General features: G+C 70.2%; 52 protein-coding genes and 1 pseudogene (2 of these 53 only partly in view). 30 read left to right on the forward strand and 23 right to left on the reverse strand.

Annotation, left to right across the window (positions count from 1 at the left end; genetic code table 11):
- Nucleotides 1-1,681, reverse strand: the 5' portion of a protein-coding gene (locus ABH928_RS16410; protein WP_370066868.1) for a DUF5127 domain-containing protein. The gene continues 542 nt to the left of window position 1, outside the view; 1,681 of the gene's 2,223 nt are visible here — the first part of the coding sequence; its start codon is at nt 1,679-1,681; the stop codon falls past the left edge of the window.
- 605 nt (nt 1,682-2,286) lie between these two features.
- Here ABH928_RS16410 and ABH928_RS16415 point away from each other — a divergent pair.
- The 7 genes from ABH928_RS16415 to ABH928_RS16445 all read left to right on the forward strand — a co-directional run bounded on the left by ABH928_RS16415 (nt 2,287) and on the right by ABH928_RS16445 (nt 10,377).
- Nucleotides 2,287-3,399 (forward strand): ABC transporter substrate-binding protein, encoded by a 1,113-nt coding sequence (locus tag ABH928_RS16415; protein WP_370066870.1) that lies wholly within the window; start codon nt 2,287-2,289, stop codon nt 3,397-3,399.
- Nucleotides 3,400-3,424: 25 nt separating this feature from the next.
- On the forward strand, nt 3,425-5,080 hold the full coding sequence (locus ABH928_RS16420; RefSeq protein WP_370066872.1) for a sugar ABC transporter ATP-binding protein: 1,656 nt from the start codon (nt 3,425-3,427) through the stop codon (nt 5,078-5,080).
- Nucleotides 5,077-6,042 carry an ABC transporter permease gene (locus ABH928_RS16425; protein ID WP_370066874.1) on the forward strand — a complete coding sequence of 322 codons (966 nt, stop codon included), beginning with the start codon at nt 5,077-5,079 and terminating at the stop codon, nt 6,040-6,042. The genes ABH928_RS16420 and ABH928_RS16425 overlap by 4 nt, the downstream gene beginning before the upstream one ends.
- Nucleotides 6,039-7,067 carry an ABC transporter permease gene (locus tag ABH928_RS16430; RefSeq protein WP_370066876.1) on the forward strand — a complete coding sequence of 343 codons (1,029 nt, stop codon included), beginning with the start codon at nt 6,039-6,041 and terminating at the stop codon, nt 7,065-7,067. Before ABH928_RS16425 ends, ABH928_RS16430 begins: the two co-directional genes overlap by 4 nt.
- 32 nt (nt 7,068-7,099) lie before the next feature.
- The gene (locus ABH928_RS16435) at nt 7,100-8,203 is read left to right on the forward strand and encodes a LacI family DNA-binding transcriptional regulator (protein WP_370066878.1); all 1,104 of its coding nucleotides are present in this window, start codon (nt 7,100-7,102) and stop codon (nt 8,201-8,203) included.
- A gap of 43 nt (nt 8,204-8,246) precedes the next feature.
- Nucleotides 8,247-9,371 (forward strand): aldose epimerase family protein, encoded by a 1,125-nt coding sequence (locus ABH928_RS16440; protein ID WP_370066880.1) that lies wholly within the window; start codon nt 8,247-8,249, stop codon nt 9,369-9,371.
- A 79-nt stretch (nt 9,372-9,450) separates the two neighbouring features.
- The gene (locus ABH928_RS16445) at nt 9,451-10,377 is read left to right on the forward strand and encodes an aldo/keto reductase (RefSeq protein ID WP_370066882.1); all 927 of its coding nucleotides are present in this window, start codon (nt 9,451-9,453) and stop codon (nt 10,375-10,377) included.
- Nucleotides 10,378-10,492: 115 nt separating this feature from the next.
- Here the strand turns inward: ABH928_RS16445 and ABH928_RS16450 are convergent, their stop codons facing one another.
- Nucleotides 10,493-11,488: a GlxA family transcriptional regulator gene (locus tag ABH928_RS16450; protein WP_370066884.1), complete on the reverse strand. Its 996-nt coding sequence runs from the start codon at nt 11,486-11,488 to the stop codon at nt 10,493-10,495.
- A 52-nt stretch (nt 11,489-11,540) separates the two neighbouring features.
- Here ABH928_RS16450 and ABH928_RS16455 point away from each other — a divergent pair, with 52 nt between their 5' ends.
- Both ABH928_RS16455 and ABH928_RS16460 read left to right on the forward strand, forming a co-directional pair.
- Nucleotides 11,541-11,945, forward strand: a complete 405-nt coding sequence (locus ABH928_RS16455) for a cupin domain-containing protein (RefSeq protein ID WP_370066886.1) — start codon at nt 11,541-11,543, stop codon at nt 11,943-11,945.
- A 149-nt stretch (nt 11,946-12,094) separates the two neighbouring features.
- Nucleotides 12,095-13,711 carry an MFS transporter gene (locus tag ABH928_RS16460; RefSeq protein WP_370066888.1) on the forward strand — a complete coding sequence of 539 codons (1,617 nt, stop codon included), beginning with the start codon at nt 12,095-12,097 and terminating at the stop codon, nt 13,709-13,711.
- 128 nt (nt 13,712-13,839) lie between these two features.
- On the opposite strand, the gene ABH928_RS16465 is transcribed toward ABH928_RS16460, so the two are convergent.
- Nucleotides 13,840-14,622 (reverse strand): maleylpyruvate isomerase family mycothiol-dependent enzyme, encoded by a 783-nt coding sequence (locus ABH928_RS16465; protein WP_370066890.1) that lies wholly within the window; start codon nt 14,620-14,622, stop codon nt 13,840-13,842.
- A 146-nt stretch (nt 14,623-14,768) separates the two neighbouring features.
- Here ABH928_RS16465 and ABH928_RS16470 point away from each other — a divergent pair, with 146 nt between their 5' ends.
- The 9 genes and pseudogenes from ABH928_RS16470 (at nt 14,769) to ABH928_RS16510 (ending at nt 21,813) form a co-directional block, all read left to right on the forward strand.
- On the forward strand, nt 14,769-15,881 hold the full coding sequence (locus ABH928_RS16470) for a DUF6183 family protein (protein WP_370066892.1): 1,113 nt from the start codon (nt 14,769-14,771) through the stop codon (nt 15,879-15,881).
- 163 nt (nt 15,882-16,044) lie between these two features.
- Entirely contained in the window at nt 16,045-16,719 is a 675-nt protein-coding gene (locus tag ABH928_RS16475; protein WP_370066895.1) for an SMI1/KNR4 family protein, read from the forward strand.
- Between the two features lie 687 nt (nt 16,720-17,406).
- The gene (locus ABH928_RS16480; RefSeq protein ID WP_370066897.1) at nt 17,407-17,607 is read left to right on the forward strand and encodes a hypothetical protein; all 201 of its coding nucleotides are present in this window, start codon (nt 17,407-17,409) and stop codon (nt 17,605-17,607) included.
- A 6-nt stretch (nt 17,608-17,613) separates the two neighbouring features.
- A complete protein-coding gene (locus tag ABH928_RS16485; RefSeq protein WP_370066899.1) occupies nt 17,614-18,150 on the forward strand; it encodes a DUF6879 family protein in 537 nt (178 codons plus the stop codon).
- Nucleotides 18,147-18,989, forward strand: coding sequence for a helix-turn-helix domain-containing protein (locus ABH928_RS16490; protein WP_370066901.1), 843 nt, complete (start codon nt 18,147-18,149; stop codon nt 18,987-18,989). Before ABH928_RS16485 ends, ABH928_RS16490 begins: the two co-directional genes overlap by 4 nt.
- Nucleotides 18,990-19,423: 434 nt before the next feature.
- Nucleotides 19,424-19,532, forward strand: a pseudogene (locus ABH928_RS16495) (flavoprotein); the annotation flags it as partial.
- Between the two features lie 269 nt (nt 19,533-19,801).
- Nucleotides 19,802-20,374, forward strand: coding sequence for a TetR/AcrR family transcriptional regulator (locus ABH928_RS16500; RefSeq protein ID WP_370066903.1), 573 nt, complete (start codon nt 19,802-19,804; stop codon nt 20,372-20,374).
- 3 nt (nt 20,375-20,377) lie between these two features.
- The gene (locus ABH928_RS16505) at nt 20,378-21,154 is read left to right on the forward strand and encodes an alpha/beta fold hydrolase (protein WP_370066906.1); all 777 of its coding nucleotides are present in this window, start codon (nt 20,378-20,380) and stop codon (nt 21,152-21,154) included.
- Complete coding sequence (locus ABH928_RS16510; RefSeq protein ID WP_370066908.1) at nt 21,151-21,813, forward strand: carboxymuconolactone decarboxylase family protein; 663 nt, start codon at nt 21,151-21,153, stop codon at nt 21,811-21,813. Before ABH928_RS16505 ends, ABH928_RS16510 begins: the two co-directional genes overlap by 4 nt.
- A 108-nt stretch (nt 21,814-21,921) precedes the next feature.
- Here the strand turns inward: ABH928_RS16510 and ABH928_RS16515 are convergent, their stop codons facing one another.
- From ABH928_RS16515 to ABH928_RS16525, 3 genes are read right to left on the reverse strand one after another with little or no spacing between them, the layout of a single operon-like run.
- The gene (locus ABH928_RS16515; RefSeq protein ID WP_370066910.1) at nt 21,922-22,488 is read right to left on the reverse strand and encodes a Clp protease N-terminal domain-containing protein; all 567 of its coding nucleotides are present in this window, start codon (nt 22,486-22,488) and stop codon (nt 21,922-21,924) included.
- Nucleotides 22,489-22,490: 2 nt separating this feature from the next.
- A complete protein-coding gene (locus ABH928_RS16520) occupies nt 22,491-22,727 on the reverse strand; it encodes an RNA polymerase subunit sigma-70 (protein WP_370066912.1) in 237 nt (78 codons plus the stop codon).
- A gap of 32 nt (nt 22,728-22,759) precedes the next feature.
- Nucleotides 22,760-22,954, reverse strand: a complete 195-nt coding sequence (locus tag ABH928_RS16525) for a hypothetical protein (protein WP_370066914.1) — start codon at nt 22,952-22,954, stop codon at nt 22,760-22,762.
- A gap of 100 nt (nt 22,955-23,054) precedes the next feature.
- On the opposite strand from ABH928_RS16525, the gene ABH928_RS16530 reads away from it, so the two are divergent.
- The 3 genes from ABH928_RS16530 to ABH928_RS16540 all read left to right on the forward strand — a co-directional run bounded on the left by ABH928_RS16530 (nt 23,055) and on the right by ABH928_RS16540 (nt 24,156).
- Nucleotides 23,055-23,405 carry an ArsR/SmtB family transcription factor gene (locus ABH928_RS16530; protein WP_370067115.1) on the forward strand — a complete coding sequence of 117 codons (351 nt, stop codon included), beginning with the start codon at nt 23,055-23,057 and terminating at the stop codon, nt 23,403-23,405.
- Between the two features lie 121 nt (nt 23,406-23,526).
- Entirely contained in the window at nt 23,527-23,718 is a 192-nt protein-coding gene (locus tag ABH928_RS16535) for a DUF6126 family protein (protein ID WP_370066916.1), read from the forward strand.
- 48 nt (nt 23,719-23,766) lie between these two features.
- Nucleotides 23,767-24,156 (forward strand): anti-sigma factor antagonist, encoded by a 390-nt coding sequence (locus ABH928_RS16540; protein ID WP_370066918.1) that lies wholly within the window; start codon nt 23,767-23,769, stop codon nt 24,154-24,156.
- A gap of 14 nt (nt 24,157-24,170) precedes the next feature.
- Here ABH928_RS16540 and ABH928_RS16545 read toward each other — a convergent pair whose 3' ends face one another.
- Complete coding sequence (locus ABH928_RS16545; protein ID WP_370066920.1) at nt 24,171-25,118, reverse strand: hypothetical protein; 948 nt, start codon at nt 25,116-25,118, stop codon at nt 24,171-24,173.
- A 135-nt stretch (nt 25,119-25,253) separates the two neighbouring features.
- Entirely contained in the window at nt 25,254-25,883 is a 630-nt protein-coding gene (locus tag ABH928_RS16550) for a TetR family transcriptional regulator (RefSeq protein WP_370066922.1), read from the reverse strand.
- Between the two features lie 151 nt (nt 25,884-26,034).
- Here ABH928_RS16550 and ABH928_RS16555 point away from each other — a divergent pair, with 151 nt between their 5' ends.
- The 4 genes from ABH928_RS16555 (at nt 26,035) to ABH928_RS16570 (ending at nt 30,749) form a co-directional block, all read left to right on the forward strand.
- Nucleotides 26,035-27,222: an acyl-CoA dehydrogenase family protein gene (locus ABH928_RS16555; protein WP_370066924.1), complete on the forward strand. Its 1,188-nt coding sequence runs from the start codon at nt 26,035-26,037 to the stop codon at nt 27,220-27,222.
- Nucleotides 27,219-28,376 carry an acyl-CoA dehydrogenase family protein gene (locus tag ABH928_RS16560; RefSeq protein WP_370066926.1) on the forward strand — a complete coding sequence of 386 codons (1,158 nt, stop codon included), beginning with the start codon at nt 27,219-27,221 and terminating at the stop codon, nt 28,374-28,376. Before ABH928_RS16555 ends, ABH928_RS16560 begins: the two co-directional genes overlap by 4 nt.
- A gap of 307 nt (nt 28,377-28,683) precedes the next feature.
- Nucleotides 28,684-29,094, forward strand: coding sequence for a MarR family winged helix-turn-helix transcriptional regulator (locus ABH928_RS16565; RefSeq protein ID WP_370067117.1), 411 nt, complete (start codon nt 28,684-28,686; stop codon nt 29,092-29,094).
- A complete protein-coding gene (locus ABH928_RS16570) occupies nt 29,091-30,749 on the forward strand; it encodes an MFS transporter (protein ID WP_370066928.1) in 1,659 nt (552 codons plus the stop codon). Before ABH928_RS16565 ends, ABH928_RS16570 begins: the two co-directional genes overlap by 4 nt.
- Here ABH928_RS16570 and ABH928_RS16575 read toward each other — a convergent pair.
- From ABH928_RS16575 to ABH928_RS16600, 6 genes are all read right to left on the reverse strand, one after another.
- The gene (locus ABH928_RS16575) at nt 30,663-33,263 is read right to left on the reverse strand and encodes an MFS transporter (RefSeq protein WP_370066930.1); all 2,601 of its coding nucleotides are present in this window, start codon (nt 33,261-33,263) and stop codon (nt 30,663-30,665) included. The genes ABH928_RS16570 and ABH928_RS16575 overlap by 87 nt on opposite strands.
- A 168-nt stretch (nt 33,264-33,431) precedes the next feature.
- Nucleotides 33,432-33,665, reverse strand: a complete 234-nt coding sequence (locus ABH928_RS16580; RefSeq protein ID WP_370066932.1) for a hypothetical protein — start codon at nt 33,663-33,665, stop codon at nt 33,432-33,434.
- A gap of 124 nt (nt 33,666-33,789) precedes the next feature.
- Complete coding sequence (locus tag ABH928_RS16585) at nt 33,790-35,109, reverse strand: alpha-L-fucosidase (protein WP_370066934.1); 1,320 nt, start codon at nt 35,107-35,109, stop codon at nt 33,790-33,792.
- Nucleotides 35,106-35,957, reverse strand: coding sequence for a carbohydrate ABC transporter permease (locus ABH928_RS16590; protein ID WP_370066936.1), 852 nt, complete (start codon nt 35,955-35,957; stop codon nt 35,106-35,108). Before ABH928_RS16590 ends, ABH928_RS16585 begins: the two co-directional genes overlap by 4 nt.
- The gene (locus ABH928_RS16595) at nt 35,957-36,946 is read right to left on the reverse strand and encodes a carbohydrate ABC transporter permease (protein WP_370066938.1); all 990 of its coding nucleotides are present in this window, start codon (nt 36,944-36,946) and stop codon (nt 35,957-35,959) included. The genes ABH928_RS16590 and ABH928_RS16595 overlap by 1 nt, the downstream gene beginning before the upstream one ends.
- Nucleotides 36,943-38,307 carry an ABC transporter substrate-binding protein gene (locus tag ABH928_RS16600; RefSeq protein WP_370066940.1) on the reverse strand — a complete coding sequence of 455 codons (1,365 nt, stop codon included), beginning with the start codon at nt 38,305-38,307 and terminating at the stop codon, nt 36,943-36,945. Before ABH928_RS16600 ends, ABH928_RS16595 begins: the two co-directional genes overlap by 4 nt.
- Before the next feature lie 149 nt (nt 38,308-38,456).
- Between ABH928_RS16600 and ABH928_RS16605 the strand changes: the two genes are divergently transcribed.
- On the forward strand, nt 38,457-39,671 hold the full coding sequence (locus ABH928_RS16605; RefSeq protein ID WP_370066942.1) for an ROK family protein: 1,215 nt from the start codon (nt 38,457-38,459) through the stop codon (nt 39,669-39,671).
- A 177-nt stretch (nt 39,672-39,848) separates the two neighbouring features.
- Nucleotides 39,849-42,164 carry an alpha-L-fucosidase gene (locus ABH928_RS16610; protein WP_370066944.1) on the forward strand — a complete coding sequence of 772 codons (2,316 nt, stop codon included), beginning with the start codon at nt 39,849-39,851 and terminating at the stop codon, nt 42,162-42,164.
- A 42-nt stretch (nt 42,165-42,206) separates the two neighbouring features.
- On the opposite strand, the gene ABH928_RS16615 is transcribed toward ABH928_RS16610, so the two are convergent.
- The 9 genes from ABH928_RS16615 to ABH928_RS16655 form a co-directional block, all read right to left on the reverse strand.
- Nucleotides 42,207-42,635 carry a DUF1801 domain-containing protein gene (locus ABH928_RS16615; RefSeq protein WP_370066946.1) on the reverse strand — a complete coding sequence of 143 codons (429 nt, stop codon included), beginning with the start codon at nt 42,633-42,635 and terminating at the stop codon, nt 42,207-42,209.
- Nucleotides 42,632-43,090, reverse strand: a complete 459-nt coding sequence (locus ABH928_RS16620) for an ATP-binding protein (protein ID WP_370066948.1) — start codon at nt 43,088-43,090, stop codon at nt 42,632-42,634. The genes ABH928_RS16615 and ABH928_RS16620 overlap by 4 nt, the downstream gene beginning before the upstream one ends.
- A 221-nt stretch (nt 43,091-43,311) precedes the next feature.
- Entirely contained in the window at nt 43,312-44,541 is a 1,230-nt protein-coding gene (locus ABH928_RS16625; RefSeq protein ID WP_370066950.1) for a sensor histidine kinase, read from the reverse strand.
- Nucleotides 44,542-44,568: 27 nt separating this feature from the next.
- A complete protein-coding gene (locus ABH928_RS16630; protein WP_370066952.1) occupies nt 44,569-45,225 on the reverse strand; it encodes a response regulator in 657 nt (218 codons plus the stop codon).
- Between the two features lie 123 nt (nt 45,226-45,348).
- A complete protein-coding gene (locus tag ABH928_RS16635; protein ID WP_370067119.1) occupies nt 45,349-46,083 on the reverse strand; it encodes a FadR/GntR family transcriptional regulator in 735 nt (244 codons plus the stop codon).
- A gap of 100 nt (nt 46,084-46,183) precedes the next feature.
- Nucleotides 46,184-49,168, reverse strand: coding sequence for a hypothetical protein (locus ABH928_RS16640; RefSeq protein WP_370066954.1), 2,985 nt, complete (start codon nt 49,166-49,168; stop codon nt 46,184-46,186).
- Between the two features lie 162 nt (nt 49,169-49,330).
- Nucleotides 49,331-50,371: an ABC transporter permease gene (locus tag ABH928_RS16645; RefSeq protein WP_370066956.1), complete on the reverse strand. Its 1,041-nt coding sequence runs from the start codon at nt 50,369-50,371 to the stop codon at nt 49,331-49,333.
- Nucleotides 50,355-51,992, reverse strand: coding sequence for a sugar ABC transporter ATP-binding protein (locus ABH928_RS16650; RefSeq protein WP_370066958.1), 1,638 nt, complete (start codon nt 51,990-51,992; stop codon nt 50,355-50,357). The genes ABH928_RS16645 and ABH928_RS16650 overlap by 17 nt, the downstream gene beginning before the upstream one ends.
- An 89-nt stretch (nt 51,993-52,081) precedes the next feature.
- Nucleotides 52,082-53,125: a sugar ABC transporter substrate-binding protein gene (locus ABH928_RS16655; protein ID WP_370066960.1), complete on the reverse strand. Its 1,044-nt coding sequence runs from the start codon at nt 53,123-53,125 to the stop codon at nt 52,082-52,084.
- Nucleotides 53,126-53,406: 281 nt separating this feature from the next.
- On the opposite strand from ABH928_RS16655, the gene ABH928_RS16660 reads away from it, so the two are divergent.
- From ABH928_RS16660 to ABH928_RS16670, 3 genes are all read left to right on the forward strand, one after another.
- Entirely contained in the window at nt 53,407-54,264 is an 858-nt protein-coding gene (locus ABH928_RS16660; RefSeq protein WP_370066962.1) for a fumarylacetoacetate hydrolase family protein, read from the forward strand.
- A gap of 66 nt (nt 54,265-54,330) precedes the next feature.
- Nucleotides 54,331-55,677 carry an L-fuconate dehydratase gene (locus ABH928_RS16665; RefSeq protein ID WP_370066964.1) on the forward strand — a complete coding sequence of 449 codons (1,347 nt, stop codon included), beginning with the start codon at nt 54,331-54,333 and terminating at the stop codon, nt 55,675-55,677.
- Nucleotides 55,674-56,299, forward strand: the 5' portion of a protein-coding gene (locus ABH928_RS16670; protein WP_370066966.1) for an SDR family NAD(P)-dependent oxidoreductase. It continues 130 nt past the right edge of the window; 626 of the gene's 756 nt are visible here — the first part of the coding sequence; its start codon is at nt 55,674-55,676; its stop codon lies off the right edge, out of view. Before ABH928_RS16665 ends, ABH928_RS16670 begins: the two co-directional genes overlap by 4 nt.

Here is a 56,299-nt window from a genome sequence, read left to right on the forward strand (position 1 = left end):
GGGCGAGGTTGACGCTGTGGCCGATGAAGCCGGTGAAGTCGTCGGTCTGGTTCTGGTAGCCCGGGTCAAGGGCGTTGGCGACCAGGTAGTCCGCCCACTGCTTGAGGATCGTGTAGTGGGTGGTGGCGAAGGACGAGGCAGTGGCGGCGTCGACCCGGCCCAGGTAGGCCGCGGTCATGATGAGCATGTTCGCCGACTCCTCGACCGGCATGTCCTCCTCGTTGCCGTCGTTGTGCCCGTCGGCGTTCGGGTAGTGGGACCCGAGGTCGTGTTCGGCGAAGGTCTTCGGCCAGCCGCCGTGCTCGGGGTACTCCAGGAGCGGGGCCAGCAGCAGGCCCAGGTACTGCGGGTCGAGGTAGCAGAACACCGGCAGCGCCGGGTAGGTGACGTCGACGGTGGAGACATTGCCGTCGCTGGAGATCTCCTTCAGGAAGGCCCAGGGCGTGCCGTTCCGGCTGACCAGCTCCGTGCCGGCATAGGCCTGACGCAGTGCCAGCGCGCAGAGCGCGGCGTACTGGTGGCCGCCGACCACGGTGGCCTCATTGCGGATCTTCCCGTCCAGAGCGGCGGTGCGATCCTGCGCCGCGGCCAGGTCCGAGTGGAAGTAGCCCACCATGTCCTGCCAGGTGGACCAGTAGGAGCGCCACAGCGGGGGCAACGGGGTGCCGAGGTAGCTGACGGCGGGCTCGCGCACATGGCCGAGGGAGAGCGCGGCGCTCGCGGGGGTCGCGCCCACGGTTCCCAGATCGAAGGTGAAGGCGAAGACCGGCCAGTTGTCGTTGATGGCGCGAGGCTGGTTGGTGTCGGAGGTGTCGCCCAGCTTGCCGTTGGCCAGCACCGCGCCCCGGACGGCGGTGTCCGCGCCGATCTGCCAGGTCAGGCCGGACTGGTTGGCAGCGCTGAAGACCACGGTGCCCCAGGTGGCCATGTCGCCGTTCTCGGCCAGGGGTTGGGGGGTGGCCGGGGTGCAGGAGAGCGAGGTGACAGCCGTTCCGCCCGGTCCCCGAACCTGGTTCTGAGCCCACCCGATCTGGGTGCCGGTGTCGTTGTGGACCCACTCGCCGGAGATGTCGAAGTACAGCGAGACCCGGTGGCCGGCACCGTCGGTGCTGCGCACCGCCGCGGTGACGTAGGACAGCGGCATCGACTGCCGGCGCAGGTCGCCGGGCTCGACCGGGGAGAGGAAGGTCAACGTGAGCTCCACCCCGGCCGCCGCGAAGACGTACTGCGAGCGGGTGGCGGTCAGCGTCAGGTTCTGCTGCACCATGCCGCGCGGTCCCAGGCCGGCGACGTTGGGGGAGCCCAGGAAGAGGAAGGGAGTGCCGTCGACGAGGGCGATGCCGACCATCGCGGTGGTGTGCCCGGTCCAGAAGGAGGGCCAGGCGCCGCTGGTGTTGCCCGACGTGAGCCAGGTGTTGAGGTACGGGGAGCGGGTGGCCAGCGGCACGGCCGGCGGCCTGACCGGGTCGAAGCCCGGGAGTTGCGCACGCGAACCGTCTCCGCCCGCTGCCGGAACCGCTGCCCCGATCGCGGCTGCGGCTGCGGCGGGTTGGGCGACGCCCGGCAGCAGAACCGCGGCGCTGACCCCGAGCCCGGCCGCGCCCGTCCAGCGGAACAGTCCGCGGCGGCTGACGCCGCCCTCGGTCTGATCCCCGGGAGTCGGATCAGTGTGGTTGGTCATGGCTTCCTCCAGGACTGCGGGTGGGACAGGACTGTGGACAGCTCGGAAGTGACGGGCGTCGAAAACGGGCGGCTCGGCCGACCCAGCGCGCTGATCCTCAGTCAGTTGGCTTGCTGCGTAGAGCCACTGACGGATACTCGGCCCCTGGGTCCGACGGGGAACGGTTCGCCACCCGGTGGGCGCTGCGGTCACAACGTTGGAAATGGAGCATCGGAATGACAGCACGCCCCGGGTGCTCTGTCCACCCCTCGCGTCGCAGTGGAGCTCGCCGAACCCCTCCGAACCCCCGTTCCTGACCCGGGCGTTGTCTGTGGGATCAGGTGACGTGCGGTCAACTCAAGGCGTTTACCTGCGAGGTTATGTCTGGCCCGATGTCATTCCCGCCAATGACACCCAAAGTTGGCGGCGGCCGTGAGGCCGGTGGACGGTTCCTCACGTCGGACCGGCGTCGACCAGAAGCGGTGCCCAAGCCTTGACAGTCCTGGTTCCCATCCCCGAGTGTCCTCTACATCGTTGGAATTGCGGGCGGCGACCGGGCCGTGCCGCTTCCCGTACCCACCCTGCTCCTCCCGCAGCCCCACAACGGACGAGGATGTGATCGGCACATGAACGCCGTCCCGCGCCCCACCAGAGCCGCCATCGCCGCGGCGTTGACCGCCGGCCTCTGCCTGATCGCCACTGCCTGCACCAACGCAGGCTCGTCGACCGCGAGTTCAGGTTCAGGTGCGACCGTCAACAACACCGCCAACGCCCAGCAGACGGTCGCCGCCACGGGATCGGCAGGCCCCGCCTGCACCTACCAGAACTACGGCGGCAGCGGCGTGCCGAAGCTGACCATCGGCAAGGGCACGAAGATCGGCTTCTCGCAGTCGGAGTCCACCACCAACCCGTTCCGGGCCACCGAGACCGACAGCATCGTGGCCGAGGCCGGCAAGCTCGGCGTCACCCTGCTGCAGACCAACGCGAACGCCGACGTCAATGCGCAGAACTCGCAGATCGAATCGCTGATCGCACAAGGTGCGCAGGCGCTGATCGTGGCCCCGGAGAACTCCGACGGGCTCGCCCCCGCGCTCGCCGAGGCTCAGTCCAAGAAGATCCCGGTGCTCACCATCGACCGCACGGCCGGCACCGCCTGCTCCAACGTCATCTCGTTCATCGGCTCGGACTTCAGCGGGCAGGCGAGGGCTGCCGCTGACGACCTCGCCACGGCCACCGGCAGTACGGCCCAGATCGCCGTCCTGACCGGCACCCCGGGCAACAACGTCGCCACCGACCGCACCAGCGGCTTCACCGACGAGCTCAAGAAGTACCCCAACATGAAGGTGGTCGCGCAGCAGACCGGCCAGTTCGCGGAGACGACCGGACAGCAGGTCATGGCGCAGCTGTTGCAGGCCCATCCGGGCATCAGCGCGGTCTACGCGGAGAACGACGAGATGGCGCTCGGCGCGATCCAGGCGATCAAAGCGGCCGGGAAGGTCCCCGGCAAGGACATAAAGATCGTCTCCATCGACGGAATTCAGCAGGCCGTCCAGGACGTCTCCGACGGCACCATGGCCGCCGACATCGAGACAAACCCGCGGTTCGGGCCGCTCGCCTTCCAGTCGCTGCAGAACTTCTACAGCAGCACCGGGGTCCCGGCGAACGTGATCATCAAGGACCAGCACTTCGACAACGCCTCCCTGGCCAGGACGGCGCTGTCCAGCGGCAACGTCTACTGACCCGCCGTCACAAGGAGGAGGAACCGTGGTCCAGCAGGACCCCGCCGCCCGCAGCGACCGCGTGCTCGAGGTCGTCGGGGTGAGCAAGAGCTTCGCCGGGGTACACGCCCTGCGCGGGGTGGACTTCGAGCTGCGCCCCGGCGAGGTGCACGCGCTGATCGGCGAGAACGGCGCCGGGAAGTCCACCCTGATCAAGGTGGTCACCGGCGTCTACCGTCCGGACGCCGGCCGGATCCGGTTCTCGGGCGAGGAACGGCACTTCGGCAACCCGCTGGAGGCGCAGGCGGCCGGACTCTCCACGATCTACCAGGAGGTCAACCTCGTCCCGCTGATGTCGGTGGCTCGCAACCTCTACCTGGGACGCGAGCCGCGCCGCTTCGGCCTGGTCGACGTGCGCCGGATGAACCGGGAGGCCGCCGAGACACTGGCCCGCTACGGCGTCGAGGTGGACGTCACCCGGCCGCTGCGCACGCTCGGCCTGGGCGCCCAGCAGATGGTGGCGCTGGCCCGTGCGGTGCAGATCGAGGCCCGGGTCGTCATCATGGACGAGCCGACCTCCTCGCTGGAGCCGCGCGAGGTGGCGACGCTGTTCTCGGTCATCCGCGAGCTCAAGCGGCAGTCGATCGCGGTGGTCTACGTCAGCCACCGGCTGGACGAGCTCTATGAGATCTGCGACCGGGTCACGGTGATGCGGGACGGCGAGATCGTGCACACCGGCGAGATGGCCCGACTGGAGCGGCTCAGGCTGATCTCGCTGATGCTGGGCCGCGAGATGTCCTCCGTCCGGGACAAGGGCAGTACCGCCTTCGACACCGCCCGCCACCGGCAGCGCGAGGGCGTCCCGGCGCTACGCGCCCAAGGCCTGGCGGTCCGGCACCGCCTGCACGACGTCTCGCTGGAGATCCACCCCGGCGAGGTGGTCGGACTCGGCGGTCTGCTCGGCGCCGGACGCAGCGAGACCGCCAAGGCCGTGGTCGGCGCGCTGCCGACGGAGGCGGGAACCGTGGAGGTGGCCGGACGCCCTCTGCGTCGGCGCAGTCCGGCCGCCGCCATCCGGGCCGGGGTGGTGATGCTTCCCGAAGACCGCAAGGTGGAGGGCATCATCCCCAACCTCTCGGTGCGCGAGAACATTTCGCTGGCCGCGCTGCCCCGGCTGTCGCGGGCCTGCCTGGTCTCCCGGACCAGGCAGGACGAGATCGTCGACTTCTTCATACAGCGGCTGCGGATCAAGACCTCGGGACCGGACCAGAAGGTCAGCGACCTCTCCGGCGGCAACCAGCAGAAGGTGATGCTCGCGCGCTGGCTGTGCCTCAACCCCGAGGTACTGCTGCTGGACGAGCCGACCCGGGGCATCGACGTCGGTGCCAAGGCCGAAGTTCAGGCGCTGATCGACGAGTTGGCCCGGGACGGACTGGCGGTGCTGCTGATCTCCTCCGATCTGGAGGAGCTGATCGAGGGCGCCAACCGGGTCGTCGTCCTCAAGGACGGGCGGGTGGTCGGCGAGTTGGAGGGCGAGGGGGTCAGCGAACAACGCCTGCTCGACGCGCTGGCCACCGCGCCTTCCCACCCAGAGGACGCCGAGTACGCCGAGTACGCAGCTCCCGAGCACGAGGAGCAGCCGGGGCCCGAGGAGCAGTCAGGGCCCGAGGGTCACAAGGACCGCAAGGAGCACCGGGAATGAGCAGCATCACTTGGGGCGGCGCGGCCCTGGACCGCGCCCGGACACGCCATCTGCTCCAGGAATACGGCGTCTACGCCGCGCTGGTCCTGCTCTTCGCGGTCGCCGTGGTGCTGAACACCTCCTTCCTCAGCATCGGCAACATTCGCGCCCAACTGCTCCAGGTGACCCCGGTGCTGGTCGTCGCGCTGGGGATGGCCCTGGTGATCGGCACCGAGGGCATCGACCTCTCGGTCGGCGCGGTGATCGCGCTGGCGGCCGCGGTCGCCCCGCTCTACCTCGGCTACGGCTTCGTCGGCATGCTGGCGGTCGTCCTGCTCGTGGGAGCGGTCTCGGGTGCGCTGGGCGGCGCGATGGTGGCCTTCGTCCGGGTCCAACCGATCGTGGCCACCCTGTCCCTGATGATCGGTCTGCGCGGACTTGCCAACATCATCAACGGCAACTCGGGCAAGCCGGTCACCGACGGCGCGGTGGCCACCCTCGGGATCGGGAACTTTCTCGGCGTCCCGGTGATGACCTGGGTCGCTGCGGGCTGTGTCGCCCTGGTCGCGCTGCTGGTGCGGCGGACCACCTTCGGCCGGCAGCTGGTCGCGATCGGGGACAACCGGCAGGCCAGCCGACTGGCCGGGCTCCCGGTGCGCAGGGTGCTGGTCACGGTCTACGTCATCTCGGGTGTGCTGGCCGCGCTCGCCGGGCTGATGCTGGTCGGCTACTCCGCGGAGTCCGATCCCTCGACCGTGGGCCTCAACTACGAGTTGAGCGCGATCACCGCGGTCGTGGTCGGCGGCACCCCGCTCACCGGCGGCCGGGTGCGCGTCCTGGGGACGGTGGCCGGGGCGCTCTTCATGCAGCTGATCGCGGCCGTACTGCAGCAGCACAACGTCTATCAGTCCTACCAGCAGATCATCGAGGCGGTCATCATCTGCTTCGCCGTGTACGCCGCCCAGGAGCGTGGTACCCGATGAGTCCCACCGCCCTGCAGCCCACCGCGCTGCCGCCCGAGCCCTCACCCGCGCCCGGGCCCGGGCCCGCTCCGACACCGCTGAGCGAGCAACTCGCCTACCAGCTCCAGCGCAGGGGGGCGCCGGCCGTCCTCGTGCTGGTCGCCGCGATCGCTTCGATCACCTCCTCCGCCTTTCCGACCTGGGGCAATATCAGCACCATTCTGGTCGGCAACAACTTCGTGTGGTTGCTCGCGCTGGGCATGACCTTCGTCATCATCACCGGCGGAATCGACCTCTCGGTCGGCTCGATGTACGCGCTCGGCGGAGTACTCGGTGCCTACGGCGCTCAGCACGGCGGCAGCGCCCTGGCGATCGTCCTTCCGCTCGTCGTCGGTGCGGCCTGGGGCGGGGTGCAGGGGCTGCTGGTGGCCCGCGCGCGGATGGCACCGTTCATCGTCACCCTGGCCGGACTGCTCGGTGCACGCGGCCTGATGCAGGCGCTGAGCAACGAGGGCGCCACCACCTATATCGTGCCGAAGAACTCGTTCTTCGCGAGCTTGGGCGCGGGCACCTGGGTGCCCTTGGTCATTCTCGCGGTGTTCTTCGCCCTGGGCGCGCTGCTGCTGGCCCGGACCCGCTTCGGCGCGACACTCACCGCCATGGGAGGGAACGAGAACGCCGCCGTGCTGATGGGCCTCCCGGTGGTCCGCGCCAAGGTGCTGGTCTACCTGCTCTCCGGCACCCTGGCGGCGGCGGCCGGAGCACTCGGCGCCGCCCGGCTCCAGTCCGGGGTGACCACCATCGGCGTGGGCTACGAACTCACCGCGATCGCCTCGGTGGTCATCGGCGGTACCCTGCTCACCGGCGGCAGCGGTTCCGTCGGCGGCACGCTCAGCGGCGTCCTGCTGCTGGGCGTCATACACAATCTGATCGACAGTCACTTCTCCCAGTACGGCTCGGCGTTCACCGATACCGTCAACGGCGGGTTCCTCGCCGCGGTGGTGCTGTTGCAGACCCTGCTCAGCCGGACCCAGCAACTGCCCTGACCGGGTGGTCGGAAAAAGAGGAACACAGCGCCGTGGGCGTCAGCCTCAAGGACGTGGCGCAGCGCGCCGGCGTCTCAGTCAAGACCGTGTCCAATGTCGTCAACGACTATCCACACATCCGCCCGGAGACCCGCAGCCGGGTACAGCAGGCCATCGAGGAGCTGGGCTACCGGCCCAATCTGACGGCCCGTCATCTCCGCAAGGGGCGCACCGGAATCATCACGCTGGCCGTCCCCGAGCTGGCCAATCCCTACTTCGCCGATCTGGCCGGAGCCGTGATCGACGCGGCCGCACAGCACGACCACACGGTGCTTCTCGACCACACCGCCGGCCTGCGTGAGAAGGAGGTGCTGGTCTCCCGGGGCTTCCGCTCGCACATCATCGACGGGCTGATCCTGAGCCCGATCCAGCTGGAGAACGAGGACCTGCTGGACCGTCAGGAGGGTCCTCCGCTGGTGCTGCTGGGCGAACGGGAGTACACCGCCCCTTACGACCATGTCGCCATCGACAACGTGGAGGCCGCGCGCGTCGCGGTCCGGCACCTGCTGGACCTCGGCAGGCGCCGGATCGCCTTCCTCGGGGCCCGGCACGAGAGCGCGCGCCAGCCGGCCCATCTGCGGCTGCGCGGCTGGCGCGAGGAGATCAGGGCGGCCGGCGGCGCCCCGCGGGAGTCGATGGTGGTGGCGACCGAGGGCTACGACCGCCGGGACGGCGCCGCCGCGATATCCGAACTGCTCGCACGCGGAGAGCTGCCGGATGCGCTCTTCTGCTACAACGATCTGATCGCGCTGGGCGCGATGCGGGTGCTGTCCGAACACGGCCTGCGGGTGCCGGAGGACATCGCGGTGGTCGGCTTCGACGATATCGAGGAGGGCCGCTACGCAGCGGTGTCACTGACCACGGTCGCGCCGGACAAGACCGCGATCGCGCGGTTCGCGGTGGACCGACTGGTCGAGCGGATCACTGCGGGCAAGGACGCGGAGTCGTGGCACTCGCGCCGATTCGTGCCGAGCCATCGATTGGTGGTGCGGGAGTCCACGACCGGCCGCGGGGGCGGCCCGCCCGCCACCGGGGGCCCGACCCAGGGGCGCGGCGATGTCGTGGCCGGGCGCGCAGTTCCCCCCGCTGCCACGTGAGCACGGTCGTCCGCCCACCCTCCTCACGCCCACCGAGGATCCCATGTCGCCTCCCGCACTGATCAGTTCGCCGTTCGGCAGCGCCCCGGACGGCACACCCGTGACCCGCTGGATCCTGGACTCGGGACAGGGTGTGCGGGCTGCCGTGCTCAGTTATGGAGCGGTCCTGCACGAGCTGACCGTCCCGGACGCGGAGGGCCGACCCGCCAGTGTGGTGCTCAACCTCCCGACGGTCACGCAGTACGCCGAGGTCAGCCCGTACTTCGGTGCGGTGGTGGGCCGTTACGCCAACCGGATCGCGCACGGCCGGTTCAGCCTCGACGGCCACGAGCACCAGGTGCCCGTCAACGACCGCGGACACGCCCTGCACGGCGGGCCGGGGGGCTTCCACCGCCGGGTGTGGCACGCCCGTCCCGGCGGGCCGGAGGGCTTCCACCGCCGGGTGCGGCACGCCCGTCCCGGCGGGACCGAATCCGGCGAGGTCTCGCTGCAGCTCGAACTCCGCAGCCCGGACGGCGATATGGGCTTCCCCGGCGCGCTGGACGTCGGCGTCCGGTACACCCTCGACGTCGCCGGGACGCTGCGGCTCGACTACACCGCCCGCACCGACCGCACCACGGTGCTCAACCTCACGCACCACGCGTACTTCAACCTCGCCGGGGCCGGCTCCGGCGATGTCCTGGGCCACTGGCTGGCGCTGGACTCCGACGCATACCTGCCGGTCTCACCGGACGCGATCCCCTACGGCCCCTCCACGCCCACTGCCGGCACGCCCTTCGACTTCGCCGAGCCGACCCCGCTCGGTCGGCGCATCACCGAGGACGACCCGCAGCTGCGGGACGCCGAAGGGTACGACCACTGCTGGATCCTCGAACCGCCGTCCACCCCCGGCGCCCTGAGCCGGGCCGCCCGGCTCAGTGACCCCGGCAGCGGCAGGTGCCTTGAGGTGTGGACCACCGAGCCGGGCATCCAGGTCTACACCGGCAACGGCCTCGACGGCAGCCTGAGCGGAGTCGAGGGCAAGCCCTACGCCCGGCACGGAGCGGTCTGCCTGGAGACCCAGCACTACCCCGACTCACCCAACCGGCCCGGGTACCCGAGCACCGTGCTACGGCCCGGCGGACGGTTCACCAGCAGTACCGAGTTCCGCTTTCCGCACCTGCGCTGAGGACCCGACGCGGAGCGACGGACGATCTGCTCCGGTGCGCGGTATTGGTCCGTGACCGAAGGGGGTGATAGAAGTCCCCGTGACCACTTCGAAGAACTCCGAATCCCACGTTGCCCCCTCGCCGACCGCCGCGGACTCGGGGACTTTCCGGCTCGGCGAGCACACCGTGCACCGCCTCGGCTTCGGCGCGATGCGCCTGACCGGCACCGAGGCCTTCCACGGCGGGGTGCCGCGCGATCGCGAGACCTCGATCGCGGTCGTGCGCCGTGCCGTCGAGCTCGGTGTGAACCACGTCGACACCGCCGCCTTCTACTTCTCGTCGCTGCGCTCGGCCAACGAGATCGTCAACGCCGCGCTCGCCCCGTTCGGCGACGAGGTGCTGGTCGCGACGAAGGTGGGTCCGCGCCGGGACCGCGGCGGGGAGTGGTCCGCCGCGGCTCGACCGGACCAGCTGCGCGGCGACGTCGAGGAGAACCTGCGCCAGCTCGGCCGCGACCACCTGGACCTGGTGTACCTGCGCAAGATGGGGTGGGAGTCGATCGCCGAGCACTTCGGCGCGCTGGCCGAGCTGCGGGAGGCCGGGCTGGTCCGGAACCTCGGAGTCTCGGATGTGACGTCGGCTCAACTGGCCGAAGCCCGGGCGATCGCGCCGGTGGCGGCCGTGCAGAACCGGTTCAGCCTGGGACACCGCGACGCGGTCGAGGTGCTGGACGCGTGCGGGCAGGCGGGCATCGCGTTCGTGCCCTTCTTCGCGATCGCGGGGGCGCGGGCCTCCGGGGCCGCGCCGGATCCGACGAACGCGGAGGAGAGCAGCGAGGTGCTGGCGGTGGCGAAGGCCCACGGGGCGACGCCTCAGCAGATCCGGCTGGCCTGGACCCTCGCGCAGGGACCGCACGTCCTGGCCATCCCCGGCACCGGCGACCCGGCCCACCTGGAGGCGAACATCGCGGCCGGGGCCATCCGCCTCACCCAGGACGACCTCACCGCGCTGGAGTCCGCAGCCTGAGGCACCGCCGTCAGGTGCACCGCCGTCAGGCGCACCGCGGTCAGGCGCATCGCGGTCAGGCGCATCGCGGTCAGGCGCATCGCGGTCAGGCGCACCGCCGTCAGGTGCATCGCCGTCAGGTGGCCTCGGGGCCGAACCGCCGCCGGTAGGCGGACGGGGTGATGCCGGTCTCGCGGCGCATCAACGCGCGCAGGTTGGCTGCGGTGCCGAGTCCGCTCCGGCGGGCGACGAGCTCGAAGCGGTTCTCGCCCCGTTCGATCAGTCGGCAGGCCAGGGCGAGCCGTTCCCCGGTGAGCCACGTCAACGGTGTCGTCCCCAACTGCGCCCGGAAGCGGCGATGCAGCGTCGCCGGGCTGACCGCGGCGCGCCCTGCGAGGTCCGCCACCGTGAGGGGCAGGTCCAGCCGCTCCTGCGCCCAGGCCAGCACCGGCGACAGCGACTCGTCGGGCAGGTCGGGCAACGGCCGTTCCACGAACTGCCGTTGCCCGCCGTCCCGGTGGGCCGCGAAGACCAGTCGCCGGCTGACGGAGTTGGCGACTTCCGCGCCGTGGTCGCGGCGGACCACGTGCAGTCCGAGATCGAGCGCGGCCGCGCTTCCCGCAGCTGTGAGGATGTCGCCGTCGTCCACGAAGAGCACGTCCGATTCGAGGCGGACGGCCGGGAACCGGGCCCGGAAGGAATCCGCCCACTGCCAGTGCGCGGTGGCTCGGCGGCCGTCGAGCACCCCGGCTTCGGCAAGCGTGAACGCCCCGCTGCAGAAACCGATCAGCCGCGCGCCGCGCGCATGCGCCCGGCGGACGGCGTCCAGCACGGCGGGGTGGCGGGGCGTCTCGACGTCGGGGCGGTTGGGGACGATCACGGTGTCCGCGTCCTCGGTGGCGTCCAGTCCGGCGACTCCGGTGAGCGTGAAGAACCCGTCCCGCATGCGGGTGCGGGGCTCGGCCGAACAGAGCCGGAAGTCGTAGAGGTCGTGGCCGAGTTCGGGTCGGCGAAGGCCGAAGACCTCGGTCACGCAGCCGAGTTCGAAGGGGTTCGAGTTCGCGTCGACGATCACCACCACCCGGTGCAGCGTGCCCGTCCTCCGGGTGTGGTGCGAGGATCCTTGCGTCATATGCAATTCCTAGCACTCACTGCGGGCGGATGGCGGGGCGCAGGATGAGTCCATGACCGACCGACCGACCCTCCCCGTCTCGCTCCACGCCGCTCTGGCCTCCTTCGACGCCCTGTGGAGCCCGCGTATCGTCACACGTGTCAACGACTACGACGTCCGGATCGCCAAGGTCGAAGGCGAGCACATCTGGCACGTCCACGAGGACACCGACGAGTTCTTCCTGGTGCTCCACGGCGAGCTCCACATCGCCCTGCGCGAGCCGGACGGCGAGCGCACGGTCCGCCTGCCCCAAGGCACGGTCTTCACCGTCCCGAGGGGAACGGAGCACAGACCGTCCGCCCCGTCGGGCGCGTCGATCCTCATGTTCGAACCGACCGGCACACCGACCGTCGGTGACCGCCACGAGGAGGTTCCGGCACACGTGGACGCGACGACCGGGCACGCGCTCGACGCGTGAGTCCGGCTGCCTGCGGTTCGCGCTTCCGGGCACTGCCGCCGCCCAGAGGCCGGTCAGCCACCTTTCAGCGCGTTTCCACCGGCGCCAACTGGCTGATATCCGTGGCGGGTCGAGACTCCGCCCGCCGGGGCCACTGGAACGATCCCCCCATGGCACCCAGAGCAGGTACTCGCGAAACTTCGGCAACGGCTGGACTCGTCCTGCTGACGCTCGCGGCGGGACAGTTCCTGATGGCGCTCGACAGCTCCGTCATGAACGTCTCCATCGCGACGGTGGCCGACGACGTGGGCACGACCGTGACGGGGATTCAGGGCGCGATCACGGCCTACACACTGGTGATGGCGATGTTCATGATCCCTGGTGGCAAGATCGGCGCCCTCATCGGCCGCAAGCCCGCGTTCATGATCGGCTGCGCCATCTACGGCTGCGGATCCCTCACCACCGCGCTCGCCCAGAACCTGCCCACGCTTCTGGTCGGCTGGTCGTTCCTCGAAGGGGTTGGCGCTGCGCTCATCCTCCCGGCCATTGTGGCACTGGTCGCCGGCAACTTCCCAGCGGAACGCCGGCCGGCCGCGTACGGACTCGTCGCCGCCGCAGGGGCTGTCGCGATCGCGCTCGGGCCGCTCATCGGTGGCATCGCGACGACGTACTTCTCCTGGCGCTGGGTCTTCGCCGGTGAGTCCGTGATCGTGCTCGGCATTCTGGCGCTGGCTCGCAGGATCGCGCAGGCGCCGATCGGCGAACGCCGGCGCATTGATCTCCTCGGCGCTGGGCTCTCGGCCCTCGGACTCGGGGTCTTCGTCCTCGGGGTACTTCGCTCCAGTGAATGGGGCTGGTTCCGGCCGAAGCCCGGCGGGCCCGCATGGCTCGGCATCTCCCCGGTGGTGTGGCTGGTGCTGGCCGGCCTGCTGCTGGTCTGGCTCTTCCTCCGTTGGGAGGCCCGCCTTGTGGAACAGGGCAAGGAGCCGCTGGTCGACCCCGCCCTGCTGCGGAACCGGCAGCTGACCGGCGGCCTGACGATGTTCTTCTTCCAGTACCTCGTCCAGATGGGCGTGTTCTTCGTCGTGCCGCTCTACCTGTCGGTCGCGCTCGGGATGTCCGCGCTCGCCACCGGCGCCCGCATCCTGCCGCTCTCGCTGACCTTGCTGGCTGCCGCGATCCTGATCCCTCGCCTTCTCCCGGACATCTCCCCGCGGCGGGTGGTGCGGCTCGGGATCCTCTGCCTGCTCGCGGGAGCGGTTGTCCTGCTGGCCGCCCTCGACGCGAACTCAGGCGCGGAGATCGTCGTCATCCCTCTCCTTCTGATGGGCCTCGGCATGGGCGCGCTGGCCTCCCAGCTCGGGGCGGTCACCGTGTCCGCGGTCCCGGACGAGCAGAGCGCGGAGGTCGGCGGCATCCAGAACGCCGTCACCAACCTCGGCGCCTCGCTGGGAACAGCACTCGCCGGGTCGATCTTGATCGCCACGCTGACGACTTCGTTCCTGACCAGCGTCGAGCAGAATCCCGCGATCCCGACCGGGGTCAAGACCCAAGCGACCGTCCAGCTCCAGGGCGGCGTGCCCTTTCTGTCGGACACCCAGCTCAGGACCGCACTCGACAAGGCGGGCGCGAGCACGGAGGTGACAAACGCCGCGCTCGACGCGAACGCCGCAGCAAGGCTCGACGGCCTCCGCGCCGCACTCGCCGTCCTTGCTCTCACCGCTCTCCTCGCCATGTTCTTCACGCAGCGGATCCCAGCGAGTCAGCCCCGCTCGGCAAAGCCGTAGCGGCGTGCCTTGGCGCAGCGCGTGTCCTTTCCCGCTGCCTGGCGTACCCCGGGCTTGCGCCCCTGCCCCGGGTGCGGAGTTGCGCCGCACCAGGGCGCCCTGGGTGCGCGGTCCTACTTCAGGCAGTCCTACTCCATGTCCCACTCTTCCAGCAGGTCGAAGAGGTGCCGGTCGCCTTCGAGCTTCAGGGAGTCCAGCGGGATGCGACCGTAGAAGGCCAGGACCAGGTCGCTCGCCGTACCCCGGACGGAGACGTCGACCGACTCCGAGTCCTCGCCGGCGGCGGGGCCGGATTCGGGCAGACGGAAGGCCCGCGAACCATCGGCGGAGAGCGATTGGCGCCAGGTGCCGCCCTCGGTGACGTGATAGTCGACGACGGCGGGCTTGTGCGGCCAAGCGACCGTCGTGGTGCAGCAGGTGAACAGGAAGTCCTCGACACCATCAAGCGCCACCTCCTCCGGCAGCGGCTCCGGGGCGCCCACGGTGAGCTGGGCGTCATAGGTGTGCATTGCGATCTCCTGGAGCTGGTGCCGGGCGACGGCGCCGCAGGTCCGCGGCGACTGCGACGAGCCCCACCACGTCCAGCAACCGCGCTCCGGGCCGGCCTCCCGCAACGCGTCCAGCATCTGCTGCGTCGACTCGGCCAGCCAGGCGAGCAGGGCCTCGCGCTCGTGCGGTGCGGCCAGGCCCTCTCCCGCCAACTTGCCCGAGGCGTCCGGCCCAGCCGCGACCGTGGCGGCCCAGGCGCGACGCCCCCCGCCCAGGTGGTGCACCAGGTCGAGCAGCGTCCACTCGGGGCAGGTCGGCACCTGCACGTCGAGGCTGGGCGCGGCGGCGATCGCGGCCCGGAAGGCGGCCGACCGCTCGTCGATCAGGCGCAGCAGCTCAGGGAAGTCCAAGGTATTGGTCACCCGGGTTTTCTATCACTGTGCGGCGGCGAGGTAGCAGCGATTTTCGCGGGCCGGCCTCCACCTTCGCGGCGCGATGATCTGGATCAAGGACCTCACCAGAGCTGCCGATTGATCACGACCAAATACGCGCCCTAAGGTGGCAGACCGTGAAGGACACGCAGGACGATCTCCTACGCCTCGACTGGGAGGCCACTGAAAGGCGCGCCGCGCAGGGCGATGCTTCGTACATAGGCGAGTTGGGCTCGCTGCTCTCCGACCGGCACGCGGCCGCAGTAGAGCAGGTGCGTGAGTACGAGCGCGGCCTGGCTCATGTGGTGCGGGTGCTGGCTCTCACCCCCGGCCGCGAGAACGTGGTGCAACTGGTCCGGCTCCTCAACGAGCAACGCACTGGCGCCGAACACCCGGGCCTGCGGCCCCGCTTCATCGCCTCCCTCCTCGCCGAGGGCCAGTCCGTCGCCGACCTGGCGACCGTCTTCGACCGCAGCGGGCGGGACCGGCTCGACGAACTGCGCTCCTGCCTCTTCCATGAGTTGCTGCTCCGCGGCGTGGACACCGACGCGTTCCGGCAGCGGCGCTACCGGCCGCTCGGGCGGCCCGGTCCGCACAACCTGGGCTGGCTGCCGGTGCACCAGCGGGACTTCGAGGTCGGTGTGGACTTCCCAAGCCGCTCGCTACGCGGCGAGGCGGGCGGGGTGGCGATCGGTTTCCCCGCGGAGGGTCGTGCCGACCCGTCGACACCACGCACGGTGGAGCGGGCCGCACTACGCGACGTCGCCACCGCGGACGTGCACAAGGCGATCGTGTCCGCCGTGGCGGCGGGCGGCTGGGGAGGCGCCGGGGCGTGGGTCTTCCTACTGGACGATGCCGTCGAACCGCGGCGTGTGCCGACCCTGCTGCCCACCCTCCCAATGGCCTGCGTCGAGGGGCTCGGCCCAACCGGCCGCTTCGAGATCGCCGTCCGTCCGCTCAACGAGATCTGGTGCCTGCTCTTCGCGACTGCGTCGATGGGCGGCATGTACGGCTTGGCCGCGTGCGGTGCCTACGGTCGGCTGGCGGCCTGGCAGTCGATGGCGGGGCTCAGCGGTGCCCCGGCGGATGCGAGCGCGGATGAGGTGGAGCACGAAGCCCGGCGGACCACGTGGTTCCACTTCGATTGCGACGCAAGCTGGTTCCACAACGAAATCTACGACTACGGCATCGCCGCCCTCTCCCCGGACGGCCGCCGGATCGCCGTACTGGCGGGAACAGACACCGACTAGCAGGGGTGCGACCGGCTGACCTCAACCGCGCGATTCAGTTGGATGAGACGGCGACTTGGCTTCCGTGAGAATGGACAGTAGGGCGACGACGTACAGTTGGGCGGCTTGTGCGCTCGTGTGGCTCTGGAGGAGTACGACTGTGCACCCTGATGTGGAGCGTCTCGTGGCGCTCATGCCGCCCGGCCAGGAAGGCGGGGAGCAGGTCGACTGGTTGGCGGTGGAGAGGGATCTTGGTTGCCGGCTTCCGGCTGACTTCCGCGCTCTGGTCACCGTCTACGGAGTCGGCACCATCGACGAGCGTGTGATGGTGCTTCCGCCGAGAAGCACGGCGCACGAGTCGGGGATCCCGTCGGTGGGCCAGATGACGCCGAGCGCGGAGAAGACGGCCTGGCTCGAACACACGAAGTCCACATATCCCCTGTGGCCTGCGCCTGGTTCCCTGCTGTGTGGCCTGCGCATGGTGGATGGGAACGGTGACCTGTGGGGTGCCGTCTACTGGCGGACCACGGGCCCTGAGCCCGATCGCTGGCCGGTGGTCGTGTGGGAGCGTTACCGCCCCTTCGTCGAGTTCGAACTGAACGTGACCGGTCTCCTGGTGACGTGGCTTTCCGAGGCCGCGGACATCGACTTCGACCAGCGGATGGTCTTCGGTGCACCGCACTCGCGGTTCATCCACTGGCGCACCGAGCGTGCGATGCGCGAGCGTGGCGTTGATCCCTGGGAGTACCTGGAGCCGCTCTACCTCGAAGCGAACGAGGAATGGGAAGAGCGGAACCTGGTCGGGGTACCTCGAACATCCGCTGCCGCACGCGAAATCGAGTCCAAGACGGCCCGATGATGTGCCGGGCCGGGTGATGTGGACCGCTCTGCTGGTTGGGTTCAAGGTGCTGCTCGGCTTGAGGGCGCAGTATGGCTACCACCCTGACGGGAACTCGGGTTCGAGCGGACGGGGGAGCGTGTGGGCCTCCGCAAGAATCGCCCCACGCGGGGCCAGCACGGCGCGGTACAGAAGGTCCACGTCGCGCGGGTCGGGAGAGATCATGCAACTGGCCCAGGTCAGGACGCCGTCGACCGTTTCGGCCTGCAGCGTGTCGGTGGCGCACTGCCATCCCGGCCGCAGCTCAGGTGGTTCGGTCGACCGGTCCTCGTAGTCGGCTACGACCAGGTGCCCGTAACGCTGGGCGTACTCGTGGCACAGCTCCGTGCGGGTGAGACAACCGTGACAGCATCCGTTCCGGGCATCGAGATCCGGACTCGCCCGGCCTGCGGAACGCTGCGGCGCACTCCCGCATGGCGACGCGCTGACGGAGATCGGTCACCGAGCCCGTGTCTGTCTTGACCGGGCTGCCTACTCCAGGTGAGTGAGCCGATGTCCGGGTTCCACTGCTGGATCGGGGCTGAGTTCGCCGGGGCATCTTCGGGGGATTTCTGCGCCCGCCGCGTGCCCTGCACACGCGCCCGTGATTCTCGCTACCGTGCGAATCAACCCGGTAACTGGTCCGGGACCGAGCGAGAGGTAACCGCCATGAAACTCAAGCTTGTTGGCTCCACCAGCGACTCAGGCCAGTGTCCCACCCTGTACGAGACCGACAAGGGCGACTATGTCGTCCAGGGCTACGAGCTCACCGACGAGGAGGCGCTCGGCCAGCTTCGCGACGTGCTGCCCGGAGAGCGGTTCGTCGTGGTGCCTCGCGAGCTGCTGACCCGTTTCGCACCCAAGGAGTAAGGAGTCGTGCAGCCGATCCCCGGCGACCAGATCACCGAGTTCTTCGAAACCGGCTTCCAACTCACCGCCTGGCGACTGGAAACGCGGCAGGGATACGCCGCTGACCAGCGCAGCCAGACCTACAAGCGGTGGCTTGACGGGCAGCCGCTCGACATCGACGCCGACAGCGCCTGGTATGCGCTGATGCGGCGCATCACGGCCCAGGGGAAGCGTGTTGAGCGGGTGCGGGTCATCGACCAGCCACCCACGGAGAATCAGCGCTACAGCCTCGCCAGCGTGCCCGTGAACCTGACGGCCGGCGAGGACATCCGCTACCTGTGGCGCGCCGACGCCGCCAGGCTCGAACTGCCCAAGGACGACCTGTGGTTGTTCGACAGCCGCTTCGTGGCCACGTTCGCATGGGACGACACCGGCTGGGCCACACATCTGGACGTCACGGACGACCCTGCTGTCGTCCTGGCGGCCTGCCAGGCGCGTGACGCCGCCTGGCGTCACGCGATCCGTTACGCCGACTTCCGGACGGCGGTAGCGTCCATCGGGTGAGCACCGACTTCCAGCAGGCCCGGGTGTACCTCGGTGCGCGCCTGCGTGAACTGCGTACCGAGGCCGGGTTGACCGGCCGACAGCTGGCCCAGCGTCTCGGCTGCACACAGTCCAAGGTGTCGAAGCTGGAGTCGGGCAAGCAGACACCGACCTCGGCGGACCTGGACGCCTGGGCCGAGGCCGTTGGAAAGCCGGAGACGGCTGCGGAGCTCAGGGGCCGTCTTCGCGGCTTGGAGACGCGGTACCGGTCCTGGCGCAGGCAGCTTGCGACCGGGCACAAGGTACGGCAGGAAATCTCAGTCAGCGAGGAGAGCAAGTCCACGGTGGTCCGGGCTTTCGAGCCGTCCACTGTCCCCGGAATCTTGCAGACTCCCGCGTACGCGCGCCACATCTTGCTGAACAGCACCACCCTGCACGGCACTGTGAATGACGTCGAGGACGGCGTCCGAGCCCGGATGAAGCGGCAGGCGCTCCTCTATGAACCGGGGCGGCAGTTTCAGATCCTTGTGTGGGAACCGGCCCTGTACGTCCGTTACGGACCCGCCAAAGTGATGGCGGGTCAGTTGGACCGCCTGATCAGCTTGGTGGGCCTGGACACTGTCCGGCTGGGCATCGTGCCGTTCACGGCGGAGCTGAGGGTCACTCCGAAGCACGGGTTCTGGGTCTTCGATGAGCGGCTGGTGATCGCGGAGACCGTGAACGCTGAGATGTGGCTGGATGATCAGGCTGAGATCGCCCTGTACCGCAAAGTCTGGGAAGAACTGGCCGCCGCTGCTGTGTTCGACCGGCAGACGCGACGGTTGATCGCCCGTGCGCAGGGTGTTCTCGAAGCTCCCTGAGCATCAACCGCGATCCACCCGCCGGGTTCCCGAATATCCGAGAATCAGGCCTGGAATGGCGAATCACGCGTCCCTACCGTCCATTCCATGACTGTCACAGCATGTGCACCTGCTTCGACTTCCGGACCACGATGGGAAGGGGGAAGGGCCCGATGAGCGCTGCTGTGTGGGGTGAGCCACCGACGAAGCCGAATGAGGCATGCGCGGAGTGCGCGCGGTTGGACGAGCAGGAACGAGCGGCTTACCTCGCCGGCGACGGGTCACGGCGGACCGACGTGCGAGTGATGGTGCGTAGGCACAGGCAGCGCGAGCACGGAGAGGCAGCATCCGGATTCATGCCCTCGCTGCTGGCGGGGCCGTTCATGCCGTGACGGCGGGAAGTTCGGGGCGGGTGACCAACGCGGTCACGTCCGCTGGCACTCGTGGATCGGGAAGCTGTCCCGGAGCTGACAGGCTGTCCGATCCGATCCGCCTGGCGGACCCCCGGGCAGCCACGGCCACTGCCTCCGGCCGATGCGATCGCCGCGGCACCGGCCACGTCGGAGGCCGTCACCAGGCGCTGGTATTTGCCTGGACCACGCCTCGGATCTGGACCTTTCCACGGCGGTTCGGCGCCATCCGCCCGCGTCCCGGAACCCGGGTGTTGTGGATCGGCGGAATCTGCATTAGTTTACGTGTCGTAACGTAAAGGAGGTGGCGATGCGCCACACCGCGCACGGCCCGCTGCAGGCCGTCCGACCCCCGGCTCAGCCGTGACCGGCCCGCACACCCGAGGCCGGGGACGGCCTCGCGAGCAGGCGTACGAGGAGCTCGTGCTCACCGCCGCCACGCAACTGCTCCTGGAAGGCGGCGTCGCCGCATGCACGGTCGAGGCGGTCAGCCGCCGCAGCGGTGTGAGCAAGCCGACGATCTACCGGCGTTGGCCGCACCGCACCGCGCTGGCGATCGAGGCCTTCGCCGCGCACATCGGCCGCCTGGTGCCGCTGGTCGAGACCGGGGACAGTGCGCACGACCTGGTCCAGGCCGTCGCCCGTTTGGCTGAGTACTACCAAGGTCGCGACGGCATCGTCTTCGCCCAGTTGGTCGCCGCCGCCGTGCTGGAGCCCGGCACCGCCGACCTGCTCAACTCCCGGTTCTTCGAGCCGCGCCGCGCGGCGCTGCGCGAGTTGTGGGAACGCGGGGTCGCGCGCGGTGAGCTCGACCCGCACGTCGAGCCCGATGCGGCGATCGATCTGCTCTTCGGCCCGGCAGCGTTCCGCCTGCTGCTCGGCCACCAGCCCGTCGACGTGGACTCCTGCGTCCACCTGGCCCGCACCGCCGTACAGGGCTTGATCCTCACGCGACCGACCACCCCGTCCCTCCCACCGAAGGCAACCGGAGGTTAGATCGTGCTTCCCATCACCGACACTCCTCAGCAGCCCCATGCGAAGCGCCCCGGTCGCACCCTCGTGGCCTCGCACTCGTTCAGTTTCGCCCGCCGCGAATGGATCGAAGCCAGCGCTCCGCTGTCGGAGCAGTTCCGGGTCGTCGCCGTGGACGCGCCCGGCCACGGCGAGGCGCGCGAGATCCCCGGCTACACGATGGGCGAGATGGCCGCCGCGTTCGCCGCCACGATCAACGAGCTCGGCCTGACCGACTACGTGCTGGTCGGCCACTCGATGACCGGCAAGGTCATGCAGATCCTCGCCAGCCGCGCGGGCGCGGAGCTGGGGCTCAGGCATCCCCCGGCGAAGCTGGTGCTGGTCACTCCCACGCCGCTCGGGCAGGAGGTCGGCGGCGAGGACCTGCCGCGCGAACTGTTCGAGAGCCGCAGGGACCGCGCTGACGCGGAGAAGTTCGTGCTGGACCGCACCGCCGTGCCGCTGACGCCGCAGGTGTTCGACCGCACCTGCGAGGACTACGCGCGGATGAACCGCAAGGCCTGGGACGCATGGCTGAACAAGGGGATCTACGAGGACTGGACCGAGCGCGCCGCGCCGATCGACGTCGAGACCCTGCTGATCGTGGCGGACCACGACCCGGTCTGGGGCACGGAGATGCAGAAGAAGCTGACGGTGCCTTACCTGTCCAACGTCACGATGGTATCGATCGACTCCGGCCACCAGGTGCCGCTGGAGGCCCCGCAGGCCCTGTCCGACCTCATCACCGCTTTCGCCGGGTCATGACCCGCGCCGCCCAGCCGTCGACCGGAGACGGAGACAGGGACGGGGACTGGGGCGGGGACGGGGACGGGGACTGGGGCGGGCGACTGCCCCTGGCCTCCCGTGGTCCGCTCACCGAGGACCAGCTCGCCGCGCAGCGGCGCATACGGGCCGAGGTGGTGCCGTGGGCCCGGGAGGCGGGGGTCGCCGTGGCCACGGCCGAAGGAGATCTGATCGGCCCGTTCAACGCGTTCGTGCACCGTCCCGCCGTCGGCATGCCCTACCTGGACTGGGTCCTCGCCGACCAGGCCCAGTCGTCCCTGGCCGCGCCCCTGCGTGAGATCGTCATCCTCACCGTCGGGGCGGTGTGGAACTGCGCGTACGAGATCTACGTCCACACCGCGATGGCCCGGCACACCGGCGTCGCGGAGCCGGTGATCGAGGCCGTCCTCGCCGGGCGATCGAGTGTCGACTTCTCGTCCACCGAGGCGGCCGTCCACCGCTTCACCGACGAACTGGCACGCACGCGGTCCGTCTGCGACGACACGTACCGCCTCGCGGTCGAGGCGGTGGGGCAGACCGGCGTCCTGGACATGGTCAACCTGATCGGCGCATACCTCGCGACTTCGGCCCTGCTCAACGCCTTCCGGGTGCCCGCACCACCTCCGGCCGAGCCCGGCTAGTGGCTCGATCCACCGCGCGGGCCCGGTCGAGGGCGAGAGTGCGTGCGGCGGCGACGGTGTCGTCTTCGGCGAGCTGCACGGCCTGTACTTGGCCACATTGACGCTGTGTCAGGCGAGCGTGGTGCGGATGCGGTCGCGCAGGGTGGGGAGGTCGAAGCCGTGGTCGCGCACGACGCGGGCGGCCGGGGCCTGTTCGTCGCGCAGGAGGCCGAGGAGTAGGTGGCCCGGGAGGATTTCCCGGCTGCTGAGGGCGAGCGCTTCGCGGAGGGAGAGTTCGAGGGCCTTCTTGGCGTCCGGGGTGAAGGGCAGGTGACCGCCTGGGACACTCCGGCCCCCGCGCCGGCGGTCGCCCGGCCCTGCGGTCGCGCTGAGCGCGCCGACGCCGAAGACCGCCTCCACCTTCTCCCGGACGGTGTCGAGGTCGATGCCGATGGTGCCCAGCGCCTCGGCGTCCAACTCCGGGCCGGTGGCGTCGTGCAGGCGCTGGACCGACTGGCGGGCGGTCGGTAGGTCGAGGCCGCCGTCGGCGAGGAGCGCCACGGACGCGTCGTCCGGCAGCCCGAGCAGGCCGAGGAGCAGGTGCTCGGAGCCCGTCATGGGGTGGCGCAGCATCCGCGCCTCCTCCTGGGCGAGAACGACGGTGCGCCGGCAGTCGGCGGTGAACCGCTCGAACATGATCAGTCTTCCTTCCTGCGGCCGAAGCGGCTGCCGCTGCCGTGCTTCTTGTGCACTGCCTGGCGGCTCACGCCGAGGCAGTCCGCGATCATCTGCCAGGTCCACCCTTGCCTCCGGGCGTTGCCGACCTGCAGGTCCTCCAGTCGCTCGGCCAGTTCGCGCAGCGCGTGCACGGCCTTCAGGCCCACAGCGGGGTCTCTGCTGCTCGCGGCGTCCGCGAGCGTCTTGGTCTCGCTCATGTCTGTCAATTTAGGTTGACGAGCAGCGGATGTCAACCAAAGTTGACACGTGCGCCCACCGACAGCGGCAGTGAGGTGAGCGTGCGGACCAACCGCGTCGGCTGCCAGGTGAGTTGGTCGCGCGGGACGGCGAGGAGCAGAGTGGGGAAGCGGGCCAGGAGCTGGGACAGCGCGATCTCCGCCTCCGCCCGGGCGAGCTGCGCGCTGAGGCAGCGGTGGGTGCCCATGTGGCGAATTGAAGATTTCTTCAATTCCTGCAATAGTGCTAGCCGCGTCGATCCCGGTCGGGACATGCGGCCAGGGCGAGGAGGACGGGAGTTGAGCGGGGTGCCGGTTCCGCTGTACCAGGCCAAGGCGGAGTTCTTCCGCATGCTCGGACACCCCGTCCGCATCCGGGTCCTGGAGCTGCTGTCGGACGGGCCGAAGCCCGTGCGTGAGCTGTTGGCGGAGATCGAGGTCGAACGCTCGAACCTGTCCCAGCAGTTGGCCGTGCTGCGCCGCTCCGGCATCGTCAGGTCCGTGCGCGAGGCCGACACCGTCGTGTACTCCCTGGCCGGTCCCGACGTGGCCGAGTTGCTGCGGGCGGCCCGCCGGATCCTCACCGAGCTGATCGCGGGTCAGCAGGACCTGCTTGCCGAGCTGCGCCAGGCCGACACCGCCGGAGCGACAGCTCGCTGACCTGACGCGACCGTCCGCGCCCCCGCGCCCCCGCGCCCGCGGCCCGCAGCCCGCGCCCCGCAGCCCCGAACCCGCCCAGCTCTTGGCTTCGCTTCCAGCTCCTAGCACCCAGGGAGACCCAGTGTCCGACCAGAACGCCCCCCTGCCTGCGTCCGGGCCGCGGCCCGAACCCGTGGACGACGGCAGCGAGGGCGGCGGGCGCCGCGCCAACAAGGGTGTGTGGTTGCGCGCGTTCATCTACGTCATCGGCTTCCACATCTTCGCCGGTCTTGTGATGCTGCTGTTCTACGTCGGCGGCATGAACCACCACTGACGCACCACTGACGCACCGCTGAACACCCTCGCAAGGAGCCTCGCCCCCATGACGATCCAGTGGCACCTGAGTACCGGGCAGCATGTCGATGTCCTGCAGATCAGCGGCTTCCTCGGCGACGACGCCGTCACCCGGTTCAACGGCGCGATCGGCTGGGCCCTCGCCCGAGGCGAGCGCACGCTGCTCGTCGACTGCACCCGCCTGCAGGGCTGGTCAACCGAAGGCGCCGCCGCGGTCAGCGCCGCCGCCCGCTCCCTGGACGGCGAACGCCGCGCCCTGGAACTGGTCGCCCCACCGGTCGCCGTCGACGACATCCCGGCGTACGCGGACCTCGCTGCGGCCTTCGCCCACTACCAGGCCAACCTCGACGGCCACCTCGACGGTCAAGGCTCCGGCGCCTGGCAGAGCGTCCACTGGGACGACGGCCAGGCGAGCTGAGCCTCCAGTTCGGCTCAGGCGGTCGACACCGTCCCGGGCATGCTGCCGCGTAGGGCGGCTCTGACCAGGGCTGCACCGCGTGCGGCGGCTGCTGTGGCGAAGCTGTTGGTGGGTGGAGGCGCGGGCAGGCCTGCGCAGGTGCGGCAGATGCCGGGTCGGGGGACGGGGTCGGCGCATTGTGCGCATTCGTGCCAGCGCTGCGCGGGGACGGCTGGTTGCTGGCAAGGCGCTGGTGGGCGCTTGCGGGTGAGGCGGTTGCGGAGGAACGCGACCGGTGCGTGGACGCGTTGCGGCAGGCCCGGGAGTAGTGCGGTGGCGAGGTCGTGTTCGGTCGCGCCGTGTTCCAACCACTCCGCGACCAGTGGTGCCAGGGCAAGGGCTTCGGCTTCCCCGAGCCGTAGGCGTGGCTCCGGGCGTAGCACGCGGAAGAGCGTGGCGACTGCCACCCGGACTTCCGGCGGGACTTGCTCGGCGGGAGCGGGAGGTGCGGCGGGCTCGGCACGTTCGGGGGTTGCTGACGCCCCGTCGGCGACGGCGTCGTCGGCGGGCTCGGCCGGGAGGGAGGGGAGGGAGGGGTGGTTCTTTCCCTGGTTCTTTGATTGGCCGTCAGTCGCGCCGCTCGTCGCCGCGCCGGAGCCCGCTTTCCTGGCACTCGGCTGCGGCTGGGGCGGCTGCGGGCTGTCGTAGACGTGGGACGCGCTGATCAGCTTGCCGTCCGGCTTTCGGATCGTCTCGACCCGGTAGTACCCGAGGCGTTGGAGCTCGCGGAGCGCCTTGGCGACCGCGCCGCGTCCCTGCGGACGGGCATCGGCCATCCTGCGGCCGTCCTCACGCGTCCCGTCCGCGAGCGAGAGGAGGTAGGTCAGGACGCCCTGGGCCGTGTACGACATCCGGTGGTCCTGCAACAAGTAGTTGGGCAATGTCGAGAACGCGCGCATATGACGGTTACGATGAATGTGCATCGGAGGGTTTGCTCCTGGTGCCGGACCCCGGGGTGTTGGTAGCACCGCCGGGGTCAACTATTCGATTGGTACGCGGACGACGCTACCACGCCCAGTGACCAGCACCTACACGGACAGTGACCGAACGCACGTGCGTCAACGCGGTGAATGCGGCGAACGCGGCGAACGGGCACCGACGATCCGAAGCGCCATCGCGGCGTACTGGTCGGCGACGTCCTCCGGGCTCCACCGGCCGCCGTCGTGGTACCAGCGGGCGATGTCGATGCCCAGCGAGAGCAGGGCGACAGCGGCCATCCGCGGGTCGGGTGCGTCGAAGTCACCGGCCGCGACGCCGCGTTCGACGAGTGCGCGGATCTCGGCCTCGGTCCGGTGGCGGATCTGCTTGATCTCCGTGAGGTGCTCGTCGGTGAGCGAGTTGAGCTCGTAGTTCACGATGCGGGCGACGGTCTGTCCGCGGGCGTGGCTCGCGGCGAAGTCATGGACCACCCGGCGCAGTGCGGCGGTGGGCTCGTCCTCGGCGGGGCCGATCGCGTCCTGGACCAGTTGCAGCGTCGACTCGTGCCCCGCCTTGGAGATCAGGTAGAGCAGCTCCTCCTTGGACTTGTGGTGCACGTAGAGGGCGGCCGGGCTCATGCCTGCGGCGGCGGCGATGTCGCGCGTGGTGGTGCCCCGGAACCCCTTCTCGGCGAAAGCGGCGACGGCCGCCTCCAGCAGGCGGGCGCGTGTCGCGTCGGCGCGGGGCAGGTCGGACGTGTCGGGGTTCACGCGTCGATTATCCCTGTGAGGTGGCACGAGTATCCCTGTGTGGTGGCGTGAGGCGGTTGAGCGGGGGAGTCTCTTGACGAGTGGGGGTCCTACCCAGGAGAGTGCCTAAGCAAGCGCTTAGTTACGCGCTGAGCCACGGGAAGGCGGCAGGATGAGCATCGACGAACAGGGGCTGCGGCGGCGGGTCGAGGAGTTCCTCGCCGCGCACGACCCGGAGACCACCGAGCGCCTGGAGTTTCTGCGCGCCCGCTACGACGCCGGTCTGGCGTGGGTGCACTACCCCGAGGGCCACGGCGGTCTCGGCCTGCCGCGAGCGTGGCAGCCTGCTGTGGACGCGATGTTCGACGGGGCGGGCGCGCCGGACAACAACCGGGGCGCGAACGGCATCGGCCTGGGCATGGCCGCCCCGACCATCCTCCGCTTCGGCACCGACGAGCAGAAGCAGCGCTTCCTGCGTCCGCTGTGGACGGGCGAGGAGGTGTGGTGCCAGCTGTTCAGTGAGCCCGGCGCCGGCTCGGACCTCGCCGCGCTCGGCACCCGCGCCGTGCAGGACGGCCAAGGCAGCGACTGGATCGTCAACGGCCAGAAGGTGTGGACCTCCGGCGCGCACAACGCCCGGTTCGCGATCCTGGTCGCGCGCACCGATCCGGACCTGCCCAAGCACCAGGGCATCACGTACTTCCTCTGCGACATGACCGACCCCGGTGTCGACGTCCGCCCGCTGCGGCAGATCACCGGCGAGGCCGAGTTCAACGAGGTCTTCCTCACCGACGTGCGCGTCCCGGACGCCCAGCGGCTCGGCGGGGTCGGCCAGGGCTGGGCCGTCGCCAACGCGACGCTGAGCAACGAGCGCGTCTCCATCGGCGGCAACGCGACGCGCGAGGGCGGCATGATCGGCGTCGTCGCGCAGACCTGGCGCGAGCATCCCGAGCTGCGCACGTCGGAACTGCACGACCGGTTGCTGCGGCTGTGGGTCGAGGCGGAGGTCTCCCGGTTGACCGGCCTGCGCGTCCGCCAGAAGCTGGCACAGGGTCAGCCCGGGGCGGAGGGCGCCGCGTTGAAGGTCACCTTCGCCCGGATCGCCCAGCAGCTGTCCGGCCTGGAGCTGGAGCTGCTCGGCGAGGACGGCCTGCGCTACTCGGACTGGACCATGGTCCGCCCCGACCACGTCGACTTCACCGGCCGCGACGCGGGCTACCGCTATCTGCGCGCCAAGGGCAACTCCATCGAGGGCGGCACCTCGGAGATCCTGCGCAACATCATGGCCGAGCGCGTGCTCGGTCTCCCGTCCGAGCCCCGCGTCGACAAGGACGTGCCCTGGAAGGACCTGGCCAAGTGAGCGACCCGAACCTGAAGGACCACAGCCTGCTCTACACCGAGGTCGAGGACGACCTGCGGGCCACCGTCCGCAAGCTGCTCACCGACCGCTGCGACCCGGTGGCCGTCACCGCCCTCTACGACGGGGACCGGTCGGTCGTCGACGGCCTGTGGCGGGCCCTGGCCGGTGAACTCGGCCTGGCCGGACTACTGGTGGCGGAGGAGCACGGCGGCGCGGGCGCTTCCGCGCTGGAGGCGGCCGTGGTGTTGGAGGAGCTCGGCCGGGGGGCGGCTCCGGTGCCGTTCCTGACCAGCGCGGTCATCGCCACCCTGGTCCTGCGCGACAGCGACGGCGCATTGCTCGCCGAGCTCGCGTCGGGGGAGCGGACGGCGGCGTTGGCCGTGCCGCTGTCCACCGCGCCGCACGCTGCGCTGCCTGCCGTTTCCGTTGCTGTTTCCGGCGCCGACGGCCGACTGACCGGCACGGTCACCAGCGTGGCGGGCGCGATCGAGGCGGACGTGCTGCTGGTGCTCGCCCGCGAGTCCGGTGAGTCCGGCGAGTCCGGCCAATTCGGCGACCTCGCCGTCTACGCCGTCCCGGCAGCGGACGCCACCGTCACCGTCACCCCGGTGGTCTCGCTCGACATGACCCGGCAGCTCGCCGACGTCCGCCTGGACGGCGCCGTCGGCACACGCGTCCTCGCCGACGCTGAACCGGCCGTCCGGGACGCGCTGGTGGCGGGTGCCGCGCTGCTGGCGTCCGAGCAGGTCGGCGTCGCGCAGTGGTGTCTGGAGACGACCGTCGCCTACCTGAAGGAGCGCAAGCAGTTCGGGCGCTCCGTCGGCGGTTTCCAGGCGATCAAGCACCGCCTCGCCGACCTCGCCACCGGCGTCGAGTCGGCCACGGCCGCCGCCCGCTACGCCGCCGCGACCCTGGCGGCGGGCGACGCGGACCTGGCCGTCGCGAGCAGCGTGGCCCAGGCCTACGTCAGCGACCTCGCGGTGCTGGCTGCCGAGGAGGCCGTCCAGCTGCACGGCGGCATCGGCATGACCTGGGAGCACCCGGCCCACCTCTACCTCAAGCGCGCCAAGGCCGACCAGATCGCCCTCGGCACGGCCGGTTCCCACCGCGCCCGGCTGGCCGCCCTGGTCGAACTGCCTGGCCCGCAGCAGTAGTAGTCGACATTGCGCCGACCACACGTCAGGGCCGCCCGCCTGCACGGCGGGCGGCCCGTCGCGTCATGTGAGCTCGACCCGTGCTGGGACGGTCGCCCATACGGGCCAGGATCGCCGTCAGCGCGGGCGTCCTCGCCTGGACGCTCGTCGCGCAACTCGACAAGTAACTTTGCAAAGTTACTTGTCGAGTTCTACGATGGGGTTTATGAACGGCGCTATGAACGGTTCGAAGGACGAGGAGCTCGGCGAGGACCCGCGCCGCAGCTCTGGGCGGGACGAGTCGGCGGCGGAGCGGCTTCAGCGTGCGATGAAACGCCTGCGTGCCCGGCTGCGCACCGAGTCCGGCCAGCACTCGGTGGGGCTGGCCCAGAGCCAGCTGACCGTGCTGGCGACGATCTCGAATGAGGGGCCGATCACGGCGGCCCGGCTCGCGGAGCTGGAGCATGTCACTCCCCAGTCGATCTCGCAGAGCCTGGCGGCGCTGAAGGCCGAGGGGCTGGTGCGCCAGGAGCCCGACCCGCAGGACGGTCGCAAGAAGCTGGTCAGCGCCGACCCGTCCGCAGTCGAGCTGATCGACCGTCTGATGAAGGGCCGCTCCTCGTTCCTGGAGCGGGCCATCGAGCAGATGGTGGCTCCTGAGGAGCGCGCGGATCTAGAGAAGGCCATCGAGCTGCTGGAGCGACTCGCCGTCGCGGATCCGTGGCGGGCCGGGATATGAGCGCCGAGCACGCTGTCAGCGGCGAGTCCTCGTCCTCGTCCCCCTCCTCTTCCTCTTCCTCGGCTGGGCCGAACCCCTTCCCGTGGCGCTTCACCGCCCCGCTGTACGTGGGCTCCAGCCTGAACCCGATCAACAGCGCGATCATCGCGACCGCGCTGGTCCCGATCGCCGAGGGCCTGCACGTCTCGGCGGGCAGCACCGCGGTTCTGGTCACCTCCCTGTATCTGGCCAGCGCCGTCGCGCAGCCCACCGCGGGCAAGCTGGCGGAGGTCGTGGGGCCGCGCCGGGTCTTTCTGGGCGGCATCCTGCTGGTGCTGCTCGGCGGCGTGGTCGGCGGGTTCGGGCAGAACCTGGCGACGCTGACCGTGGCCCGGGTGCTGATCGGCATCGGGACCTCGGCCGGATACCCGTCCGCGATGGTGCTGATCAGGCGTCGGTCGGCGCAGGCGGGGCTGGGGGCGCCGCCCGGGTCGGTCCTCGGCGGGCTCGCCATCGCCGGGATGGCCACCGCCGCCGTCGGCCCGCCGCTGGGCGGGTTGCTGGTGGGCGCTGCGGGGTGGCACTGGGCCTTCCTGATCAACATCCCGGTCACCGCCATCGCCTTTGCGGTGACCACCCGTTGGGTGCCGAAGGATCCGGCGCCCGAACCGGCCGAGCGCGCGCCGGGTGAGCGCGCGCCAAGTGAGCGCGCGCCGGGCGGTTTCCGGGACGTCGCCCAGCGGATCGACCTGACCGGGATCGTCGGCTTCGCCGGCTCGCTGACCGCGCTGATCATCTTCCTGATGAACCTGCCGACGGTCGACTGGATCGCCCTCGCCGCCTTCGTCGTCGTCGCGGTCCCGACGGTGCGGTGGGAACTGCGCGCCCCGGAGCCCTTCTTCGACCTGCGCGGACTTGCCGCCAACGGCCCGCTGACCCGTACCTATCTGCGCCAGGCGCTGACGTTGGTCGGCGTCTACACGGTGATGTACGGCATGACCGAGTGGATGGAGGCGGCGCACGGCTACTCCGCCATCGTTGCCGGGCTGCTCCTGCTGCCGATGGCCGGGGTGTCCGCACTGCTCGCGCGACCGCTGTCCAGCCGCAATCTGGTGCGCGGGCCGCTCGTGGTCTCGGCGGTCACCATGCTGGTCGGGTCGGCCGCGATGGTGCTGCTCACCTCGCGCAGTTCGGCGCTGGTGATCGTGCTGGTCACCCTGGTCTTCGGCGTCACCAGCGCCGCCACCACGGTAGGTAACCAGACCGCCCTCTACCTGGAGGCCTCGCCGCAGCAGATCGGCACCGCCTCGGGCCTGTTCCGCACCTTCTCCTACCTGGGGACCATCGTCTCGTCCGTGATCACCGGCCTCGTGTTCAACCACGGGGTCACCGACCACGGGCTGCACGGCCTGGGCCTGGTCCTGGTCGGCACCGGCGTCGCGGTCCTGCTGCTCACGGTCCTGGACCGGCGGCTGATGGGTCGCACCGGTAGCCGCGGCAACGACGCCGACCGGGCACTCGACCGGATGCCCGACCGGGCACTCGACGAGGCACCCGTACCGGAGCCGAGGACACCCTCGGAGCACACCTCACTCGGGCGCCGCGGGCCGGACCCTGATCGTCGAGAGCGCCACCAGGCAAGCCAGTGCGATGCACCCGAACCCCCACCACAGTGACGTGGTGCACTGCTGCACCAGTTGATCGACCACGCCGATCATTCCCTCCAGCTTGTGGTCGTTCGGGAACAGGAACCAGGGAGTGAAGAGCGCGTATCCGCCGGCCGCCCCGAGTTGCAGGGCCGTGGCGACCGTCGATGCGGCTGCTCCGACTCGATGTGGCGTGAGCCCGGCCGTGGCTGTGACGAGGAGCGGCATGAAAGCCAGCCCGACGCCGAAGCCGGTCAGCAGCAGTGCGGGCAGCACCTGGGTCGTGTAGGCGGCGGCGACAGTGAGGCGAGTGAGGAGCCACAGCCCGAGCGCCAGAGTGACCAGGCCGCAGGTGAGCAGGACCACGGGCGCGACCCGGCCCAGTAGCCGGGTGGATACCTGGACGGAGCCCACGAGCAGTGCAACGACCAGAGGCAGCAAGGCAGCCCCGGCTCGCAGCGGCCACTGGAGTTGGAACACCTGCAGGAAGTAGGTCAGCGACGCCAGGAGCACGACCAGGCCGGTGCCGGCCAGCAGGAGGACGAAGGTCGCACCGAAGAGATCGTGGCGCCTCGGGAGGCGGCGCGGGCGGTCCTTGGGCGCGAGGCCGGGCCGCGCGTCGTCGGCGTCGATCGCCGCACTGGTCCGCCGCCACAGAAAGGCGACGAACAGGCAGGCACCGATGGCGACCAGAGCCCGCGTCGCCTCGTCGCCACCTGTCGCGCCCTGGAAGAGGCCGTACGCGAGCGCGAGGAGCCCCCCGAGGCCCAGCTCAGCGCTGACGAAGTCGAAGCGGGCGGGGGCGCCGGTGCGGGCCGTTCCCGTGTTCTGGTTTTCCTGGCCGACATTGCCGCCCTTGCCGTGCTTGGCGTCCTTGTCGAGCAGGCTGAGGGCGCTGACAGCGATGACGGTGGCGATCAGGGCCACCACGAACATGGCCACCCGCCAGTTCAGGAGTTCCACGAACCAACCGCCGACGAGCAGCCCGAGCGCCGGTCCGGCTCCGAGCGTCACCGCATAGACCCCGTAGGCGCGATTGCGGGCCCTCGGCTCGGTGAACCCGGCGGTCACGGAGAGGGTGGACACGGTCACCAACGCGGCGGCAAACCCTTGCAGGGCACGGGCACTGACGATGAGTGGGAAGTCACCGGCCAGCACAGCGAGCAAGGACGCCGCGGCGAAGCCGAAAAGACCGGCGACAAGCGTCAGCCGGCGCCCGAGCCGGTCCACGGCGTGCCTAGCGAGGATCAACAGCCCGACGAAGGCGACGGTGTAGGTCAGGTCCAGCAACGACCGGTGTCTGACGGTATCCAGTCGGCGCAGGTCGCGCAGGTCGCGCAGGACCCAGGGGGTCTCCTCGATGAAGGCCCCGGCCTGCACAGCGACGAGCAACTGCGCCAGAACGGCCACGACCAGCCCCCGCCAGCGCCTGGACGCACGCGGCTCGCGCTGAGGAGAGGCTTCCTGCTCCTCCCGGCGAGGCGGGAGCGGCGGCTGCAGGACCGAGGCCGGGGCCGTCGGCGCGGACGAGAACTCCTGTGCCTGTACCGGTACCTGCTCCGGGCTGACCGGCGTCGTCGGGGTGTATGCCGGAGGTGCCTTGGGCGTTGGAGGAGGCCCGGTGCGCGGCTCGGGGGTGTAGTCCAGCAACGCCGAGGCGTGACGGGCCAGTTGCGTCAATACGGCGGTGGGGAGCCAGGCCTCGGGGTGGTTGGTGCTGGTGCGCTCGGCCAGCTCCGTCAATGTGGGTCGCTCGGAGGGGGTCTTGTGCAGGCAGGCCCGGACGAGGTCGACGAGTGTGTCCGGCACCCCGGTCAGGTCCGGTTCGTCCTCCCACACGCTGAAGATGTGGGCCTGCAGACCGCTTTCGCCGGCCCCGAAGAGGAGGCGTCCGGTGGCGGCGTAGACGAGGACCGCCCCGAGGCAGAACACGTCGCTGGCGAAGGTGAGTTCCTTGCCGCGCACTTGCTCGGGTGACATGAATCCGGGAGAGCCGATCAGCATGCCGGTGCCGGTCAGCCGGCTGTCCGCCGTTCCGGTCAGGCTGTCCAAGGCGCGGGCGATGCCGAAGTCGATGACGCGTGGGCCGTCGACCGTGACCACGACGTTGGACGGCTTGAGGTCACGATGGATCAACCCTGCCTCGTGGACGGCCTGCAGGGCGAGTGCGAGCCTGTTGGCCAGGACCAGGACCGTGTCCTCGGGCAGTGCCCCGTGCTGGTCGGAGACGATGGTGTGCAGGTCCAGCCCGGCGATGTGCTGGGTTGCCACCCAGGGGACCTCGGTCGAGTCCGCGACATCCGCGTCGAGCACGGCCGCCGTCCAACTCCCGTCCACCCTCCGGGCTGCGGCGACCTCGCGCGCGAAGCGTCTGCGGAACTCCGGATGCCGCGCGTACTCGGTCTTGACGACCTTCACGGCCACGGCCCGTCCGTTGTCGGAGTGGCGGCCCAGATACACCAGGCCCATGCCTCCGTTGCCCAGCCGGGCGATCAGTCGGTACGGGCCTATGACGGTCGGGTCTCCGGCGGTCAACGGGTCCATCTCAGCACGATAGTGCAGATTCCCAACGGAGTTGAGGCAGATCCATGGTGCAGCCCGGTCCGGCCGCCGCGATCGGCCGCCTCCGGGTGAGTGCGGTGGGCAGGACGCGCGCCAGTCGCACCGACAGCACGACGGCGCCGCCGAGCGGGCCGGGCGGGAGCTCGGCCGCTACGTCGTCGTGGACACCGTGAACGTGATCCCGTGCGTGTTGATGTTGCCCAGAGTCGCCTCGGTCTCCTTCACGCAATCCACCGGCAGCACCGCCTCCAGGAAGGTGACGCCGGTTCCCGGACGCTGGACGGGAGCGGGTGTCACGCCCGGCGCCAAATGGCGGAGGTAGAGCTCCGCCTCGGCCACCCGGCCGAACGGCACCTCGGCGACGATGTGGGTTCGAACGCTCATGGACAAGGGCCTCCTCGGATCGGCGAGCCCCTTTGTCCACGCTATGCCCTGTCGGGCGAGCGCGCTGTCGGGGTAGGCCTGAACCCGGCCGTCGGGGTGGCGACGCGCCGTGCCGCCGGGCGGGTCACCTGCGCAGATCGACGGCGAGGACCGTGCACAACGGGTCGAGCTCTGTCCCGCGGATGTCGATGTGCAGTTCGCCGGTCGGGTCGTCCGTGCCCGAGTGGACGTCCTTGAGCCGGGGCTGGACGCGCCAGGGGAGGTCGCGATCCCCGTCCAGGAGCGTCACCCGTTCGACTCGGGAGACCCGGAGTCCGCGCACGGTCACGCGCTCGTAGGGGCGGGTGACCAGGTGCAGGTAGACGCGGGTGGTCCCGTCGGGGCGGGTGCGGCGGGTGGAGGGGCCGTGGAACTGCCAGAGGGTCAGGCCGGGCTCCGTGCCCTGGACGCTCTCGGCGTTGTGCTCCAGCCACCCGGCAAGGGCCTCCAGCCGTTCGACGGCCTCGTGCGGGAACTCCCCGTCGCCGGTCGGGCCGACGTTGAGCAGCAGGTTGCCGCCCATCGACACCGCCTCGATCAGCGTGTGCAGGAGCAACGCCGGCGACTTCCAGGTGTCGTCCTGGGGCCGGTGCCCCCAGCTGCTGTTCATGGTGAGGCAGGTCTCCCACGGCTGCTGCGGCGGGACCATGGGCAGTTGCTGCTCGGGGGTGGTGAAGTCGCCGTGGCCCAGGCAGCGGTCGTTGACCAGGGCGTGCGGCTGCCGTTCGCGGATGAAGGCGCGGATCTCGTCGAAGCGCCACTCCTCCTCGGTGTGCTCGAACTCGCCGTCCAGCCAGACGATGTCGATGTCGCCGTACCCGGTGAGGAGTTCGCCCAGCTGGCCGAGCATGAAGGCACGGTACCGGTCCCACTTGGCGGGGGAGACCCGGGGATAGCTGCCCACGACGTAGGGCTTGGTGATCGTCTCGTCGGTGTAGCGGGGGTAGTCGGGGTGGTGCCAGTCGATGATGGAGAAGTAGAGCCCGATCCGGAAGCCGCGGGCCCGGAAGGCCTCCACGATCTCGCGGGTGACGTCCCGTCCGAGCGGGGCGTGCCTGGTGACGGAGTAGTCGGACAGGCCGGTGTCGAACATGGCGAAGCCGTCGTGGTGCTTGGCGGTGAACACCATGTAGCGGGCGCCCGCGCGCCAGGCGAGATCGGCCCAGACGGTCGGGTCGAAGCGCTCCGGGGCGAAGCCGGCGGCGTTGTCGAAGTAGTCGTTGCAGCTCACCGGGTCCAGGGCCGGCTCCTGCCGGTGCACGCCGCCGGTCATCTGCCAGGACAGTTCCCAGCCACGGGTGCTGGCGTGTCCCCAGTGGATGAAGACGCCCAGGCCCAGGCCCCGGAACCACGAGGTGTCGGTACTGCTCCCGGTCGTGTCCGGTTGTGTCTGTGTGGTGGTCATTCCTTGACTCCCCCTGCGGTGATGCCCTGCGTGATGAACTTCAGTCCGACGACCACGATGACGATGGCAGGCACTGCCAGCAGCATGAGTGCGGCGAAGTACTGCGAGGTCTGCAAGGGCGTCGGTGCGAACGCTCCCTTGATCGTCTGCACGGCCTGCGCGGCGGTGGTCTGGTCCGCGCTGCTCAGCAGCATGGAGGGGAAGAGGAAGTCCTGCACGGACCAGACCACGCACAGCGCCGCGAGGTTGATCAGCGCGGGTCGGCACAGCGGCAGGAAGACGTGCCGGAAGATGCGGGCGTGTCCGGCGCCGTCGACGCGGGCGGCCTCGATCAGCTCGTTCGGGATGCCGTCGGCGTAGTTGCGCAGCAGCAGCACCGCGAAGGGCAGCGTGAGAACGACCTCGGGCAGGGCCACCCCGACGGGGGAGTTGAACAGGCCGAGGTTGCCGGTGATCCAGTACACCGGCACCATGATCGCGACCGCGGGGACGGCGAGCAGCAGCAGCGTCGCGTGGTAGAGCGTCTCTCGGCCGGGGAAGTCGAGCTTGGCGAAGGCGTAGGCGGCCAGTGCGGCGATGCCGCAGGTGAGCACGACGGTGAGGGCCGCGATGAGCAGGCTGTTGCCGAACGCACGGACCAGGTTGACCCCGTTGTAGTCGGTGGTGAGCACCGTCAGGTAGTTGCCGAGGCCGCCGTACTGGACCGACTGACGCACCGTGGAGACCAGCGGGAAGAGCCACAGGGCGGCGCCGATGGCGAGCGTGGCGTAGACGATGACACTGTCGCGGGGCTTCTGGCGCAGCCGGTGCAACGGGTTGAGTTGCTCGGAGCCGGTGGTTGCGGACATCAGCGCCTCCGCTGGACGAGAACGTTGACGGCGGACACGGCGACGGCGACGACCAGGACCACCAGCGAGGCGGCGGAGGCGTAGCCGATCTGGCCGCCGCCGGTGGAGGGGAACATCTGGTCGTAGATGTAGGTGCCGGGGATGCCGGTGCGGCCGGCGGGTTGGCTGTCGGTGGAGAAGTAGATCAGCTCGAACCAGCGGAAGCTGCCCAGTAGCACAGAGAGGATCACGGTCCTGTGGGTGCCGCGCAGCATCGGGAAGAGGATCAGCCGGTACATCTGCCACGTGCCCGCGCCGTCGATCATCGCGGCCTCGAGGACGGCGGTGTTCGCGGTCGTCAGGTCCGAGGTGTAGTACATGATCGGCAGGCCGACGAGGTAGGTGAGCAGGATGAAGACCGCCACGTACGCCGAGGTGGTGTTGCCGGTCCAGTCCTGGGCCAGCGCGCCGAGGCCGACGGCGCGCAGCGTCTGGTTGATCGCACCACCGTTGGTCTGGATCAGCTGCCCGAAGACCGTGGCGAACAGCGACATCGGCACCAGCGAGGGCAGCAGGAACACGACGAAGAAGAACGTGCGGGCCCGCACCCCGCTGGCCAGGCTCACGGCCAGGAAGAAGCCCAGGGTGAGCGCGACGAGGATGGAGACGGCGGCGAACAGCAGGTTGTTGCCGATGTCCCGCCAGAAGACGGGGTCGGTCAGCACCAGTTGGAAGTTGCGCCAGCCGACATCGGTGGCGCCGGTGAACGAGAGGTCCACCGACTGGCGGCTGGTCTGCCCGAGGAAGACGAACGCGTAGAGGTAGTAGACGCCGTAGAGGGCGAGCAGCGGCGCGAGGAAGACTGCGGCGGGAAGCAGGGCGCGGCGACGCGCCCGTGCGCGTGAACGCGCGGCGGAGGCGGCTTCGGCCGTCGCGGTGGGATCCGGCGCCGCCTGCCGCGCCCCGTGGGGGAGTGCGTCAGGCGACGGCGTGGTGAGGTGCGACGTCACTGGACCGGGTACCGTCCGCTGGTCCAGGCCGACTGGAGGCTGCTTGCCGCGGCCTGCGGGGCGGTGTTGCCGCGGGCCACGTCGAGCAGCGTGTTGTCCAGCACGTCGGTGGTGAAGGTGGTGGAGTACTGGCCGCGACCGGAGCCGGGAGCGCTGATCAGCGACTGGACGGCCGCGTAGCCGGACTGGGCCTCGGGGGTGGTCAGCACCGAGGGGTCGACGGTGTAGCCGTTCAGGGACGGGACCAGCACCAGGTCGGAGGCCCAGGTGTTGACGCCGGCCGGGTCCATGGTCATGAACTGGATGAACTTGGCCGCCTGCGCCGCGTACTTGGAGCTCTTCGGGATGGCCAGGCCGCCCTCGGCGAAGGTGCGGGCGGCGGGCTGCCCGCCCGGGACGACGACGGGGAAGGCGCCGGCGCCGACGTTGCCGACGGTGATGCCGTTGGCCTTGCGGTAGGCCGCGGAGAGCACCGAGCTGTTCCAGGAGCCTTCGACCAGGAAGGCGGCCTTGCCGGAGTTGAACGCGTTGTCGGCGTCCGCCTCCTTCAGGCTGAGCGTGCCCTTGTCCAGGACGCCGTTCTTGAAGAGGTTCTGATAGGCCGCCAGAGCCTGCACGAACTGCGGGCTGTTCCAGGCGACCTTGCCGGTGTAGAGCTCGTCGGAGAGCTTGGGGTCGATCTGGTCGGCGACGGTGAAGAACATCTCGTCCTGCCACCAGGACTCGCCGCTGAAGACCACGGGCGCGATGCCGCCGCCGGCCGCCTTGATCTTCATCACGTCGGCGGTGAGGTCGGCCTCGGTCCTGGGGAAGGACAGGCCCAGCCGCTTGAGCACGTCCGCGTTGGAGTAGACGACCGCGCTGCCGATCGAGCCCATCGGGATCGAGTAGAGGGTCTTGTCCTTGGCGATGTTCTGGGTCTGGTCGAGCATGGTCGAGTTGATCTTGCTCTGCCAGCCGGCCGGGAGGTCACCGGTCCAGTCGCTGACCGGCCGGAGCTGGGTGCGCACGGTGTTGGTCATGGCCGACACCTGCACGCCGACGATGTCCAGGGACTGCCCGCCGTCGAGCGCGAGCGGCAGTTCCTTCTGGTAGTCGGTGTTGGAGAACTCGCGCAGGTTGATCGTGATGTTCGGGTTGGCGGCCTCGAACGCGGCGATCGACTTCTGCAGCGTCGCCTGGGCCGGGAACCAGGTCCAGTAGTTGAGGGTGACCTTCTGGCCGGCGCCGACACTGGCCTGGCCGGCGTTGGCGCTGCCGCCGACGCCGCCGCTGTTGCCGCAGGCGGCTACGGACAGGCTGAGGACCAGTGCGGTGGCGGCCGCCGCGAGGCCGCGGCGGACCTGCGCATCGTTGCGCATGCTTTCCCTCCCAGGGGGTGGATCCAGGGGGTGGACCGGAGTGGGCCCCATTAATGTCTACGGTGACGACAAAAACAATCCCTCGTTACGGGCTTGTTAGATTTACGGCCGCGCAGCAACATGATCGACAGAGTCGAAGGAGACCCCCCATGGCCGCAGGCCCGGACGCCACCGCCCTGCAGGTGCTGCGCCACCTGGTCGACCACGGGCCGCTCAGCCGCCCCGACCTGCAGCAGGGCACCGGACTGGCCCGGGCCACCACCTCCGCCGTGGTCAACGACCTGATGCGACGTGACCTGGTCGCCGAGGTCAACACCCCGCGCAGCGGCCAGCGCGGACGACCGGTCACGCTGCTGGACCTGGACGACACGCACTACGCCGTCACCGGGATCGAGATCGGCTTCGACAAGATCCTCGCCTCGGTGCACACGCTGCAGGGCCGCGAGCTGCTGCGCATCGAACGCCCGGCCGAGGCCGACGCGGTCAACCCGCGCGCCCTGCTCCGGCGCGCGGCGATGGTGCTGCAGGAGACGCTCGACCTGGTCGAGGACGACGACCGCGACCTGCTCGGCGTCGGCGTCAGCGTCGCCGGTCTGGTCGACGCCGCCAGCGGCACCATCAAGTACGCACCCAGCCTGGGCTGGCGCGACATCGCCCTGCGTGAGGGCGTGGCCGAGGCGCTGGGCGGCCGGGTTCCCGTGCTCATCGACAACACCGCCAACTACGCCGCCCTGGCCGAACTCCGCCAGCGCCGCCGCAGCGGAGGGACCGAGGCGAGCCTGGTCTACCTCACCGGCACCTACGGCATCAGCGCGGGCATCGTCGCAGGCGGCAACCTGTGGCGCGGCGAACGCGGCATGGCCGGCGAGGTCGGTCACCTGATCGTGGAGGCCGGGGGACTGCGCTGCGTCTGCGGTCGCAACGGCTGCCTGGACACCCGGGCCGGCGTGTCCGCGATCCTGGACACCGCCCTCGCGGCGGCCAAGGGGATCCGCCGACCCAGCCGGGTGCCCCTCACCCTGTCGGCCGGGGTGGACCAGGTCGCCGCCCTGGCCCAGGCGGGCGACCAGGGCGTCATCGAGGCGCTGGCCGAGGCGGGACGCTGGCTCGGACGGGGCGCGGCGCTCGTCTGCGCGATGCTCGACCCGCACTCCGTCGTGCTCGGCGGCCACTATGCGCGGCTCGCGCCCTGGTTGCTGGACCCTGCCCGGGAGGCGTTCCGGCAGTCGCTGCTGCTGCCCGGTGACGACCGCGAGCAGCTCCAGGTCTCGGCCCTCGGAGCCTGGGCACCGGTCGAAGGGGCCGCCCTGGCCGTGCTGCTCTCCTATGCGGACGGGGCGCGGACCTTCCCCGCCGGTAATTAATCTCTTCTATAGACGAAACTCTTGACCGGCAGTGGGGCGGGCCGTAGGTTCACGCTTCAACCAGGCGACCGCGCCGAGCGCGACATCCGCCAGGCCGCCCGGGCCGGGACGCCCGGAGTCCGCCTGCGTCGCGCCTTCGGCTGCACCTGCCCACCCCGTCGAGCAAGGAGGCTCGCCATGCCGCATGCCCGCATGCCCGCAGAAGGATCCCGGCTGGAGCTCTCCCGGCGCGGAGCCCTGCGGATGCTCGCAGGTACGGCCCTCGGGGCGGTGGCGCTCGGTGTCGCCGTACCCTCCCGGGCCTTCGCCGCCTCCGGCGTCGCGCAGGCCGGTGCCGATCCGGTCGTCATCGACCAGACCGCCACCACGGACAACGTCACGGTGCTGCTTGCCACCGCCGCGGGCCGGATGCCGGACATGTCCGTCCAGGGCGGGGACACCAGGAAGAACTTCTACATCGACAACTTCCTGACCTCGTCGGACTACCTCACCTGGGACGTGCAGGTCGCCGCCGGAGCCTCCTACCAGGCGTCGCTGCTCGTCGACACGGACGCGGGCGAGACCTTCACCCTCTCCGTGGACGGCACCTCCTCCTCGGTCACGTTCACCGCCCCGGCCGGCTGGAACCGCGTCCTGGTCGGCGACCTCGCGCTGCCCACGGGCAGCAGCACCATCCGGCTCACCCGCGGCTCGCTCACCCACGACGTCTACGTCAAGTCACTGGAGCTGATCCGCGCCTCCGACGTGGCCGCCCGCAACACCCGGATCACGGCCGCACGCGCCGACACCACCTGGCTCAGCAAGGCGGGCTACGGCCTGATGTTCCAGTACGGCTCCTGGGGCTACCCGCACAACGTCGGCCCCGCCAAGTCACTGGACCAGCAGGCCGCCGACTTCGATGTCCCCGCCTTCGTGGAGATGGTGCAGGAGACCGGTGCCGGCTACGTCGTCTGGTCGATCAGCTGGTGGGGCTACCATCTGGACGCGCCGCTCAGCTCCCCGGACTCCATCGTCACCGCCGCGGGCGGACCCGCGAGCCCCGGCCTCACCTCCACCCGCGACCTGATCGGCGACGTCGCAGCCGCCTGCCAGGCCGCCGGGATCCGCTTCATGCTCTACTACCACACCGGCGACGAGGACTCCGCCTGGTGGCCCTACCAGAACTGGCCCGCCACCTTCGCCACCAACGGCACCGGCGACCGCAGCACCTTCTTCGCCAACTGGACCGAGGTCGTCACCGAGATCGGCAACCGCTACGGCAGCAACCTCGACGGCTTCTTCTTCGACGACGGCATGGTGCTCTACTACCCGGCCGCCTACGAGCAGTTGCAGAAGGCCGCCCGCGCCGGCAACAGCAAGCGACTTGTCTCCTGGAACAACTGGATCCTGCCCGCCGTCACCGACTTCCAGGACGTCTGGTTCGGCGAGGGCAGCACCGGAGGAGCGCAGACCGGCAGCGCCGCAGCAGGCGGCAACGGCGTCTTCACCTCCGGCCCGTACCAGGGCCTGCTCCAGCACGGCATGTTCACCATGGACGACGACTGGGGCGTGCACACCCAGAACACGACCGTCAGCACGGCCTCGACCGTCACCAGCGCCGCCGCGATCGGCTGGGCCACCGGCGCCGTGAGCCGCAACGTGCCGATCAGCTTCGACCTGATGATGTACCAGGACGGCACGGTCAACCCGAACGACCTGCGCATCCTCGGCGACGTCCGCCAGGTCGTCCGCGGCACCGCGCCCTCCGTGCCCACCGGTACGACGACGGTCAACGACACGGACACCGGCATCACCTACACCGGAAGTTGGACGCACTCCACCGGCCGCGGCGCGGGAGACTTGGGCGACGACGTCCACTGGACGTCCACCGACGGCGACTCCTTCTCCTACACCTTCACCGGCACCGGAATCGACGTCATCGGACCCAGGAGCAGCGTCAGCCAGCACTTCAGCGTCGCCGTCGACGGGGTGACGATCGGTCAGTTCAGCCAGTACGCCGCGAGCTACACCCCGCAGGCCGTCCTGTACGGCGCCCGGCACCTGAACCCCGGGACGCACACGGTCACCGTCACCAAGGTCGACGGCGGCTACCTGCAACTCGACGCGCTGCGCACCGTCCCGAACCCGACCATGGTCAACGACGCGGACGCCGCCGTCAGTTACGTCGGCACCTGGACCCACTCCACCGGCCGCGGCGTGGGTGACTACGGCGACGACGTGCACTGGACGTCCACCAACGGGGACAGCGCCACCATCACCTTCACCGGGACCGGAATCGACGTCATCGCGCCGATGGAGGCCGCCGACGGAACCGCGAACATCCTGCTCGACGGCGCCCAGGTCGGCACCACCGACGCCGCCTACTCCGGCAGCTACACCCCCCAGCAGTTCCTCTACCAGGTCAGAGGCCTCGCCCCGGGCTCGCACACGCTCAAGCTGGTGAAGACCGGCGGCACCTACGTCCAGGTGGACGCTTTCCAGATCTGGCCCTGACGGCGAGGGCCCGGACAGGCCCTGGCTGGGACGTCCGAAGCGTCAGCCCACGGGGGTTCGGCGTTCCTGCACCGAGGCGGCGATCAGCTGCCGCAGCGCTGCGAAGTTCACGTCGATGAGCGTCCTGAGGTAGAGGCAGCCCTTGCTCGCCTGGTGCGGTCCGAGCCGTGCCAGCGTTGTCGGGTGCCGCTCCACGAAACCCGGGGCCAGGTACACCACCAGGTGCTGCCTGCGCGGAGCGAACCCCGCCAGCGGCGCGGTGCCCTCGTGACCGGAGGCGTAGCGGTAGTCGTAGCTGCCGAAGCCGACGATGCCGCCGCCCCACACCGTCGGCTCCTCGCCGGTGATCGCGCGCATCAGGGCGCAGAGCTGGGCGGCGTCGGTCCGGTGTGCCGGATCCGCGATCGCCTCAAGGAGCTGCGCGACGGACCCCTCAGTTGGCGTGAGGGTCGGTGCCTTCTTCACTGTCATGGTCTCTCTCCGGGTGTGCTTTCGCTTCGAGGTGCGCTGTCCGCGTCGGCCGGGCGGAGGCTGAACCAGGTCCACTTTCCGTCGGGTCGGACCAGGTGGCCCCACTCCTCGCTCATGGACTCGATCAGGTGCAGGCCTCGGCCCGACTCCGCGTCCGCGTCCGCGCCGGGGGTCTGCGCGGGCGATGCGGGCACCTCGCAGTCGCTGTCGTGGACCGCGCAGATGAGCCGACCGGACGGCGGGTGGTGCTGGATCACCACGCGCACCTCTTCGGTGTCGGTGTGCTCGACCGCGTTGGCCACCGCCTCCGACAGCAGCAGCCGGCCGTCGTCGACGGACTCGTGGTCCGCGCACAGCGCCGTGAACGTGCGGCGCGCACGGCTGACGGAGCAGGCCAGCGCCGGCAGGGTGAGCGAGGCGGACAGCGTCAGCTGCGCAGCCAGGTGGGCGGGCATGTGCGGTCTCTCCTTCGGACTCGGCCCCCCGCCACAGACAACCGTAGGTTCGGGGTCGCCCACCCGGGATCGGCCGCGCGTCCAGAGGGCATCGGCTGAAAGGACGAGTCAGTTGACCTGGGCCTTTCGGCCGATCCGGGATGTCCGTCCGACCGATGGCGGGGTCTGCGACTGCGCCGGGTCTCGGCCCGTCTCGTCCTCGGGGGTTGCCGACTGCCCGGTCAGGCCCGGTGTTCGGCGCTTGTCTCCGGGAACTCGGCGACGACCTGCCAGCCGTCGGCGGTCGGGCCCGCGTCGAAGCGGCCGTCCAGTGCGGCGGCCCGCTCGGACAGGCCGAGCAGGCCGAACCTCGGGGCGGTGCCGTGTCGTTGCGGCGGGGTCGGCTCACGCGGTGATCCGTCGTCGTGGTTGCGCACCTCGACACGCAGTCCGCGCGCCGTGCGATGCAGGGTGATCTCCACGTGCGTGGTGGCGGGGGCGTGTTTGCGGATGTTGGTGAGCGCCTCGCGCACGATGCGGTGCGCGGAGGCCGCCAGGTCCGGGGCCAGGTGCCGTCGCAGCGACGGGTCGATGTCGAGGTCGACCGGGGGCCCGGCCAGCCGGAATTCGGCGGCGAGCGCGGCGATGTCGTCGAGCCCCGCCAGCGGGCCCGTGCTGCTGTTCTCGTCGCGAAGGACCCGAACCACGCGCCGCATCGCGGTGAGCGCCTCGTTGGCGGCCTCCTCGATCCGCGCCATGCGCAGACGGTTGCCCGGCTCGTCGTCGGGAACCGCGCGGGCGGTCTGCGCCTGGACCAGAATGCCGGTGACGTGGTGGGCGACGAAGTCGTGGAGTTCCCGGGCCAGTTCCAGGCGTTCGGCGCCGCGCGCCTGCTCGACGGCGAGGCTGTGCTCGGCGTCCTGGTGGCGCAGGTAGAGGGCGAGCGCGACGGTTGCCACCGTCGTCATGCCGATGGTGGCGGTGACCGGGCCGGGGTGGGCGTCGCGGGCCGGCGTGCTCACGGCGGCGAGTGCGATCACCGGACCGAGCCACAGCGCCTTCGAGGTCGGAGCCCGGCGCAGCACCCCGGACAGCAGGACCAGCAGCGCGACCGACTCCCCGACCCCCCAGAGGTAGATGGACGGTCGCAGCCCGAGCATGATCGCCGTGCAGGCGAGCGAGACGACGGCGGCGGCCAGTCCCCGGACCGCGAGCGGGGGGCGCCGCAGCGGTGTGGCGCACGCGCTGGCGAACAGGCCCGAGGCCAGGATGGTGAAGTTCGCCGCGCCGAAGCGCGTCGCGAAGTGCAGCGTTTCGAAGATGACGGCCAGCGCGAGCACGACCGCGAGCGCGAAGTGTCCGGCGACGGTACGGGTGGGCCAGTCGGAGATCGCCCAGAAGCGGTGCGCGTTCTCTGCGTCCTCCTGCGGCGCGGGTGGGTCGTAGGACGGGGTGGCCCGATGTCCTGGCATGAGTGGTGGCCTCGTCTCTCGGGCGGGTCAGGACTGGCGCATGAGGCCCGACTCCCAGGCCCAGGCGGCCACCTCCACCCGGTTGCGGGCCCGGAGCTTCTCCTGGATCTTGCTCAGGTGCGTCTTGACCGTGGACAGGGAGAGGAACAGCCGGCTCGCGATCTCCTGGTTGGTCGCCCCTTGGGCGACCGCGCGGGCCACGTCCAACTCCCGATCGGTCAGCCAGCGACCGCGTTCGCGCTGCGGCGGGGACGGCTGGTGGCCGGAGAGCAGCCGCACCGTGAGTGAGGGCGAAATCAGGCAGTCGCCCGCAGCCGCGGCCCGCACGGCCTCGATCAGCAGGCCGGGTCCGGCGTCCTTGAGGAGGAAGCCGCAGGCGCCCCGGTGCAGCGCGGTCCAGACGTAGTCGTCCTGGTCGAACGTGGTGACCACCACGACCCTGGGCCCGGGCTCCTCCTCCGTCTTCGCGGAGCCGAGCCGCTCCAGCACCTCCAGGCCGTCCAGGCGCGGCATCCGGATGTCGAGCAGCAGCACGTCCGGGTGCAGTTCGGCCACGGCCGACAGCGCCTCGACCCCGTCCGCGACGTCGGCGAGGACGGTGATCCCGGGCTGGGCGGCGAGGATGGCCCGGAAGCCGCCGCGCACCATCTCCTGGTCGTCGGCGACGACCACGGTGATCGCCATTCTGTTCCTCCCGGTTGCGGACGGGTCCTGTCGACCATTGTCCGTCCCGCCCTGATGGGTGGGGTCACGGCGGCGCTCAGGTCGACCGATCGGCCGAGCCGATCCGGCCGGAGGGCCGAGCGCTCAGCCGGCGTTCCGGTCCGCCCGGTCCGTGTTCTGAGCGTCGCTCTTCCCTTCGGGGACGGTCTGCAGGCTGTCGGCGAGCCACTGCTCCACGGCGGCGACGTGCACGGCGGAGGCGGACGCGGCGAGCTGGGGGTCGCGTGACTCCAGCGCGGTGAGGATGGCCTCGTGTTCGCGGTGGACATGCTCGATGGCGCGGCCGACGCGGGTGCCGCGCAGGATGCGGACGCGCTGGGTCTGGGTGGAGAGGATCTCCAGCAGCATGGAGAGGACCGGGTTGGCGACCAGGGCCACCAGGGTGCGGTGGAACTCCATGTCGCAGCGGATGAACTCCTCCACGCCGGTCGCCGTACGGCTGCGCTGGAGGATCTCGCGGAGTGCGGCGAGGTCGTCCTCGGTGACGCGGGCGGTGGCCAGGGCGGTGGCGGGGGGTTCGAGCAGACGCCGGACCTGGAGCAGTTGGAGGGCGGTCTCGCCACTGGAGACGTCGGAGGCGAAGGAGAGGGTCTGCAGCAGCAGATGGGGTTCGAGGCTGGACACGTAGGTGCCGTCGCCCTGCTTGGTGATGAGGATCTGCATGGCCGTCAGTGCGCGGACCGCCTCGCGCAGCGAACTGCGCGAGAGGCCGAGGCGCTGGGCGAGGTCGTCCTCCTTCGGCAGGCGGGTGCCGGGCGCGAACTCGCCGGCGACGATCATGGACTTGATCTTGTCGATCGCGTCGTCGGTCACGGCCATGAAGGTGGGCTCCATCGGGGGGTGGTGGCGGTGTGGTGTCCCTGGCGAGGGTGTGGCGGCGCCAGGGACACCACGTCAGATCAGCGTGGGGGCGCGAGCCTCAGCTGATGTCGAAGCGGTCGACGACGAGGTAGGTGCCGCCGGCCTTGGTGAGGGTGAGGGTGTGGTAGCCGAGGCCCAACCCGCTCGCCGTGTAGAGGGTCTGCTGGGCGTGACGGCTGGAGGCGTTCGCGTTGACACTTCCCTGCGAGGCGCCGTCGAGGGACACGTCGACGGTGCCTTCGTCGGTGTTGGTCTCCGTGACGTAGGAGATGCCGGTGCCGTAGAAGCTGACGGTGACCGAGTCGCCGTCCGTCTCGGCGTAGTGGACGTCGTCGCCGTAGTCGCCGTCACCGCGGTTCGTGGACGCGGTCCAGGAGCCGGTGTACTGCAGGGCGGCGTCGGTGTAGTCGACGGTGCGGGTGATCTCGAAGCCGTCCAGGGTGGTGTAGGTGCCGCTGCGCTTGACGAGCTGGACGGTGTGGCTGCCGGGGGTGAGGCCCTGGACGCTGTAGACGACCTGCTGGGCCTGCTTGGCGGTGGCCGAGGTGTCGACCTGTCCCTGGGAGACGCCGTCGAGGTAGACCTCGATGTTGCCCTGGTCGGGGCTCTTCTCGCCGAGGATCTGGACGCCGGTGCCGGCGAAGGTGTAGCTCGCGGAGTCGCCGTTCGTTGTGGTGTAGTGCACGCCGTCGTCGAAGTCGCCGTAGCCGCGGTTCGCGGAGGCGGACCACGAGCCGGTGTAGGCGATGGTCGGCTCGTCGTCGTCGATCCGGCCGGTCAGTGGCCGGTACTGCCCGCTGGGCCCGGCCGCGGCGATGATGCCCTGTGCGGCGGCGGGCCAGGCGCCGCTGCTGACGATGGTCGCCTGGTTGAAGGTGATGTTGGTTCCGGCGTTGTTGTAGCTGGCGTTGTCCGAGTAGTTGTCGTGGATGTCGATGTCGTGGATCGTCGAGATCCACATGCCGATCCAGTTGCTGCCGCCGAAGCGGGTGACGTTGTCGTAGGTGTCCCAGTACGAGCTGCCCTCGTCCTGGTAGAGCATGTTGTTGGTGTCGTTGCCCTCGGCGACCACGTTGCCGGACAGGACCGAGGTCATCGAGCCGTCGCCGCCGCCCTGGCCGCCGTTGGTGTAGATGGGTCCGCCGTCGTGCAGGGTGCGCATCACGTTGTGGACGGAGTTGCCGGTGATCCGGTTGCCGCCCGCGTAGATCGTGCCGTGGTGGCAGGTGGTGTACTTCAGCGTGCAGGAGGCCCAACCCCAGCCCCAGCCAAGGGAGATGCCGGAGTAGGGGGTGTAGCCGATGTCGTTGTTCGCGATCGACGCGTTGCGGGTGTAGCCGGCCCAGACGCCGACGGCGTCGTGGTAGTCCTGGCCGACGTAGCTGATGCTGTTGTCCGCGACGGTGTCGCCGGTGGTCATCAGGTTGGTCTGGGTCTGGTAGTAGTCGTCGACCTCGCCGAGCGAGACGCCGCCGCCGGAGGTGTCGGTGATGATGCTGCCCGTGACGTTCGAGTTCTGCGTGCCGTCCGCCAGGTCGACGCCGGTACCGCCGAGATGGGTGAAGGTGTCGCGGGTGAAGCTGATGTCGTCGCCGCGGTGCACCTGGACGGCCGCGGGGATGCGGGTCGGGGCGTGGGTGACCGGGTCCCACAGCACGCCGGCCTGGTTGTCCACGTAGCCGGAGGTGGTGGGCTGGTTCCAGGTGTCGTAGGCGAAGGTGACGCCCTGGAAGCTGATGTGCTGCACGGGCGTGACCGTGTCGGGGATGACGGTGAAGCCGTCGATCAGCATGTAGGTGCCCGAGGTCTTGACCAGCTTGACGGTGTGTGAACCCTTGGTCAGGCCGGTCACGGAGACGACGGCCTGCTGGGCGAGCCGGGTGGCGGCGTAGGCGGAGACCGACTGGGTCTTGGTGCCGTCGACGTAGACGTCGATGCCGCCCTCGTCGGGGGCCGCCTCGCTGAGCACCTGCAGACCGGTTCCGGTGAAGGTGTAGCTGACGGAGTCGCCGTTGGTGGTGGTGTAGTGGACGTCGCCGCCCAGGTCGCCGTAGGCGCGGCCGGTGGAGGTGGACCAGGAGCCGGAGTAGGCGGCGTTCGGGTCGGTGTCGTTGACCGGGGCCAGGTGGCCGGGTGTGCCGGAGAGGTCCAGCAGCTCCTGCGCGGTGGGCAGTTCGACGTCGGCGGTGGCCAGGTTCTCGCCGGTGCGGGGGATGTAGTAGAGGTAGCCCGCGTTGCTGTCGAGGTAGAACTGGCCGGGCTGGGTGAGCAGTTGGTAGGCGTTCTCGATCCAGCTGATGCCGGTGAGCTTGAGCACGCCGGCGCCGTTGAACGGGTAGCCCGGGTTCTGCACGTCGGTGTTGTTGTTCGCGAAGCAGGTCGGGTCGACGTTGAGGCTGGAGCCACCGCTGCTGGTCGCGGTGATGCTCTGCAGCGGGCAGCGCATCTGCTTCCAGTCGTTGTCGTCCACTATCTCGATCTGGCTCGGGTTGGTGAACGAGGTGTAGGACGCGTCGCTGGTGGTGAAGGAGGAGCCGGAGAGGGTGAACCCGGAGGGGTTGAGCGCACCGCGCGCCCGCTGTGCGCGGACCCCGTTGACGAACAGCTGGCGGCTCTGCGTGCCAGCGGGTACGGCGGCGCGGTAGATGTTCTTCGAGCTGTCGTAGAGGCTGAAGCCGGTGACCTTCTTCCCGCCGCTGATCACCGGGACCTCGCCCGGGTAGGCGTCCCAGTTGACGGTGTGTCCGCCCGTGCCGGAGTCCTGCGGGCCGAAGGAGAGCGGGGTGGTCTCGGTGTAGGTGCCGCCGCGCAGGTAGACGGTGATGTCGGAACTCATCGAGCCGTCGACGGCGCGGACGGTGCGCTGTGCCCCGGTCAGACTGCACGGTGCGCTGACCGTGCAGGCGCTTCCTGAACCGGTCGGCGAGGCGTAGAGCGTGGTGCCGGTTGCCGCCTGGGCGGTGCCCGGGGGTCCGGCGAAGGCGAGGAGCAGGGTTCCGGCGAGGAGACCGGACAGAGCGGCGACACGACGATGTATCGACATGGCACTCCTGAGGGGGTGGGTGGGGGTGCATCCGGTGGTGCACGCGTGCACCGTGTGCACGTACAGCCGTGGCCCGAAGCGTGGGGGATGTGCTTCGGGCCACGGGGCTCGGTGGTGACGACCTGCTGCGCGACAGCGAGCGGGCTGTCGCGCATCAGGTCGCTACTCCTGCTTCTCGCCGGAGGCGTAGCGGGAGATGATCAGCGCGACGATGATGATCGCGCCGTTGAGGAACTGGTTCCACAGCGGCGGCACGCCCGCCAGCGTCATCACGTTGACGACGAGTTGCAGCGTCAGCACGCCGGTCAGCGCGCCGAACAGGGTGCCCCGGCCGCCGTTCAGGCTGACGCCGCCGATGACGGTGGCGGCGAAGACCTGGAAGATCCAGCCGCTGCCCTGGTCGGCGGAGACCGAGCCGTAGTGGCCGGTGTAGAGGACGCCCGCGAAGGCGGCCAGCAGGCTGCCGAGGATCAGCACCACCCAGGTGATCCGGTCCACCCGGATGCCCGCGGTTCGGGCCGCTTCCGCGTTGCCGCCGATCGCGTACAGCGCCCGGCCGTGGCGCAGCCAGGCCAGCGCCAACCCGCCGACGACGAACAGCAGCAGGCAGATCCACACCGACGCCGGGACGCCCAGCCAGGAGGTCTCGCCCAGGTAGAGGAAGGAGTTCGGGATCTCGACGATCGACTGGCCCTGCGAGATGGCCACCTGCAGGCCGCGCAGCATGGTCAGCCCGCCGAGCGTGACGATGAAGCCGTTGAGGCGAAGCTTGAGGATCAGGAAGCCGTTCACGGCGCCGATCAGCGCGCCGACTAGCAGACAGACCGGGATCGCGGTCCAGGTGGGCAGCAGCCCGAGCCCCGGGAACCGGCCGCCGCCGGCGGGCAGGACCAGCCACATGGCGATGCAGGGGGCCAAGCCGATGGTCGACTCGAGCGAGAGGTCCATCCGGCCGACGATCAGGATCAGCGCCTCGCCCAGCACCAGCAGGCTGAGCTCGGTGGACTGCTGGGCCACCCCGATCAGGTTGGCCGAGGTCAGGAACGCCGGGGAGACGATGAACCCGATCAGACCCAGTACCAGCAGTACCGGGACCAGGGACAGGTCGCGGTAGCGGGCGAGGTCCAGGCGGCGCCGACCGGCGGGGGACGCCGGCGGCTCGGTGGGAGCCGCGGTGGCGACGGCCTCACTCGTGACTGGCATGGCTGGGGTTTCCCTTCGTGTCGTGCATGTCGTACGAGTCGTGCGTGCCGGTCGGGTCCTGCATGCCCTCCGTGCCCTCCATGCCCTCCATGGCGGCGACGAGTTGCTCGTCGCGCCAGCCGGCGGCGAACTCCGCCGCCACCCGGCCGTGGAACATCGCGACGACGCGGTCGCAGGCGCGCAGGTCGTCCAGTTCGTCGGAGACGATCAGCGCGGCGTGGCCCTCGTCGGCCACCTGTCGGAACCGGCCGAGGAGGAACTCCTTGGACTTGATGTCCACTCCGTTGGTGGGCCGGATGGCGACCACCACGTCGGGACGGGTGGCCAGGGCCCGGGCGACGACGACCTTCTGCTGGTTGCCGCCCGACAGGGCGGAGACCGCGGTGGTGGCGTCGGGGGTCTTGATGTCCAGATCCTCGATCATCCGCTGGGCGAAGGCCCTGGTCCGCGACGGGAGCACCGTGCCGTAGGGGCCGAGTTGGTCGGTGACCGTCAGGGTGGCGTTCTCGGCGACGCTGCGGTCCGCGACCAGGCCCTGCAGGTGCCGGTCCTCGGGGACGAATCCGATGCCGGCGGCCAGCGCTGAGGGGATGTCACCCAGCCGCAGCGGCGCGCCCGACAGCTCGATCCGCCCGGTCCGGGGGCGGTGCAGGCCCGCCACGGTCTCGCCGACCTGGACGTTGCCGCTGGCGGTGGCTCCGGCCAGGCCGACCACCTCGCCCGCGCGCAGCTGGAGCGAGACGTCGGTGTAGCAGCCCGGCAGGCTGATTCCGGAGACGTCCAGCAGCTGCCTGTCCCCGGCCGCGCCGCGCTCCGCGGCGGCCACGGCCGGGGCATGCTCCGGGGCACTCTCGCCACTCTCCCCGGTCATGGCCTCGACCAGGGCTTCGTGGCCGAGCTCGGCGACCGGGGCTGTCAGGACGTGGCGGGCGTCGCGGTACACGGTGACGGTGGCGCAGAGGTCGTAGACCTCCTGCAGGTGGTGCGAGATGAAGAGGAAGGCGACGCCCTGCTCCTGCAGTTGGCGCAGCTTGGCGAAGAGCCGGTCGATGCCCCGGGCGTCGAGTTTCGCGGTCGGCTCGTCCAGGATGATGAACCGGGCGCCGAAGGAGAGCGCGCGGGCGATCTCCACGAACTGCCGCTGTTCGACCGTCAGTTCCGCGATGCGCGCGGCGGGGTCGACCTCCACGTTGTACTCGGCGAGCAGTGCCGCGGCGCGGGCGCGCAACGACTTCCACCGGATCGGCCGGAGCGCCCGGCCGCTCTGACGGTTCAGGAAGAGGTTCTCGGCGACCGTCAGTTCGCTGATGACGGTGGAACGCTGGTAGACACAGGCGACCTTCGCGCGCCATGCGTCGGTGTCGCCAGGAGCGGGTGCGGGCTCGCCGGCGAAGCGCAGGGTGCCGGTGTCGGCTTGCTGCATGCCGGTGAGGATGGAGACCAGGGTCGACTTGCCGGCCCCGTTGCGGCCCACCAGGGCGTGGGATTCGCCAGGGGCGATGGAGATCCAGGCCTGGCTGAGGGCTACGGTGGCACCGAACCGCTTGGAGATGCCGGTCGCCTCGACCACGGGGACCGCGCGCGGGGGAGTCTCAGCAGCGGCGCTCGCGGTGTCCGCCATGGTGCCGTCCTTTCTGAGCACTGAGCAGGGAAGGTTGATCCGGTTCACGGCGGGACGTCACGGGGTGCGTGACGTCCGGCCCCCGACGGTCACTGGCTGAGCTGGTTGCCCCACAGGCTCTTGTCGTCCACGTTGGCCTTGGTCACCAACGGTGCGGGCAGCTGGTCCTCCAGGCCGTTGGGTAGTTGGACGATGGTCGAACCGTGGTCGGTCGGACCGGGCTTGAAGGTCTTGCCCTCGACGGCCGCCTCGGCGTAGTAGAGCGCGTACTTGGCGTAGAGGTCGGCGGGCTGGGAGACGGTGGCGTCGATCTCGCCCTTGCGGATCGCGTCGTACTCCTGCGGCACACCGTCGTTGGAGACGATGGCGATGTGGCCCGGGGTGCCGAGCGGCTTGAGCAGGCCCTTGGACTGGAGCAGCGAGAGCGTCGGCTGGAGGTAGATGCTGGCCTGCATGTAGACGCCGTTCAGGTCCGGGTGCTGGGCCAGCAGCGTCTGCAGCTTGCTGGAGCCCACGGCCGGGTCCCAGTTGGTGGCCAGTGGGTAGACGGTGACGCCGGGGAACTGCTGCTGCATGCACGAGGCGAAGGCCTCGGAGCGGTCGCGACCGTTGATCGAGGTCAGGTCGCCTTCGAGGACCGCGACGCTGCCCTTGCCGTTGAGCGCCTTGCCCAGGTACTGGCAGGCCTTGGTGCCGTAGGCGCGGTTGTCGGCGCGCACGACCATGTAGACCTTGCCCGCGTCAGGGCGGGTGTCGACGCTGACCACCGGGATGTTCTTGGCCGCCAGCTGGTTGAGCGTGCTGACGATGGCTCCGGTGTCCTGCGGGGCGATGACCACGGCCTTGGCGCCGGTGCTCTCGAAGACCTGGACGTTGGCGACCAGCTTGGTGATGTCGTTCTGCGAGTTGCTGATCGGCAGGGCGTTGAGCCCGTCCGCGGTGATGTCGCTCTTGACGTACTGCGCGTAGGAGTTCCAGAAGTCCGAGTCGGCGCGCGGCAGGTCGATGCCTATGGCGGGCTTGCCGGCAGCGGAGCCGCTGACGGTGCTGCCGCGGTTGCAGGCGGTCGCGAGCCCGCCCACGAGCAGGGTCACGGCGAGGACCGAGGTCACTCGGGAGGCGCGGAGGGTCATGAGGGTCACTCCAGGTCGGCAGGTAGGGGTTTCATCGGATGACTCTGCCGATGACTCTGCGGATGTTCATCATGGCGGTCAATCCCTTTGACGCAATATCCCTGGTATATCGGGTTCGACCTGCGGTTACGTGTTGCAACAAAATCACGCTGGCGCATCAAAGGTCCGATGACTCCTTGCCGAATGCGCGTCAGGGCTCGTATCGTCCTCACTGCCGGGCCCGTACGCCCTGTTCACGCCTCGTTCCGCTTCCGAGGCCTTCGAGAGGACTCCGACACACGATGAGACTGCTGCGGCTAGGACCCGCCGGGGCCGAGCGCCCGGCCGTGCTGGACGAGAGGGACCGGCTGCTCGACCTGTCCGGGCTGACCCACGACATCGACGGCCGCTTCCTCGCCGCCGACGGCATCGCCCGCGCCCGCGCCGCGATGGAGGCCGACGAGCTGCCCGTGCTCGTCTCCGCCGCACGCGAGTGGCGGGTGGGCGCGCCGGTCGCCCGGCCCGGCAAGGTCGTCTGCATCGGTCTCAACTACCGTGACCACGCGGCCGAGACGGGCGCGGCGATCCCGGAGCGGCCGGTGGTCTTCATGAAGGACCCGGGCACCGTCGTCGGCCCCTACGACGACGTGCTGATCCCGCGCCGCTCGACGAAGACCGACTGGGAGGTCGAACTCGCCGTCGTGATCGGCCGCCGCGCCCGCTACCTCGGCTCCCGCGAGGAGGCAATGGACTGCGTCGCGGGTTACGCGATCAGCAACGACGTCTCCGAGCGCGAGTTCCAGCTGGAGTTCTCCGGACAGTGGGACCTGGGCAAGTCCTGCGAGACCTTCAACCCGCTCGGCCCCTGGCTGGTCACCCCGGACGAGGTCGGCGACCCGTCCGGTCTCGGGTTGCGGCTCTCCGTCGACGGCGTGCAGCGCCAGGACGGCCATACCAAGAACATGATCTTCGACGTCGCCGAGATCGTCCGCTACCTCAGCCAGTACCTGGTGCTGGAGCCCGGCGACGTGGTCAACACCGGCACGCCGGCAGGTGTGGCCCTCGGCCTGCCCGACCACCCCTACCTCCGACCGGGGCAGAGCGTGGAGTTGGAGATCGACCGGCTCGGCCGCCAGCGGCAGACCTTCCGCCAAGCCTGAACCCCTGCCCGGCCTGGGCCCCGTCCTGAGCCCGAGGGCCCCATCCTGAGCCTGAAGAGAGCAAGCATGCCTGGAGCATCCGCGCGGATCACCGCCGTGGACACCTACGACATCCGCTTCCCGACCTCGCGTGAGCTGGACGGGTCGGACGCGATGAACCCCGACCCCGACTACTCCGCCGCCTACCTCGTCCTGCGCACCGACGCGGAGGACGGGCCGGAGGGCCACGGTTTCACCTTCACCATCGGCCGCGGCAACGACGTCCAGGTGGCCGCGATCGACGCGCTGCGCGACCACGTGATCGGACAGTCCGTCAGCGAGCTGTGTGCGGACCCGGGTTCGCTCAGTCGCGAGCTGATCGGCGACAGCCAGCTGCGCTGGCTCGGTCCCGAGAAGGGCGTGATGCACATGGCGATCGGCGCGGTGGTCAACGCGGTGTGGGACCTGGCCGCCAAGCGGGCGGGGCTGCCGCTGTGGCGGTTCCTGGCCGAGGCGGAGCCGGAGTGGCTGGTCTCCCAGATCGACTTCCGCTACCTCACCGACGCGCTCACCCCGGCCGAGGCGCTGGAGTTGCTGACGCGCGCCCGTACCGGGCGCGCGGAGCGCACGGACACCCTCCTGGAACGCGGCTATCCCGCCTACACCACCTCACCCGGCTGGCTCGGCTACAGCGACCAGAAGCTGACCCGGCTGGCCAAGGAGGCACTCGCGGACGGCTTCACCCAGATCAAACTGAAGGTCGGCGCCAACCTGGACGACGACATCCGACGCTGCCGCGCCGCCCGTGCCGCGATCGGCCCCGACGTCCGGATGGCGATCGACGCCAACCAGCGCTGGGACGTGGCCGAGGCGATCGCCTGGACCAGGGCGCTCGCCGAGTTCGACCCGTACTGGATCGAGGAACCGACCAGCCCGGACGACGTACTCGGCCACGCCGCGATCCGCCAGGCCGTGGCCCCGGTCAAGGTGGCCACCGGCGAGCACGTGCAGAACCGCATCGTCTTCAAGCAGCTCCTCCAGGCCGGCGCGATCGACGTCCTCCAGCTGGACGCGGCCCGCGTCGGCGGGGTCAACGAGAACCTGGCCATCCTGCTGCTGGCCGCCAAGTTCGGCGTCCCGGTCTGCCCGCACGCGGGCGGCGTGGGCCTGTGCGAACTGGTCCAGCATCTGTCGATGTTCGACTACGTCGCTCTCTCCGGGACCACCGAGGACCGGGTCGTCGAGTACGTCGACCATCTCCATGACCACTTCCTCGAACCCACGGTCATCCAGGAAGGGCACTACCGGGCGCCGCGGGCACCCGGCTTCTCCGCCCAGATGCACCAGGCGTCCATCGACACCTACACCTATCCGCACGGCACCTTCTGGGCCGCCGACCTCGCCACCATCACACCTGGGACGGTGAACGCATGAGCGATCTTCAGGGCCTGCGGGCCATCGTGACGGGCGGCGCCTCCGGCATCGGCCTGGCCACGGCCCGGCTGCTGGCCGACCGCGGCGCCGAGGTGGCCGTGCTCGACCTCGACCCGGACGCCGCCCCGAAGCCGCTGCACGGCTTCGCCGCCGACGTCAGCGACGACACCTCCGTTCGCGCCGCCGTCACGGCGGCCGTCGAGGCGCTGGGTGGCCTGGACATCCTGGTCAACAACGCCGGCATCGGCGCGGCCGGCACCGTGGAGGACAACCCGGACGAGCAGTGGCACCGCGTCCTCGACGTCAACGTGCTCGGGATCGTCCGCACCACCCGCGCCGCGCTGCCGCACCTGCGGCTGTCCGCCCATGCCGCGATCGTCAACACCTGCTCCATCGCCGCCACCGCCGGGCTGCCGCAGCGGGCGCTGTATTCGGCGAGCAAGGGCGCGGTGCTCTCACTCACCCTGGCCATGGCCGCCGACCACGTCCGCGAGGGCATCCGGGTCAACTGCGTCAATCCGGGCACCGTCGACACCCCCTGGGTCGGTCGCCTGCTCGACGCCGCGCCCGACCCGGCCGCCGAGCGCGCCGCACTGAACGCCCGTCAGCCGCACGGCCGACT

Origin of the sequence: Streptacidiphilus sp. MAP5-3 (genome assembly GCF_041262505.1) — a bacterium.
In the GTDB taxonomy this organism is placed as follows: domain Bacteria; phylum Actinomycetota; class Actinomycetes; order Streptomycetales; family Streptomycetaceae; genus Streptacidiphilus.

What these genes read in the sequence shown, in the direction of transcription:
- ABH928_RS16415 (WP_370066870.1), top strand. Translation starts at nt 2,287, where the DNA reads ATGAACGCCGTCCCGCGCCCCACCAGAGCCGCCATCGCCGCGGCGTTG.
- ABH928_RS16425 (WP_370066874.1), top strand. Translation starts at nt 5,077, where the DNA reads ATGAGCAGCATCACTTGGGGCGGCGCGGCCCTGGACCGCGCCCGGACA.
- ABH928_RS16430 (WP_370066876.1), top strand. Translation starts at nt 6,039, where the DNA reads ATGAGTCCCACCGCCCTGCAGCCCACCGCGCTGCCGCCCGAGCCCTCA.
- ABH928_RS16440 (WP_370066880.1), top strand. Translation starts at nt 8,247, where the DNA reads ATGTCGCCTCCCGCACTGATCAGTTCGCCGTTCGGCAGCGCCCCGGAC.
- ABH928_RS16450 (WP_370066884.1), bottom strand. Translation starts at nt 11,488, where the DNA reads ATGACGCAAGGATCCTCGCACCACACCCGGAGGACGGGCACGCTGCAC.
- ABH928_RS16455 (WP_370066886.1), top strand. Translation starts at nt 11,541, where the DNA reads ATGACCGACCGACCGACCCTCCCCGTCTCGCTCCACGCCGCTCTGGCC.
- ABH928_RS16460 (WP_370066888.1), top strand. Translation starts at nt 12,095, where the DNA reads ATGGCACCCAGAGCAGGTACTCGCGAAACTTCGGCAACGGCTGGACTC.
- ABH928_RS16480 (WP_370066897.1), top strand. Translation starts at nt 17,407, where the DNA reads ATGAAACTCAAGCTTGTTGGCTCCACCAGCGACTCAGGCCAGTGTCCC.
- ABH928_RS16510 (WP_370066908.1), top strand. Translation starts at nt 21,151, where the DNA reads ATGACCCGCGCCGCCCAGCCGTCGACCGGAGACGGAGACAGGGACGGG.
- ABH928_RS16515 (WP_370066910.1), bottom strand. Translation starts at nt 22,488, where the DNA reads ATGTTCGAGCGGTTCACCGCCGACTGCCGGCGCACCGTCGTTCTCGCC.
- ABH928_RS16520 (WP_370066912.1), bottom strand. Translation starts at nt 22,727, where the DNA reads ATGAGCGAGACCAAGACGCTCGCGGACGCCGCGAGCAGCAGAGACCCC.
- ABH928_RS16525 (WP_370066914.1), bottom strand. Translation starts at nt 22,954, where the DNA reads ATGGGCACCCACCGCTGCCTCAGCGCGCAGCTCGCCCGGGCGGAGGCG.
- ABH928_RS16540 (WP_370066918.1), top strand. Translation starts at nt 23,767, where the DNA reads ATGACGATCCAGTGGCACCTGAGTACCGGGCAGCATGTCGATGTCCTG.
- ABH928_RS16545 (WP_370066920.1), bottom strand. Translation starts at nt 25,118, where the DNA reads ATGCACATTCATCGTAACCGTCATATGCGCGCGTTCTCGACATTGCCC.
- ABH928_RS16555 (WP_370066924.1), top strand. Translation starts at nt 26,035, where the DNA reads ATGAGCATCGACGAACAGGGGCTGCGGCGGCGGGTCGAGGAGTTCCTC.
- ABH928_RS16565 (WP_370067117.1), top strand. Translation starts at nt 28,684, where the DNA reads ATGAAACGCCTGCGTGCCCGGCTGCGCACCGAGTCCGGCCAGCACTCG.
- ABH928_RS16570 (WP_370066928.1), top strand. Translation starts at nt 29,091, where the DNA reads ATGAGCGCCGAGCACGCTGTCAGCGGCGAGTCCTCGTCCTCGTCCCCC.
- ABH928_RS16575 (WP_370066930.1), bottom strand. Translation starts at nt 33,263, where the DNA reads ATGGACCCGTTGACCGCCGGAGACCCGACCGTCATAGGCCCGTACCGA.
- ABH928_RS16580 (WP_370066932.1), bottom strand. Translation starts at nt 33,665, where the DNA reads ATGAGCGTTCGAACCCACATCGTCGCCGAGGTGCCGTTCGGCCGGGTG.
- ABH928_RS16585 (WP_370066934.1), bottom strand. Translation starts at nt 35,109, where the DNA reads ATGACCACCACACAGACACAACCGGACACGACCGGGAGCAGTACCGAC.
- ABH928_RS16590 (WP_370066936.1), bottom strand. Translation starts at nt 35,957, where the DNA reads ATGTCCGCAACCACCGGCTCCGAGCAACTCAACCCGTTGCACCGGCTG.
- ABH928_RS16600 (WP_370066940.1), bottom strand. Translation starts at nt 38,307, where the DNA reads ATGCGCAACGATGCGCAGGTCCGCCGCGGCCTCGCGGCGGCCGCCACC.
- ABH928_RS16605 (WP_370066942.1), top strand. Translation starts at nt 38,457, where the DNA reads ATGGCCGCAGGCCCGGACGCCACCGCCCTGCAGGTGCTGCGCCACCTG.
- ABH928_RS16610 (WP_370066944.1), top strand. Translation starts at nt 39,849, where the DNA reads ATGCCGCATGCCCGCATGCCCGCAGAAGGATCCCGGCTGGAGCTCTCC.
- ABH928_RS16615 (WP_370066946.1), bottom strand. Translation starts at nt 42,635, where the DNA reads ATGACAGTGAAGAAGGCACCGACCCTCACGCCAACTGAGGGGTCCGTC.
- ABH928_RS16620 (WP_370066948.1), bottom strand. Translation starts at nt 43,090, where the DNA reads ATGCCCGCCCACCTGGCTGCGCAGCTGACGCTGTCCGCCTCGCTCACC.
- ABH928_RS16625 (WP_370066950.1), bottom strand. Translation starts at nt 44,541, where the DNA reads ATGCCAGGACATCGGGCCACCCCGTCCTACGACCCACCCGCGCCGCAG.
- ABH928_RS16630 (WP_370066952.1), bottom strand. Translation starts at nt 45,225, where the DNA reads ATGGCGATCACCGTGGTCGTCGCCGACGACCAGGAGATGGTGCGCGGC.
- ABH928_RS16635 (WP_370067119.1), bottom strand. Translation starts at nt 46,083, where the DNA reads ATGGCCGTGACCGACGACGCGATCGACAAGATCAAGTCCATGATCGTC.
- ABH928_RS16640 (WP_370066954.1), bottom strand. Translation starts at nt 49,168, where the DNA reads ATGTCGATACATCGTCGTGTCGCCGCTCTGTCCGGTCTCCTCGCCGGA.
- ABH928_RS16645 (WP_370066956.1), bottom strand. Translation starts at nt 50,371, where the DNA reads ATGCCAGTCACGAGTGAGGCCGTCGCCACCGCGGCTCCCACCGAGCCG.
- ABH928_RS16650 (WP_370066958.1), bottom strand. Translation starts at nt 51,992, where the DNA reads ATGGCGGACACCGCGAGCGCCGCTGCTGAGACTCCCCCGCGCGCGGTC.
- ABH928_RS16655 (WP_370066960.1), bottom strand. Translation starts at nt 53,125, where the DNA reads ATGACCCTCCGCGCCTCCCGAGTGACCTCGGTCCTCGCCGTGACCCTG.
- ABH928_RS16660 (WP_370066962.1), top strand. Translation starts at nt 53,407, where the DNA reads ATGAGACTGCTGCGGCTAGGACCCGCCGGGGCCGAGCGCCCGGCCGTG.
- ABH928_RS16665 (WP_370066964.1), top strand. Translation starts at nt 54,331, where the DNA reads ATGCCTGGAGCATCCGCGCGGATCACCGCCGTGGACACCTACGACATC.